Source organism: Bacteroides graminisolvens (genome assembly GCF_963666085.1).
Classification (GTDB): Bacteria; Bacteroidota; Bacteroidia; order Bacteroidales; family Bacteroidaceae; genus Bacteroides; species Bacteroides graminisolvens.
Genome location: NZ_OY762556.1, coordinates 461,374 through 519,044 on the forward strand (window position 1 = coordinate 461,374; position 57,671 = coordinate 519,044).

The 57,671-nt window shown below is 43.5% G+C and carries 48 protein-coding genes (2 of these 48 only partly in view); 26 read left to right on the forward strand and 22 right to left on the reverse strand.

Translation table 11 applies throughout. From position 1 onward, the window contains the following. From ACKPCE_RS01910 to ACKPCE_RS01950, 9 genes are all read left to right on the forward strand, one after another. On the forward strand, window positions 1-966 hold the 3' portion of the coding sequence (locus ACKPCE_RS01910; RefSeq protein WP_319503994.1) for a sensor protein KdpD. Its footprint begins 162 nt before the window's first position; only the last 966 of its 1,128 coding nucleotides appear in the window; its start codon lies beyond the left edge, outside the window; its stop codon occupies window positions 964-966. A gap of 21 nt (window positions 967-987) precedes the next feature. Then, window positions 988-2,427, forward strand: a complete 1,440-nt coding sequence (locus ACKPCE_RS01915) for a sensor histidine kinase (RefSeq protein ID WP_319503995.1) — start codon at window positions 988-990, stop codon at window positions 2,425-2,427. Between the two features lie 435 nt (window positions 2,428-2,862). Beyond that, on the forward strand, window positions 2,863-6,807 hold the full coding sequence (locus ACKPCE_RS01920) for a hybrid sensor histidine kinase/response regulator transcription factor (protein WP_319503996.1): 3,945 nt from the start codon (window positions 2,863-2,865) through the stop codon (window positions 6,805-6,807). Between the two features lie 129 nt (window positions 6,808-6,936). Further along, a complete protein-coding gene (locus ACKPCE_RS01925; RefSeq protein WP_319503997.1) occupies window positions 6,937-9,399 on the forward strand; it encodes a glycoside hydrolase 5 family protein in 2,463 nt (820 codons plus the stop codon). Window positions 9,400-9,432: 33 nt separating this feature from the next. After that, window positions 9,433-12,405, forward strand: a complete 2,973-nt coding sequence (locus ACKPCE_RS01930; protein ID WP_319503998.1) for a SusC/RagA family TonB-linked outer membrane protein — start codon at window positions 9,433-9,435, stop codon at window positions 12,403-12,405. A 20-nt stretch (window positions 12,406-12,425) separates the two neighbouring features. Next, complete coding sequence (locus tag ACKPCE_RS01935; RefSeq protein ID WP_319503999.1) at window positions 12,426-13,997, forward strand: RagB/SusD family nutrient uptake outer membrane protein; 1,572 nt, start codon at window positions 12,426-12,428, stop codon at window positions 13,995-13,997. A gap of 23 nt (window positions 13,998-14,020) precedes the next feature. Continuing rightward, the gene (locus tag ACKPCE_RS01940; protein WP_319504000.1) at window positions 14,021-15,715 is read left to right on the forward strand and encodes a DUF5114 domain-containing protein; all 1,695 of its coding nucleotides are present in this window, start codon (window positions 14,021-14,023) and stop codon (window positions 15,713-15,715) included. An 8-nt stretch (window positions 15,716-15,723) separates the two neighbouring features. Continuing rightward, window positions 15,724-16,752 carry a glycoside hydrolase family 53 protein gene (locus ACKPCE_RS01945; protein WP_319504001.1) on the forward strand — a complete coding sequence of 343 codons (1,029 nt, stop codon included), beginning with the start codon at window positions 15,724-15,726 and terminating at the stop codon, window positions 16,750-16,752. Window positions 16,753-16,879: 127 nt separating this feature from the next. Then, window positions 16,880-18,478, forward strand: coding sequence for an aspartate:alanine exchanger family transporter (locus tag ACKPCE_RS01950; RefSeq protein ID WP_277639908.1), 1,599 nt, complete (start codon window positions 16,880-16,882; stop codon window positions 18,476-18,478). A gap of 3 nt (window positions 18,479-18,481) precedes the next feature. Here the strand turns inward: ACKPCE_RS01950 and ACKPCE_RS01955 are convergent, their stop codons facing one another. From ACKPCE_RS01955 to nrfH, 4 genes are all read right to left on the reverse strand, one after another. After that, the gene (locus ACKPCE_RS01955; protein ID WP_319505904.1) at window positions 18,482-19,270 is read right to left on the reverse strand and encodes a cytochrome c biogenesis protein; all 789 of its coding nucleotides are present in this window, start codon (window positions 19,268-19,270) and stop codon (window positions 18,482-18,484) included. Continuing rightward, the gene (locus tag ACKPCE_RS01960; RefSeq protein ID WP_319504002.1) at window positions 19,257-20,501 is read right to left on the reverse strand and encodes a cytochrome c biogenesis ResB family protein; all 1,245 of its coding nucleotides are present in this window, start codon (window positions 20,499-20,501) and stop codon (window positions 19,257-19,259) included. Before ACKPCE_RS01960 ends, ACKPCE_RS01955 begins: the two co-directional genes overlap by 14 nt. Before the next feature lie 73 nt (window positions 20,502-20,574). Further along, the gene (nrfA, locus tag ACKPCE_RS01965; RefSeq protein ID WP_319504003.1) at window positions 20,575-22,056 is read right to left on the reverse strand and encodes an ammonia-forming cytochrome c nitrite reductase; all 1,482 of its coding nucleotides are present in this window, start codon (window positions 22,054-22,056) and stop codon (window positions 20,575-20,577) included. A 10-nt stretch (window positions 22,057-22,066) separates the two neighbouring features. Then, on the reverse strand, window positions 22,067-22,642 hold the full coding sequence (gene nrfH, locus ACKPCE_RS01970) for a cytochrome c nitrite reductase small subunit (RefSeq protein WP_024995872.1): 576 nt from the start codon (window positions 22,640-22,642) through the stop codon (window positions 22,067-22,069). A 109-nt stretch (window positions 22,643-22,751) separates the two neighbouring features. Here nrfH and ACKPCE_RS01975 point away from each other — a divergent pair, with 109 nt between their 5' ends. Continuing rightward, a complete protein-coding gene (locus ACKPCE_RS01975) occupies window positions 22,752-23,615 on the forward strand; it encodes a uroporphyrinogen-III synthase (RefSeq protein WP_319504004.1) in 864 nt (287 codons plus the stop codon). Window positions 23,616-23,617: 2 nt separating this feature from the next. On the opposite strand, the gene ACKPCE_RS01980 is transcribed toward ACKPCE_RS01975, so the two are convergent. After that, a complete protein-coding gene (locus ACKPCE_RS01980) occupies window positions 23,618-24,622 on the reverse strand; it encodes an AI-2E family transporter (RefSeq protein ID WP_319504005.1) in 1,005 nt (334 codons plus the stop codon). 131 nt (window positions 24,623-24,753) lie between these two features. Here ACKPCE_RS01980 and ACKPCE_RS01985 point away from each other — a divergent pair, with 131 nt between their 5' ends. After that, window positions 24,754-25,980, forward strand: coding sequence for a 3-phosphoshikimate 1-carboxyvinyltransferase (locus ACKPCE_RS01985; protein WP_319504006.1), 1,227 nt, complete (start codon window positions 24,754-24,756; stop codon window positions 25,978-25,980). A gap of 10 nt (window positions 25,981-25,990) precedes the next feature. Beyond that, window positions 25,991-26,527 carry a PH domain-containing protein gene (locus tag ACKPCE_RS01990; protein ID WP_319504007.1) on the forward strand — a complete coding sequence of 179 codons (537 nt, stop codon included), beginning with the start codon at window positions 25,991-25,993 and terminating at the stop codon, window positions 26,525-26,527. A gap of 215 nt (window positions 26,528-26,742) precedes the next feature. On the opposite strand, the gene ACKPCE_RS01995 is transcribed toward ACKPCE_RS01990, so the two are convergent. Both ACKPCE_RS01995 and ACKPCE_RS02000 read right to left on the reverse strand, forming a co-directional pair. Beyond that, window positions 26,743-27,903, reverse strand: a complete 1,161-nt coding sequence (locus tag ACKPCE_RS01995; protein ID WP_319504008.1) for a hypothetical protein — start codon at window positions 27,901-27,903, stop codon at window positions 26,743-26,745. A gap of 14 nt (window positions 27,904-27,917) precedes the next feature. Beyond that, entirely contained in the window at window positions 27,918-29,276 is a 1,359-nt protein-coding gene (locus tag ACKPCE_RS02000) for an APC family permease (RefSeq protein WP_319504009.1), read from the reverse strand. 68 nt (window positions 29,277-29,344) lie between these two features. Here ACKPCE_RS02000 and ACKPCE_RS02005 point away from each other — a divergent pair, with 68 nt between their 5' ends. From ACKPCE_RS02005 to ACKPCE_RS02020, 4 genes are all read left to right on the forward strand, one after another. Then, the gene (locus ACKPCE_RS02005; protein ID WP_319504010.1) at window positions 29,345-29,761 is read left to right on the forward strand and encodes a phospholipase; all 417 of its coding nucleotides are present in this window, start codon (window positions 29,345-29,347) and stop codon (window positions 29,759-29,761) included. A gap of 9 nt (window positions 29,762-29,770) precedes the next feature. Continuing rightward, window positions 29,771-30,604, forward strand: a complete 834-nt coding sequence (locus ACKPCE_RS02010) for a metal ABC transporter permease (RefSeq protein WP_276994681.1) — start codon at window positions 29,771-29,773, stop codon at window positions 30,602-30,604. Window positions 30,605-30,676: 72 nt separating this feature from the next. Further along, window positions 30,677-31,099 (forward strand): tRNA (adenosine(37)-N6)-threonylcarbamoyltransferase complex ATPase subunit type 1 TsaE, encoded by a 423-nt coding sequence (gene tsaE, locus ACKPCE_RS02015; RefSeq protein ID WP_024995865.1) that lies wholly within the window; start codon window positions 30,677-30,679, stop codon window positions 31,097-31,099. Continuing rightward, a complete protein-coding gene (locus ACKPCE_RS02020) occupies window positions 31,096-31,314 on the forward strand; it encodes an immunity 17 family protein (protein WP_024995864.1) in 219 nt (72 codons plus the stop codon). The genes tsaE and ACKPCE_RS02020 overlap by 4 nt, the downstream gene beginning before the upstream one ends. On the opposite strand, the gene ACKPCE_RS02025 is transcribed toward ACKPCE_RS02020, so the two are convergent. The 4 genes from ACKPCE_RS02025 to dnaE all read right to left on the reverse strand — a co-directional run bounded on the left by ACKPCE_RS02025 (window position 31,296) and on the right by dnaE (window position 36,890). Further along, window positions 31,296-32,225 carry a hypothetical protein gene (locus ACKPCE_RS02025; RefSeq protein WP_319504011.1) on the reverse strand — a complete coding sequence of 310 codons (930 nt, stop codon included), beginning with the start codon at window positions 32,223-32,225 and terminating at the stop codon, window positions 31,296-31,298. The genes ACKPCE_RS02020 and ACKPCE_RS02025 overlap by 19 nt on opposite strands. A 107-nt stretch (window positions 32,226-32,332) precedes the next feature. Then, a complete protein-coding gene (locus tag ACKPCE_RS02030; RefSeq protein WP_024995862.1) occupies window positions 32,333-32,668 on the reverse strand; it encodes a hypothetical protein in 336 nt (111 codons plus the stop codon). A 10-nt stretch (window positions 32,669-32,678) separates the two neighbouring features. Then, window positions 32,679-33,005: a thioredoxin gene (gene trxA / locus ACKPCE_RS02035; protein ID WP_324292056.1), complete on the reverse strand. Its 327-nt coding sequence runs from the start codon at window positions 33,003-33,005 to the stop codon at window positions 32,679-32,681. A 93-nt stretch (window positions 33,006-33,098) separates the two neighbouring features. After that, a complete protein-coding gene (dnaE, locus tag ACKPCE_RS02040) occupies window positions 33,099-36,890 on the reverse strand; it encodes a DNA polymerase III subunit alpha (protein WP_319504013.1) in 3,792 nt (1,263 codons plus the stop codon). A gap of 170 nt (window positions 36,891-37,060) precedes the next feature. Here dnaE and ACKPCE_RS02045 point away from each other — a divergent pair, with 170 nt between their 5' ends. Genes ACKPCE_RS02045 through ACKPCE_RS02055 form a run of 3 tightly spaced genes read left to right on the forward strand, consistent with a single transcriptional unit; the run spans window position 37,061 to window position 38,763 of the window. Beyond that, the gene (locus tag ACKPCE_RS02045) at window positions 37,061-37,747 is read left to right on the forward strand and encodes a phosphatidylserine decarboxylase family protein (RefSeq protein ID WP_319504014.1); all 687 of its coding nucleotides are present in this window, start codon (window positions 37,061-37,063) and stop codon (window positions 37,745-37,747) included. A 7-nt stretch (window positions 37,748-37,754) separates the two neighbouring features. Further along, window positions 37,755-38,462 (forward strand): CDP-diacylglycerol--serine O-phosphatidyltransferase, encoded by a 708-nt coding sequence (gene pssA / locus ACKPCE_RS02050; RefSeq protein WP_319504015.1) that lies wholly within the window; start codon window positions 37,755-37,757, stop codon window positions 38,460-38,462. A gap of 52 nt (window positions 38,463-38,514) precedes the next feature. Next, window positions 38,515-38,763 carry a DUF4834 family protein gene (locus tag ACKPCE_RS02055; protein WP_276966522.1) on the forward strand — a complete coding sequence of 83 codons (249 nt, stop codon included), beginning with the start codon at window positions 38,515-38,517 and terminating at the stop codon, window positions 38,761-38,763. Window positions 38,764-38,766: 3 nt separating this feature from the next. Here the strand turns inward: ACKPCE_RS02055 and ACKPCE_RS02060 are convergent, their stop codons facing one another. Together ACKPCE_RS02060 and ACKPCE_RS02065 are read right to left on the reverse strand one after the other, a co-directional pair. Further along, window positions 38,767-39,201, reverse strand: a complete 435-nt coding sequence (locus ACKPCE_RS02060; RefSeq protein WP_276966568.1) for a nucleoside deaminase — start codon at window positions 39,199-39,201, stop codon at window positions 38,767-38,769. Between the two features lie 5 nt (window positions 39,202-39,206). Beyond that, a complete protein-coding gene (locus ACKPCE_RS02065; protein WP_024995856.1) occupies window positions 39,207-39,440 on the reverse strand; it encodes a hypothetical protein in 234 nt (77 codons plus the stop codon). A 70-nt stretch (window positions 39,441-39,510) separates the two neighbouring features. On the opposite strand from ACKPCE_RS02065, the gene ACKPCE_RS02070 reads away from it, so the two are divergent. The 3 genes from ACKPCE_RS02070 to ACKPCE_RS02080 are packed head-to-tail and all read left to right on the forward strand — an operon-like array spanning window position 39,511 to window position 40,984. Beyond that, the gene (locus ACKPCE_RS02070; protein ID WP_319504016.1) at window positions 39,511-39,876 is read left to right on the forward strand and encodes a YraN family protein; all 366 of its coding nucleotides are present in this window, start codon (window positions 39,511-39,513) and stop codon (window positions 39,874-39,876) included. A gap of 12 nt (window positions 39,877-39,888) precedes the next feature. Beyond that, the gene (locus ACKPCE_RS02075; RefSeq protein ID WP_319504017.1) at window positions 39,889-40,245 is read left to right on the forward strand and encodes an MmcQ/YjbR family DNA-binding protein; all 357 of its coding nucleotides are present in this window, start codon (window positions 39,889-39,891) and stop codon (window positions 40,243-40,245) included. Beyond that, window positions 40,229-40,984 carry a biotin--[acetyl-CoA-carboxylase] ligase gene (locus tag ACKPCE_RS02080; protein WP_319504018.1) on the forward strand — a complete coding sequence of 252 codons (756 nt, stop codon included), beginning with the start codon at window positions 40,229-40,231 and terminating at the stop codon, window positions 40,982-40,984. The genes ACKPCE_RS02075 and ACKPCE_RS02080 overlap by 17 nt, the downstream gene beginning before the upstream one ends. A gap of 35 nt (window positions 40,985-41,019) precedes the next feature. On the opposite strand, the gene ACKPCE_RS02085 is transcribed toward ACKPCE_RS02080, so the two are convergent. Continuing rightward, window positions 41,020-41,700 (reverse strand): tetratricopeptide repeat protein, encoded by a 681-nt coding sequence (locus ACKPCE_RS02085; RefSeq protein WP_319504019.1) that lies wholly within the window; start codon window positions 41,698-41,700, stop codon window positions 41,020-41,022. 85 nt (window positions 41,701-41,785) lie between these two features. Here ACKPCE_RS02085 and pyrH point away from each other — a divergent pair, with 85 nt between their 5' ends. From pyrH to pelA, 4 genes are all read left to right on the forward strand, one after another. Next, entirely contained in the window at window positions 41,786-42,496 is a 711-nt protein-coding gene (pyrH, locus tag ACKPCE_RS02090) for a UMP kinase (RefSeq protein WP_276966558.1), read from the forward strand. Window positions 42,497-42,580: 84 nt separating this feature from the next. Continuing rightward, window positions 42,581-43,141, forward strand: a complete 561-nt coding sequence (gene frr / locus ACKPCE_RS02095; protein ID WP_024995851.1) for a ribosome recycling factor — start codon at window positions 42,581-42,583, stop codon at window positions 43,139-43,141. A gap of 2 nt (window positions 43,142-43,143) precedes the next feature. Further along, on the forward strand, window positions 43,144-44,076 hold the full coding sequence (gene rsgA, locus ACKPCE_RS02100) for a ribosome small subunit-dependent GTPase A (RefSeq protein WP_319504020.1): 933 nt from the start codon (window positions 43,144-43,146) through the stop codon (window positions 44,074-44,076). A gap of 12 nt (window positions 44,077-44,088) precedes the next feature. Then, a complete protein-coding gene (pelA, locus tag ACKPCE_RS02105) occupies window positions 44,089-45,186 on the forward strand; it encodes a pectate lyase (protein ID WP_319504021.1) in 1,098 nt (365 codons plus the stop codon). Window positions 45,187-45,257: 71 nt separating this feature from the next. On the opposite strand, the gene ACKPCE_RS02110 is transcribed toward pelA, so the two are convergent. The 8 genes from ACKPCE_RS02110 to hflX form a co-directional block, all read right to left on the reverse strand. After that, window positions 45,258-46,904 carry a fumarate hydratase gene (locus ACKPCE_RS02110; RefSeq protein ID WP_024995849.1) on the reverse strand — a complete coding sequence of 549 codons (1,647 nt, stop codon included), beginning with the start codon at window positions 46,902-46,904 and terminating at the stop codon, window positions 45,258-45,260. Window positions 46,905-47,040: 136 nt separating this feature from the next. Beyond that, complete coding sequence (locus ACKPCE_RS02115) at window positions 47,041-48,093, reverse strand: BACON domain-containing protein (protein ID WP_319504022.1); 1,053 nt, start codon at window positions 48,091-48,093, stop codon at window positions 47,041-47,043. A gap of 11 nt (window positions 48,094-48,104) precedes the next feature. Beyond that, window positions 48,105-49,349, reverse strand: a complete 1,245-nt coding sequence (locus ACKPCE_RS02120) for a DUF4302 domain-containing protein (protein WP_319504023.1) — start codon at window positions 49,347-49,349, stop codon at window positions 48,105-48,107. A gap of 14 nt (window positions 49,350-49,363) precedes the next feature. Then, the gene (locus tag ACKPCE_RS02125) at window positions 49,364-50,263 is read right to left on the reverse strand and encodes a zinc-binding metallopeptidase (RefSeq protein WP_319504024.1); all 900 of its coding nucleotides are present in this window, start codon (window positions 50,261-50,263) and stop codon (window positions 49,364-49,366) included. Window positions 50,264-50,283: 20 nt separating this feature from the next. After that, window positions 50,284-51,864, reverse strand: coding sequence for a RagB/SusD family nutrient uptake outer membrane protein (locus ACKPCE_RS02130; protein ID WP_319504025.1), 1,581 nt, complete (start codon window positions 51,862-51,864; stop codon window positions 50,284-50,286). Between the two features lie 11 nt (window positions 51,865-51,875). After that, complete coding sequence (locus tag ACKPCE_RS02135; RefSeq protein WP_319504026.1) at window positions 51,876-55,205, reverse strand: SusC/RagA family TonB-linked outer membrane protein; 3,330 nt, start codon at window positions 55,203-55,205, stop codon at window positions 51,876-51,878. A 398-nt stretch (window positions 55,206-55,603) separates the two neighbouring features. Continuing rightward, on the reverse strand, window positions 55,604-57,592 hold the full coding sequence (locus ACKPCE_RS02140) for a DUF4954 family protein (protein WP_308764485.1): 1,989 nt from the start codon (window positions 57,590-57,592) through the stop codon (window positions 55,604-55,606). Continuing rightward, window positions 57,589-57,671, reverse strand: partial view of a GTPase HflX gene (hflX, locus tag ACKPCE_RS02145; protein WP_024995847.1) — the 3' end only. It continues 1,165 nt past the right edge of the window; the window shows 83 of its 1,248 coding nt (coding positions 1,166-1,248); the start codon falls outside the window, past its right edge; it ends in the stop codon at window positions 57,589-57,591. Before hflX ends, ACKPCE_RS02140 begins: the two co-directional genes overlap by 4 nt.

Sequence of the window (57,671 nt, forward strand, 5' to 3'; positions counted from 1 at the left end):
GGTTACATTGAGACTCATGGACGCGCCGGCACCGAAGCCTTACTGGAAGGATTACCCATTATTCCAAGAAGAAAAATTTTCTATAAAGGAAAAGAATTAGAGGAGATGGATATGGAAGGAATTATACGTATACATCCCGAGATTGTGATCGTTGATGAGCTGGCGCACACCAATGTGGAGGGTAGTTTGAATGAAAAACGGTGGCAAGATGTTATGACTTTGCTCGAAGAAGGCATAAACGTTATTTCGGCTGTGAACATTCAACACATAGAAAGTATCAATGAAGAGGTACAGGCTATCACTCGTATTGAAATGAAAGAGCGTATTCCCGACAGTGTTTTACAAGAAGCCGACGAAGTGGTTAATATTGATCTTACCGCCGAAGAATTAATCAATCGTCTTAAGTCAGGAAAAATATATAAACCCGATAAAATACAAAGAGCACTCCATAACTTTTTCAAAACAGAAAACATACTGCAACTTCGCGAACTCGCGTTGAAAGAAGTCGCTTTAAGGGTGGAGAAAAAGGTACAAGACGAAATTCCGGCTAACACCGGAACAGGTCTGCGGCACGAGAAGTTCATGGCCTGCATTAGTAGTAGGGAAAAGAACCCTAAAAGAATTATCCGCAAAGTGGCCCGTTTGGCAACCCGTTACAATACATCATTTATAGCACTATATGTGCAGACTCCTCGAGAGAGCGTAGAACGGATAAACTTAGCCAGTCAACGCCATCTGATTAACCACTTTAAACTGGTTACCGAATTAGGAGGCGAGGTTGTACAGGTGCAGTCAAAAGATATATGGGGAAGCATTATAGATGTATGTGGTAAGAAGCAGATTTCCACTGTGTGTATGGGCACACCGCGAGTGCATTTCCCCGAAGTTATTTACGGAGCATTGAAATATCGTTTTTTTTTAAAACATCTGGCTCAGGCAAACGTTGATTTAATTATACTTGCATAACCATATCCATTCATTAGATTTATGAATATAAAAACAAAATTGCTTTTAGGTATCGGCATCATGGCAGGAATGATTATCCTGCTCGTCATACTATCCATTGTCAATTTGCAGATATTGACTGCAACAGACCCTAATAGTCCGGCTGCATTACCCGGTCTGGAGCGTGCGCTTACGTGGATATCCGTAACCGGAGGAGTTTGTATCTTGACAGGTTTACTTCTTCTTTTTTGGTTACCACGGTCCATTAATCGTCCCATCAATGAACTGACGCAAGGCATTCTCGAAATTGCAAATCATAATTATGAGAAGCGGCTTATGATGGCAAATAACGAAGAGTTTCGAGAAGTAGCCAATAGTTTTAACCGTATGGCAGAGCGGTTGGCCGAATACAGAGCCAGCACACTGGCAGACATTCTGTCTGCTAAACAGTTTCTGGAAGCAATCGTTAACAGCATACACGAACCAATCATCGGCCTAAACAAAGAATTGGAGATTTTATTTATAAACAATGAAGCCCTCAATGTTCTTAATATGAAGCGAGAAGATGTTATACGCAACTCGGCAGAAGAGCTGTCCTTAAAAAATGATCTGCTTCGTCGCTTGATTCGCGAGCTGGTTACGCCGAATGAAAAGAAAGAACCTTTAAAGATTTATGCTGATAACAAAGAAAGTTATTTCCAGGCGTCTTATATACCCATCAACAATCTATCGCCTGATCCCAATGATTCTCAAAAACTAGGAGATGTTATTTTGCTAAAGAATATCACTGAATTTAAAGAATTAGATTCAGCCAAAACAACTTTTATTTCAACCATATCACACGAATTAAAAACGCCTATATCTGCCATAATGATGAGCCTACAGCTGTTAGAAGATAGTCGAATTGGCGCATTGAACGATGAGCAACAACAGCTCTCAAAAAGCATAAAAGAGAACAGTGAACGCTTGCTCAATATCACCGGAGAATTGCTAAATATGACTCAGGTGGAAGCAGGTAAGCTACAATTAATGCCTAAAATAACCAAACCGATAGAATTAATTGAATATGCGATCAAGGCTAATCAGGTGCAAGCTGATAAATTCAATATTCAAATAGAAGTTGAATATCCGAAAACTAAAATAGCCAAATTATTTGTTGATAGCGAGAAAATAGCTTGGGTTCTTACCAATCTTCTTAGTAATGCTATTCGCTATTCTAAAGAGAACGGCCGGGTTATCATTGGTGCTAAACAAAATGGTGATGTCATTGAGCTTTTTGTGCAAGATTTCGGAAAAGGTATTGATCCGCGTTACCACAACAGTATATTCGACCGATATTTTAGAGTGCCGGGGGCTAAAGTGCAAGGAAGCGGACTGGGGCTTTCTATTTCGAAAGACTTTGTTGAGGCTCAGAATGGTAAACTTACTGTTGAAAGTGAGTTAGGTAAAGGTAGTAAGTTTATTATCTTTTTTAAAGTATAAAGATACCATCAGGGCCTAACCGAGAGCTTTTCAATTTTGCTCGTTGCAAATCTTTTCGTAGACCCGGGTGTACAGATGTTATACACCCGGATCTACAGACCGTGTACATGGGGGTGTACAAAGTCTGTACACCGGGGTGGAGACAAAAATTGCTCACATGCAAAATAAATCAGGTAAGCAGGCTGCTTGAAATCCTATATGGAGAGAATAAATAGCGGCAAACGTGTAAGGAATCACTGCCAAAAAAGTTGGTGATACTTGGTGATACTTGGTGAGGCTTTTTTTTAGTGAAGTATCACACATAAAAAACTGACAATCAGCTCATTAAAAGGTTGGTGATACTTGGTGATACTTTTTTTCATGCATTTTATGAGTAACAAAGCATATTTCCAAAATAAATGTATCTTTGTGTGGTACTAGGAATATGCACTGTTTATGAATAAAAAGGGTTATTACATATTGTTTCTGCTCTGTCTCATGCTTCTGCCCCATCTGCACGGGCAAAGAAACAGTTACCAGCTGTTTGAAAACATCGGCTTGGGACCGGAGGCATCTGTCACGAACTGTTTTCTGCAAGACCGGCAGGGCATTATCTGGATTGGGTCCAACAAAGGTTTATTCAGTTACGACGGTTATTCCGTACAGGCTCATCTGGGAGCGGGGAAGGCCAACAATGCATGGATATATTGCGGGGTCATCATCGACCAAACGTATCTGTATCTGGGTACCGACAACGGCATGCTTATTTATAACTATAAAACCGATCAGTATGAAACGCCTGCCATCTCTTTCCCGAAAGATTTCCGAAGCATGGCACTGCAGGGCGATCATCTCTGGATTGGCACGCTCAACGGACTGTTTGTGTATCACATCAGGAATCATACGTTGAAGCAGTTTGATACAAAGAGGTACAAAGGGCTCACGCACTCGGCCGTTTATTCGATTATACATACCACCGATAATCACATCTACGTGGGCACGTACAACGGTCTGTCACGCTACATTGTTGCCGAGGATCGTTTTGAACCGGTGAATCTTCCGGCAGCTCCGGGCAAAAAGAATCTGTTTATCAATTCGTTGCTGGAAGATGTGTCTCGTCAGTGTATCTGGATTGGCACGGAAGGCAGTCTGTTTAAATATTCACCAAGCAACGGGCAGGCGGAGCAGATTGAGAGTGTGCATGCCAATTCCATCAAATCACTTGCGCTCGATGCCAAAAAAGATTTGCTCATCGGAACGGACAACGGACTGTATGTGTACCACGAAAAGAAGGCTGTGCTGCATGCCTTGCATGATTCGCGCAACAGGCAGTCATTGGCCGATAATATTGTTTGGAACATCTTTGCCGACCGGGAGCATAACATTTGGTTGGGCACCAATTACGGCATATCGCTGTCACGCAACAACAGTGCGTTTCAATACATTCCCATCGCTCAAATAACCGGTACAGGAGAAGGAAACCAGTTTTTTTCACTCTACAAAGATGTACAGGGCTGGTATTGGCTGGGAGGAAGCAACGGAATTATCCGTACCAAGAGTCCGGCCGACAACCTGCCGGATGCCATCTGGTATAACATGGGCGATGCGCTTTATCACCTGCCGCACAACCGCATCAGGCACATCTATCAGGACAGCAGTAATGACTTGTGGATTGCAACCGACGGTAGCATCAACCGCTATGATTACCGGCAGAAAAGATTTATTCATTATAACATAACCGATAAAACGGGCAAGTACAATGCCAACTGGGCGTATCACCTGATGGAAGATGGGCAGGGTAACTTGTGGGTTGCCACTTGCCTGGGAGGTATTTTCATTGTCAACAAAGAGAAGTTGATGAAAAGTCAGTCGGAAACGTACGTAGCCGAATATAACTTCACCACCAAAGACGGGCTATCGGGCATGTTCATCAATCAGCTTTTGCCCGATAAAGAAGGAAATGTATGGGCTTTGTTATACAACAACGGAATTGACAAAATCAATATCCGGACTCGTCAAATAACGCATGTAAAAACGGACTTGCCTACCAAAAATAATAAACCGAATTATCTGCTGGCCGACAAAGAGGGTCATATCTGGGCGGGCTTTCGGGGTGGCGTGCTTCGCATGAATCCGCGTAGTAACGAGATTCAGCCGGTGTATCTGGGTAGTTTCAGTAACAACGAGATTTTGTCGATGCTCGAGGTGGAGAATAACATCTGGATTTCGGCATCCAATGGTTTTTGGGTGGTTAACAAGAAAACACTGGCCCCGCGCCGGCTCGACTTTACAAGCAGGCGTTTCACCAGTATGTTTTATGATCGGGAACTGCGTCAAATCTATTTGGGAGATGTTGACGGAATAGCCATTACTTCGCCCGATGTGCTTAACATGCACCCCACGACTCGTTCCATTGTAGCCACAGCGCTTTATATCAACGGACTTCTCAGCGAGCAAACCGGCGAAGGAAGCATTCGTTATGCACGTAACATCAGTCTCAATCATCAACAGAATAACCTGGCCATTGAGTTTTCCGATCTTCCTTTTTCACTCGAAGAAAAGAATAAGTTTGTTTACCAGCTGAAAGGGGTCGATGCCGGTTGGCATTTGCTTGATCCTAACAGCAACCGGATTACCTACAACAACCTCAACCCGGGCAGTTATGTGCTGCACATCAGCAAGATTGATGCCAACGGGAATCCGGCCGAACAGGCTTACACGCTGAACGTTCACGTTAGTCCGCCGTGGTATTACACCACATGGGCTAAATTGTTTTATTTCCTGCTGGGCGTGGGACTCATTTTGTGGGCTGTTAATTTCTTCCGCATGAAGAACCGTCTGCGGATGGAACGAATGGAGAAAGCCAAAATCATGGAGCAGTCCCGACAGAAGATTGACTTCTTTACCAACCTGTCACATGACTTCAAAACTCCGCTCAGCCTCATCATTGCTCCGGTAAGCAGGCTGTTGCCCGAAATCAGCAATCCCCAGGAGAAGAAGGTATTGGAGGGTATTCAGCGCAATGCCATGAAGATCAACTCTTTGGTGCATCAGGTGCTCGACTTCAGCAGAATTGACGGCAACGCTAACACGTTTCTCATTTTGTCGCACACGGAAATGGTATCTTTCACACGCAACCAGTTTCAATCTTACGAAGAACTGGCCAAAGAGAAGAACATCACGCTTCGTTACGAAACAAATCGGGAGGAGTTGTTTGTCAACATTGACATCATCAAGTGGGAGTCCATACTTCACAACCTGCTTTCCAATGCACTGAAGTACACACCGGCCGGTGGCAGCATCTCTCTTTCGCTGAACTACAAGGAAACGGAACAGGAGCTTGCCATCAGTGTGAGCGACACGGGTATCGGCATCTCGCAACAAGACTTACCGTACATCTTCCAGCGTTTCTTCCAATCGTCCAGAACCAAAGGGAAGAAAGAAGGAACGGGTATCGGACTTTATCTGGTAAAAAGGTATGCCGAATTGCACGGGGTGAACATAACGGTTGCTTCTGAGGAAGACAAAGGAACTACCGTGACACTCACCATGCCGCTAACAGCGGGTACCGAAATAAGCGGGGCTGTTCCTGCTTCCTCCGGCTTACCGGATGCAACCGGCGGACCGGCAACCGACGAAGGGGCTTTGCAACCGTTAATCCTCATCGTTGAAGATGAACCGGAAATCTGCCGGATGATTAAAGAGGTACTAGGCAACCGATACCGGTACAGCGAAGCATCTAACGGAAAAGAGGGATTGAAACATTGCATCGAGGAGGTGCCCGACTTGGTTATTACCGACTTCATGATGCCGCTGATGAATGGCATGGAGATGTGCAACCACATCAAGAAATACCTGCCCACCAGTGCCATTCCAATTATCATGCTGACCGGCGTAAGCAACAAGGAAACGGAGCTGGAAAGCATACGACATCACATTGACTCCTTCATCACCAAACCTTTCGAAGCCAGCATGCTGCTCTCACGGGTGGAACAGCTCTTGAGCAAGAAACAGATTCTGGAAGCTCAAACGCGTATTGAAACGCTGTCGGTTCCTCAGAAATCGGATGCTGTTTCTTTTGATGAGAAGTTCCTGGCGGATGTAACGCGAATGATTGAGGATCACATGGATGATGCCGGGTTGAATGTGAACATGCTCTGTCAGTTATCAGACATCAGCAACAAACAAATGTACCGCAAAATAAAACAACTAACCGGCTTGTCGCCTGTGGAGTACATCAAAAACATCCGCATGAAGAAAGCTGCCATGTTGCTTGAACAACAAAAATTCTCCATTGCCGAAGTGATGTACATGGTTGGATTCTCCAGTTCATCGTACTTCTCCAAATGTTTCCAAAGTGAGTTCGGTGTAACTCCCAAACAGTACATGGAAAAGAGTTAAAAACCGCCTGTTAACCGACAAAACAGGGCATTGTCCTACTTTTGTCCTTTTATGTCCGATTTCTACTTTGAGGTAAGAAAACGCATCTTTACTTTTGTCCTCGTTATAAACCGAAAGAATTTATATATTATGAGGAAGCATTTTCTTACCTTGTTTATTACCCTATTCGCCGCTCAGGGCTTTGCACAAAAAACACCTACCGTTTTCATTGATTCCAAAGGAACCATGAGGTGGAGTGACAGTCGTAAGGAGGCCGTTTTCTACGGAGTCAATTACACGCTGCCTTTTGCGCACGCCTACAGGGGAATGAATTATTTGGGAATAGATCATAAAAAGGCTATAGACCGTGATGTGTATCACTTTGCCCGTCTGGGCTTCAACGCATACCGTATTCATGTGTGGGATGTTGAAATCAGCGATTCCATCGGAAACTTGAAAGAGAACGATCACCTCCGTTTACTGGATTACTTGTTCATGCGTTTGCGTGAGCGGGGAATACGCATCGTTGTGACGGCACAAACCAATTTCGGCAATGGTTACCCGGAACGGAATCAGCCCACGGGTGGTTATTCTTATGATTACGATAAGTGCGATGCTCACCAAAATCCCAAAGCCATTGCTGCTCAAGAGAGGTACATCGCTGCGCTGGTAAATCATGTGAATCCGTACACGGGGGTGAGTTACAAAGACGATCCTTACATCATCGGGTTTGAGATTAACAACGAGCCTTGTCACCCCGGCACCAAAGACCAAACAAAGAGTTACATCAACCGAATGCTCGGTGCGCTCAAAAAAGCGGGCAATAAAAAGCCGGTGTTCTACAACGTAAGTCACAACCAGCACGTGGTTGAGGCGTATTATGACACGGCTGTTCAGGGAACAACCTATCAATGGTATCCTACCGGACTGGTAGCGGGGCACACTCGCAAAGGGAATTTCCTGCCTCATGTAGATGCGTATCACATTCCGTTTTCCAACGTTCGGAATTTCGGAAAGAAAGCATTGATGATATACGAATTTGATCCGGCCGATGTGATGTATTCGCATCTGTATCCTGCCGTGAGCCGCACGTTGCGCTCTACCGGTTTTCAATGGATTACGCAGTTCGCCTATGATCCTATTGACATGGCGTATGCCAACACGGAATACCAGACTCATTTCCTAAATCTGGCTTATACGCCGGGCAAAGCTATCAGCATGAAGATTGCCGCCGAGGTTGCACAAAGTGTGTGCAAGGGCGACTCTTTCGGGTCTTACCCTGCCGACACGCTATTTAAAGATTTCCGGGTTAGCTATTCACAAGATTTAAGTGAACTGAATCGGCCTACTACTTTCTTTTATTCCAACAACACCCAAACACAACCAGTTGCTCCTCGTGAGCTACAGGCTGTTGCCGGATGCGGTAGTTCGCCGGTGGTGAGCTACGAAGGAACAGGCGCTTATTTCCTCGACAAGCTGGAAGAGGGTGTTTGGCGACTAGAAGTTATGCCGGATGCCGTACAGGTCAGTGACCCTTTTGCCAAACCTTCATTGAAGAAGGAGGTCGTGGCGGTGATAAGCCGTGCTTGGGATATGAAACTGAGTGTGCCCGATTTGAGCGAGAGCTTTAGTGCACAAGCGTTGAATGCCGGAAATACGCGTTCGTTCACTGCGACTAACGGTACGTTGAGTAATCTCACACCGGGTGTTTACTTGCTGGTGAGAAAAGACACCAAACCTTCGGACAACTGGACAGCCGAAAAAAGATGGAAGAACATCAAACTGGGAGAATTCGTTGCGCCGGTAGAGAAAAAGTGCGACTCTTACCGCATGGTTAACTATACTCCCAAGATTTACGAAACAGGCAAGAAGCTGACCTTGAAAGTACAGTTGGCGGGATGGGAACAACCCGATTCGCTGATTGTATACACAGATCAGATTTCATTTTGGAACGAACACAATCCATATAAAAAGATGACGCGGAAGCAGGGTGCTATTTACGAAGTAACTGTTCCTGCCGCGGAGGTGAAAGAGGGCGTTTTCAGGTATAACATCGTTGCATTCAACAAAGGAAAGCGACAAACATTCCCCGGAGGAATGGAGGGTACACCGCTCGACTGGGATTACATTGGGGACCAATATTGGGAAACCCGTGTTGTCAATCCATCAGCCGAAATATCGTTGGTTGCTCCTTCCGTTTCTTCGCAGTGGAACGGTGTGGAACAGTACACCGTTCCACAGGAAGGGGGTGCTTGTTTCTTACGGAAGTACATCCGCGATGAGGTGGCAGGACGTGAAAGCAAGCTGCAACAAGTGCAGTACCTTTGCGTGCAATTAAAAGGAAAGGCCAACGGAGTGGAAGCCGGATTCATCACATCCGACGGATTCACGTACAAAGCCAAAGGAAACACTTCGCAAGAGGGAATACTCAGGTTACCTTTGTCGGCCTTGCAGCAAACGGCCACCACATTGCTTCCTCATGCTTATCCCGTTTTTCTGGATAAACAGTTTATGCCTACTACAAATATTCCGTTCGAAGTGCAGCAGATTGAATCGCTTGAGGTTTCTCATCTCACCGAAAATCTGGTGCTCGAAAAAGCATGGATAGAATAACAAATAACCAATAATACCATAAAAACAGAAATTATGAACAGCAAAAAATTAAATCCGCGTATTTGGATGATGTTGTTACTACTGTGTGCGCTGGGGAGCATGTTTCCGGCCTTGGCACAGCAAACAAGAACCAGAACCATTACCGGTCTGGTTACAGATGAAGCAAAGGAGCCGTTAATTGGCGCCAGTGTTGTAGTAAAGGGAACCACGGTTGGAACCATAACGGATTTTGACGGCAATTTTGTGTTGTCGGTCCCCACGGGTGCCATCGCACTGGAGTTCTCTTACGTTGGATACAAATCAAAAACAATCACCGTTCCTGCCACAACGAAGGTGGTCAACGTTCAGTTGAGTGACGACGCTCAGGTGCTGAGTGATGTGGTAGTTATCGGATATGGTACTACACGCAAAAGTGACTTGACGGGTTCGGTATCAAACGTAAGCAGTAAGGAGTTTAACGCCGGACTGATTTCTTCTCCGGAACAGTTGATTAACGGAAAGGTATCGGGTGTACAGATTATGTCGGCCAGTGGTTCACCCACAGCGGGAAGTACCATCCGCATTCGTGGAGGAGCGTCGCTCAACGCCAGCAACGATCCGTTGATTGTGCTCGATGGTGTTCCGTTGGAGACGGGAGGAATCAGCGGCAACAGCGGTAACTTCCTCAGTCTGATTAACCCGAGCGATATTGAGAGCATGACTATTTTGAAGGATGCTTCTTCAACAGCCATCTACGGTTCGCGTGCGTCCAACGGTGTAATCATCATTACCACCAAGAAAGGAAGCAATGAGAAACTCAAAGTGAGTTTCAACACAACCAATTCCATACAAACACGTACCAAACTAGCCGATATGCTTTCGCGTGATGAGTTTGTGGATGTGATTAACACGTACGGAACTTCTGCTCAGAAGTCATTGCTGGGGAATGAGAGTACCGACTGGAACGATCAGATTTACCAATCGGCGTTCGGTACGGACAATAACCTCAGTCTATCGGGAAAAATTGCCAAAGACTTTCCGGTCAGGGCTTCACTGGGATATTACAACCAGAAAGGTATTTTGAAGACCGACAAAGCCGAGCGTTTTACTGGTAGCTTATCAGTAAGTCCTTCGTTCTTTGACGGTTACCTGAAAATTAATTTGAATGCAAAAGGGTCTGTTAACAACAACCGTTTTGCAGAAACGGGAGCCATCTGGGCTGCATCTACATTCAACCCTACTTTGCCCGTTTATTCGGGAAACACTAATTTTGGCGGATATTATGAAACACTCGATAATACGGGTATTCCGGTTAACAAGGCCGTACTTAATCCACTGGGAAGGGTGAAACAAAACAAGTCGACCAGTAAGGTACAACGTTTCATCGGTAATGCCGACATTGATTACAAAATGCACTTTCTGCCCGAATTGAAATTCCACACAACCCTGGGAGTTGATTATGCCGAGGGCGAAGGGAAGGTTTATGTGCCCGCAGAAGCCATGCAGTACTACACAACGGCCGGCCGCAATTACGAGTATGGTCCGCAAAAAAATACGAACCGACTGCTCACGGCTTACCTGAACTACAACAAATACCTGGAAGGTTTGAAAAGTAACATAGATGCCACGGTAGGTTACGATTATCAGTATTGGAAGAGTACCAGTCCGGCTTACGCTGAGCTGAACACATTGGCAGAGATACAAACCAGTATTGCTGCATCCGATCAGCGCCACACACTGTTATCTTACTATGCTCGTTTGAACTACACATACGATTCACGCTATATGCTCACCGCCACCATCCGTCGTGATGGAACCTCGCGTTTCGATGCGTCGACCCGTTGGGGTACCTTCCCGTCGGTTGCGCTCGGATGGCGGGTAACGGAAGAGTCGTTCCTGAAAGACAATGCCGTGCTAAGTAACCTGAAGATCCGTGCCAGCTTCGGTATCACTGGACAACAAGACGGTATCGGTAATTACGGTCATCTGCCTGTTTACACCATTGGACAGGACGGTGCACAGTACCAGTTCGGTAACGAATACTATTATACATACCGCCCGCAATCGTACAACAAACTGTTAAAATGGGAAACAACAACAGCATATAACATCGGATTCGATTTCGGCTTTCTAAAAGACCGTATCACCGGTAGTTTCGACTACTATACGCGGCAAACAAAAGATTTGATTGCTACCGTTCCTGCTCCAGCCGGAACCACTTTCAACAAAACCATCACCACCAACGTGGGTAATGTAGACAACAACGGTATAGAGTTCACACTGAATGCTACCCCCATTCAGACTAAAGACTGGACATGGGACATCAGTTATAACATGACTTGGCAGAAGATGAAGGTGAAAAACCTGTCGCTCGTAGAAAGCAGCGCTAAAACCAACACATTGGTAGGACCTAGTATTGACGGATATCAATTTCAGGTGCTGAGTGAAGGGTATGAACCTTATATGTTTTACGTGTACCACCAGTTGTATGATGAAAAAACAGGTAAACCCATAGAAGGAGCGTATGCCGATGTGAACAAAGACGGACAAATCAATTCGTCGGATTTGTACCGGTACAACTCTCCCGCACCCGACTATATCTTCGGACTAAGCACTTCACTGCGCTACAAAAAATGGAATCTGGGAATGAGCTTCCGAGCCAATGTGGGCAACTACGTATACAACGGCATGGCAATGAACACCGGTGCATGGAGCACCGTGAGCTACAACTCGTATCAGTTGAACAACCTCAACCACAGTTTCCTGAATACCGGATTCAAAAACCGCCAATATTTGTCGGACTACTACGTAGAGAATGCTTCTTTCCTGAAAATGGATAACCTCACGCTGGGTTATAATTTCGGACGGGTACTTAATTGTTTCAATCTGAATGCCAGTGCCATGGTACAAAATGTATTCTGTATCACCCAATACAAGGGAGTAGATCCTGAAGTGCCCAACGGCATGGACGTATCGTTCTATCCGCGTCCGCGTACTTTCTCTGTTAGCGTGGGACTTGAATTCTAATTATTTAAAGATTTACGAATATGAAAAGAATACTATATACACTTTTGCTAGCCGGTACGTTCGTGTTTTCATCGTGTACGGATGAGTTAAACCAGATTCCTCACATTGAAACAACCTCGGCTAACGTGTACGATGAACCGGCCAACTACAAACAGGTACTGGCTAAACTGTATGCTTCGTTTGTTATTAACGGACAAGAAAAGGGCGGCGGCAATGCCGACCTGAGCAGCAACAACGGACAAGATTACATGCGTTGCTACTTCAACCTTCAGGAGTGTGGAACAGATGAACTCGCTTCTACTTGGTTAGAAGGCGACAAGGTGGGCGACTTAACCTACCTGAGCTGGGATGCCAACGACACATGGGTGTCTGACATGTATTACCACATCTATTATACCATTGCCTTGTGTAACGAGTTTCTGCGTAATGCAGGCGATGATCAGATCAGCAAATTTGCAGAGAGCGATCAGGCAGATATACGTACATACCGTGCAGAGGCTCGTTTCCTGAGAGCATTGGCCTATTACCATGCACTCGACTTGTTCCGGAACATTCCTTTTGTTACCGAAAATGATCCGGTAGGTTCGTTCATACCACCGCGTTACACAGGAACAGAAGTGTTCAGCTACATTGAATCGGAACTGACTGCTATTGAAGAAGTGTTACCTTCTCGCAGTGAAGCAGAGTACGGCCGCGTGTCACAGGCTGCTGCTTATGCCTTGCTAGCCAAACTGTACCTCAACGCAAAGGTTTACACCGGCACGGAACGATACACCGATTGCATTACGTATTGTAAAAAGGTAATTGCCCAAGGATATACACTGGAACCGGAGTACGCCAAACTGTTCAATGCCGACAATCATAAGCGAACCAACGAAATCATATTGCCGCTCACTGTAGATGCGGAACACACGGTTTCATGGGGAGCAACCACTTACATCATCTGCGGAGAGGTAAGTAATACGTCCGATTATCAAAAGCCCGAAGCATACGGTGTAACTCAAGGATGGGGCATGTTCCGCATCCGAGGCGAGGTGCCTGCTCTTTTTGAAACGGCAGACGGGCGCGCCATGTTCTTTACCGAAGGACAGTCACAGTATCTGGATGTTATTGACGACCAAAGCAACGGCTACTTCGTTGAGAAGTGGACCAACCTGACCGATGCCGGAGAGGCAGCTTCAAACACGGTTGACGGTGGCGTTGATACTGATTTTCCCCTATTCAGACTGGCTGATGTGTACCTGATGCTGGCAGAATCTGTGGTACGTGGCGGACAAGGAAGTGACCGCGCAACAGCATTGGGATATGTCAATCTGTTACGTCAGCGGGCTTTTGGCAATGATTCGGGCAATATACAAGACGGAGAAATGACACCCGACTTCATTCTCGATGAACGTGCTCGTGAATTATATTGGGAATGTACCCGCCGCACCGACCTCATTCGTTACGACAAGTTTACAACAGCCAATTATCTTTGGCAATGGAAAGGCGGAGTCAAAGCAGGGGCGGCAGTCAACAGCAAGTACAACGTGTACCCCATTCCCACTACTGACCTGACTGCAAATCCGAACTTGTATAACGAGAATTATTAAGTTGAACATTAAAAGAACATCCCATGAAAGCAATCATAAATAAACTCCTGCTACTGGCAGCCATACTGTGCATCACCGCCTGCGAGAAAGAAGGAGATAAAATATACCTGAGCAGCCTGGAAGAAGGAGAACTCGTTTCGTCCGAAAGTGAAGTGGCTCTATCCATGGCAAACAGTAAACAAATAGTCCTGTCCCTAGCCTGGAACAACAGTGACTTGTCGGTTAGCGACCCCAGCATGCAAGCCCCCAATCTGGTATCTGCCACATTGCAGGCATCCACCTCGGAAACATTTGCCGAGAATGTGCTTGAATCGGTAGAAACCTCTTTATCAAAAGCTTATACCGGCAGCGAGCTCAACACCCTTGCCAAAAACCTGGGTTTAACTCCCGACGTAGCGGTTCCGGTCTATTTCCGGTTAAAATCAGTAACTGGCAACAACATGGAGCCCGTCTACACCAATACAGTAACCGTTCAAATCACCTCGTATTTCATTGACATGAGCATCGGCTATGTACTCGACAGCAAACAGACCGAAACGGGTGCCAAGCTCTATTCGGCAGCATCCGATGGAGTGTATACGGGGTTCATGGGAGCTACAGGCTGGTACAACTACTATTTAAGAGAGGGCGACGGCACCATCTGGGGAAATGACGGAGTAGATGGTAGTCCGTTCCTGATCTCTTCCGAAGACACCAAATGGAACATGTGGTTCCCGCAGTTCGGCGGATGTTATTTTGTAAACCTGAACACCAGCAAGAAAGTATGGTCGGCACTTTACATTCCGGAACTCACAGTGAGCGGAGACCTCACGGGCAGCCTTACATTCGATCGTCCCAACTTGAAATGGACGTTAGTATTTAACGCCACTCAAACAGGAAACATCACCTTGCAAGTGTCGGGTAGCGGTAAGCAATATGACTATTCAACAGGTGACGCCGATGATGCAGCCAAAACTACCGCTGTAGGCTTTACGCAAAACGGAGAGTCACTGGCGTTTGGCCAACAAAGTGGAAACATTACGGTTCAGGTAACATCCACCGGTACCAACACGTTGGTAATCGACTTAAGCAATCCGCAGCAATGGGTAGCTAAGGTAGTGGGAGGTAGCGATACACCTACCGAAGTCAGACAACAGATTTATTTATCGGGTATTGATGATTTAATCACCGGAAACTGGAATTTTAATAATAAAATGTACCTTTACGATGAAGATAACCAAGCATACGCCGGAGTAGCCTATGCTTCCTCGGAGTGGGGATACAACATTTTCCTGGAAGCCGATAACTGGGACGATAAATACACCTTTGCGAGTGGCGACGCCTATCAGGGAACAATGGAGTTAAAAGGACAGGGCGGTAACTTGAAAGCACCTGCCACGGGACTCTATTTCTTCGATGTATCGCTCAAGGCACTTACTTATAAGCTAGTGACCCTAGAGAACAAGATTTACTATTCGGGTGTCAATGACAACTGGGACTTGCACGATCTGAATGCCACAGCCACCAAAGGAGTTTTCAGCGGTAGCGTTACCATTGAGAAAGCATCCGAATGGGGATTTCAGATTATTCTCGATGCTGCGTGGACCTATAAATACGGGGGAAGTAATGGCAAATTAAGCTACAAAGGCAGCAACATAACAGACGATGCTACCTTGTCGCCCGGCACATACACCCTCACGGTTGATTTGATAAACGGAACTTATGCTCTTACCAAATAATGAATACAATGAAAATAAAAGCAATATTAATGGGCTGCCTCCTGATGGGCATCACGGCAGCCTGCAGCAATGACGACAAGCCACAATTCCCGAAGAAGCCCCAGTATGACATGAGCGGCTTCGCCAAAGGAGCCGATGTAAGCTGGTTAACAGAGATGGAAAAGTCGGGCAGCAAATTCTACAATGCCGACGGCAAAGAAACCGAGTGTATGACCCTCCTTCGCGACTTGGGAGTTAACTCCATCCGGTTACGAGTATGGGTAAACCCCGCCAACGGTTGGTGCAATAAAAGCGATGTCGTTGCCAAGGCCTGGCGGGCACACCAACTGGGCATGCGCCTTATGATTGACTTTCATTACAGCGATTCATGGGCAGACCCCTCTCAACAAACCAAGCCGGCAGCTTGGGCCGGTTATACGATGGATGAGTTGAAAGTAGCTGTTGCCAACCATACCAAAGAGGTGCTGAATGCCCTGAAAGACAAAGGCATTACCCCCGAATGGGTGCAAGTGGGAAATGAAACAGGAAACGGTATGCTATGGGACGAAGGTAAGGCTTCTGATAACATGGCACAATATGCAGCTCTGAACAATGCCGGTTACGATGCCGTGAAATCAGTCTTCAGCAATGCCAAAGTCATTGTACACCTTCAGGAAGGAAACAAAAACGACTTGTTCCGCTGGCTTTTCGACGGACTGAAGGCAAACGGTGGAAAGTGGGATGTCATTGGCATGTCACTCTATCCGCAGGCCGATACCTGGCAAACCATGAACACCCAATGCGTGGCTAATATACAAGACATGATCAGCCGTTACGGTTCAGAAGTCATGCTGTGCGAAGTAGGCATGCCCTGGGATGATGCAGAGAGCTGCAAGAACTTTCTGTCTGACTTACTGGCAAAGACCAAAGACATAGATCAATGCTTGGGCATCTTTTATTGGGAACCCCAAGCATACAGCGGATGGAACGCTTATACCCTAGGTGCTTTTGATAATACCGGAAAGCCAACTGTGGCGCTCGATGCGTTCAAAGAGTAAGCTTCCCTTGTAAATAACGAATAGCTTCCTGCCCGTTCATCTTGGAATGAATTAGCAGGAAGCTATTTTATTATCAGGCATAAAAGTATTATCTTTGTCCACAACATAATGCTAAGATTCTATAATTATGCTCGAAACACTTCTTCAATCATCTTACTTCTCTCTCTTTTTGATTATTGCACTAGGCTTTATGCTGGGCAGGGTTAAAATTATGGGACTTTCGCTGGATGTATCGGCGGTCATCTTTATCGCCCTTTTATTCGGCCATCTGGGAGTAGTCATTCCCAAAGAATTGGGAAATATCGGTTTGGTACTGTTCATCTTTACCATCGGCATACAAGCCGGACCGGGTTTCTTTCAGTCGTTTCGGTCCAAAGGTAAAACCTTAATCATACTCACCTCTATATTGGTGGGATCAGCATCATTAATAGCTGTTATCGCTAAATATATCCTAGATATTGATACGCCTAGTGTCGTGGGACTCATTTCCGGTGCGTTGACCAGTACCCCGGGACTGGCGGTAGCCATTGATACGACCAATTCGCCCGCGGCTTCCATTGCCTACGGAATTGCTTATCCTTTCGGAGTCATCGGTGTTATTCTATTCATTAAACTACTTCCGAAAATGATGCGGATTGACATACAAAAAGAAGCGCAATTGGTGGAGGAACAAAGAAGAGATATGCATCCCAAACTATCAACGGCTTCATTCCGCGTAAGCAATGCCAATGTATTCGGCAAAAGTCTGGCACAACTCAACGTACGCAGCATGACGGGAGCCGTTGTGTCCAGAGTCAAAAGCGGCAACAAAACCATTATTCCGGTAGCCTCAACCGTTTTGTTGGAAGGCGATCTGATTAAGGCCGTGGGCAATGAGCAGTCGCTGGAACAACTTGCCATATTAATGGGCGAGCGGGTAGATATTGACTTGCCATTGGGAACTACGCAGGAGCTACAATCCCTGTTGCTTACAAATAAAGAAATAATCAACAATACACTTGGTTTCTTAAATCTTCAAGGAACATTTGGCTGCACCGTGACACGAGTTCGCCGAAGCGGTATTGATCTTTCTCCGGAACCAAATCTGGTACTCAAATTCGGCGATAAACTAATGGTAGCCGGAGAACGTGAAAGCGTAAAACAACTGGGACATTTCATTGGTAACGATGAGAAACGATTGTCGGATACAGATTTCTTCCCCATTGCCGCCGGCATTGTTTTAGGCATTTTATTCGGCAAGCTGAGCCTCTCCTTTTCCGATTCATTCAGCTTCTCTTTCGGCCTAACGGGAGGTATCCTGATGGTTGCCTTGATTCTGAGTGCCATCGGCAAAACAGGTCCCATAGTATGGACCATGTCGGGTGCAGGCAATCAATTGTTGCGCCAACTGGGACTGCTTCTCTTCTTAGCCGAAGTAGGGACATCGGCCGGCGTTAATTTGGTTTCTACTTTTCAGGAAAGTGGCTTAGCCCTGTTTGGCGTAGGTATTGCTGTCACCTTGCTACCCATGATTATAGCAACATTAGTTGGGCATTTTATCTTCAAAATTAATATCCTCGACTTGATAGGAACCTTAGCCGGAGGAATGACCAGCACCCCCGGACTAGCAGCAGCCGATTCAATGTCGGACAGTTCGGCACCGAGTGTGGCTTACGCCACGGTCTACCCCATCGCCATGGTTATCCTAATTCTTTTCATTCAACTGATAGCCAATGTGGTTTATTAGTACTTACATGCTATACGTATGTACACTCACCCCTTGTGCCGAAGGCAGGTAGTTAATACCATACCAAGCCATTTGCAGTAAAAGAAAAGAGATAAGTAGCATGATCAGTGCAATTGAATATGAAGTCTTGCGATGTAACCGATAATGAATATAACTTAGGTAACAAAACCAAGTAATGGCCGCCCAGGTTTCTTTGGGATCCCAGCTCCAATAATGTCCCCAAGCCTCTTTTGCCCATAACGCACCGGATAAAAGTCCTAACGTCATAAAGGAGAATCCTATCTGCACCAAGTTATCACACATATCCATTTCCATTGCTGCCGGACGTTTGTTTTTTCTCAAAAGCAGGTACAGCGCCATAACAGTAGCCGCACCCAGCATTGCATAGGCAAACATATAAACAATTACATGAGGCACAAACCAAGGACTTTGCAAAGCAGGCATCAAAGTCTTGTTATGGATATCGGGTTTTAACAAATTCACGCCAATAAAAACCAGTGCCAGCACAGTGCTGAAGGAAAGAATCCATTTATACCTCCAGCGCAGGTACGTCATAAGACCCACCAAAGGAAGAAAAAAAGAATACCACAAACGGGTCTCACCCATCGTACGCATGGGAGGACGTTCCAATGACACCCACAATCCGATGATAAATGCCGCAAAAATCAATAAACCCGCCAAGGTAAATCCACAGGCCTTCGCGATCCTATTTCCTCGCCAGGCAAACCATGCACCCGCCAACCAGCAACAGAAAGCCGGTAAGGCAAACAGCCAAAAATCAGTCCAGTTTATCATGAACACCCTCCTTCCTTTTTTGAAAAACAAACAAAGCCAGTGCACCGGCAATCATCATGAGTATACCCGTATACACCACGGGCAACCACGGATCTCTCACCAGCTGAAACACACTGACATCACTCCAGCGCCCTTTACTTTCATCATAACCCAATTGATAAATCTTCCATCCGTCTACCTGTACGGGTTTATTGACTTCAATCACTTCACGAATGGTTTTACCCGATTCCGTGTAAACCGTCACATCCGAATAAAAACGCTTAGGCTCAGGTTCCGGCATTACCAAACTGACTTTCTCATTTAAACGCATGGCTTTATAGGGAAACATATAATTACCGCAACTAACCCATCCTTCATGTGTCTCGCCTGTTTTTCTATGACTCACCCGAATGTACAAAGCCATTGTGGCCCCCACAGAATGAAACTCCACGTATTTCAACGTATCACCCGTAGGCACACCAGCCGCCATGGGCAGTTTAGTAATAACTGCCACATCCCAGTCGAGAAGCTTTCCTACAGCAGCACTATCTTCTACCAAAAAATGATCCGGCTTCCCCTTGGGTAACATATCGCCGGTTTCATTGTCTATCAGCATCAGCTTAGGCGGATATTCTTCTATGGAAAACTCATGTAATTCAATAGCCAAAGGTAGTTCCAACACATCCCCCCGTTCATTAGTTGCCATCCACTGGGGGCGCCCCACTAACGTATTCATCTCAAGCTGTTGAATATCTGCGCTGCCCAAAACCGCACCGGTAAGGGCAATAAGCAACCCCAAGTGATTAAGTACAAAAGGGATGTCCTTCCATTGGGCAGAGAAAAGCCGTAGAAAAACAGTCATGCCCAACACCGCAATGAACCAAACGAATAGAAATGCAAAAGCCCAGTTAGATAACATCTGTGCAAAGCCGGGCCAGGCATCTCCTTCGTGCATGTAACCGGGTAGTTGTTTCACTAATCCCATAACCAAGGTCAGTAAAGCCAAAGAAGAAATGGAAGAGATGGCAGCCTGATAACTGCTCAGCCATCGCAAAGCAGCAAACTTTCTTCGAAAAAAGTGCAACAGAAGTAACAAGAGAAAAAAGACAACGGCAGCCAATAAATTGATCGGATAAGCCAGTGTTTCGAGGTGAAAGCTTCCTACGGCAGCCTGCAATGACAAACCAGTCAGAAATAGTCCTCCACAAATGACGTAACCTTCTTTATACCCCCAGGGTTGTTTCCACATACTATCAGATATTTAATTAAGAACCACCGTCACGACGCGGGCAACGGTGGTTCTGCAAACATAGTTATTTTTATTATATCTGTGCCAATCTTCCTTTGGCTTTTGCTTTTTCAAGCCATTTGGGAACAGTCACTTTCAGGAATTGTTCTTTTTCCTGATGTTCCTTTTTGATATCCAATCCGATGTATTGCTGTGCCTTCTCTTTGGTTGAAATATCGGGCATCGGCACATCACCGGTGAAACCATTTTTAGCTAGCACTTTGGCAATAGACAAGCGAGCCTGTAATGCCCTGTCTAAACCATGTCCCAGAATACGTTGTATCTCCTGAGGAGCATGAAAAGAAGCCCCATGCGAAGCAACGGAAAAATCCCAGCGCCACTGAGCCTGACGAATCAGCTTGAGTACATCCTTCATTTGTGCTTCGGTAGCACCTTTTTCCCAAGCGAATTTGGCTTCTATGTGAGCTTTAGCCAGTTCTTGCTCCAACCTGTTACGAGCCTCATTGGCTTTACGCTGACGTTCGTACACATTGTTACGCAATGTCTCTTCACTTTCTCTGTGGCACACCAGACAAGTGCGGTCAATCTTAGCCAGCGGACTTTGTACATGGTGATCGCTGTACTTAATACCTCCTTCCGCCATATAAGGCATGTGGCAATCGGCACAGGAAACGCCCCGTTGTCCGTGAATACCCATCTGAGCAATTTCAAAATCAGGGTGTTGCGCTTTGATGACAGGCGTCTGACTCAACGCATGCTTATAATCATAAAATTCGGCCTCATCGTAATACTCTTCAATTTTCTCGGCGGTAATACCTTTATCCCACGGGAAAGTCAGGTAATTGTCACTTTTACGAAAATAATATTCTACGTGACATTGAGCACACACCAGTGAGCGCATCTCCTGCGGAGTAGCCTCATCGATATTCTTTCCCTGACGGGCAAATGCCTCACGCAGAGCCGGTCGGCTGATATGCAGATTCATCGTTTCCGAATCATGACAGTCGGAACAACCGATAGGGTTCACGATTTCGCTTCCCCAAAACGCCCATTTCTTGTTATAAAAAGAATCAACTCCTACAGCCTCCATCATCCGTGGTACGTCCGGACTTTTGCAAGTCCAGCAGGTAGCCGGTTGCGGACCATCATGATCACCAGTAGGTGCACCGGTACGGAGCGTGCGATGCACATCCTCAATGGCATGCATGTGTCCGCGAGGCGTTGTGTAGTCTTTAGAAAAAGCATATCCGGCCCATAGAATGACCATTTCCGGTCGTTGAGCCAGCACATCAACAGCTTCGCTGCCGTTGAACTCGCTTTTAAAGTCAGTCTCTGCAGTACGCAGCCACGTGGCATATTCTCTGGGATAATTATCCTTGAATATTTCATTGCGCGGTTCAATGCCTTTAATATCCACCTTCTTGTTATTAAAGACACTTGCCACCTCAGCTCTGTGTTCCAGCATAGAGGCAACTACCAGACCAAGTACAAATACAACAACCATTGTTCCAACGAACAACAGCCACCCTTGCCAGGTTTTGAGTTTTCTTTCCATATCCGCTATATTATTTTTTCATTATTTTCTTCAACCATTGAGGTACCGGTGATTCCGGGTAAGGAACCAACGCATTGGGAGTTGTCGAAAGACTCACCTTGCCATGCCCAACTTCCTTGTGACAATCCCAACAAGCCTTGCCCTCACCAACCTGAGTCTGCATGTAAGAAAGGCGTCCGTCTTTTACAAATTCAGTATTCAGCTGAGTATGGCAACGGATGCAGTTGTTCATAATAACCTCTGAACTCTGGGGAATTGCCTGAATAACCTGAGGTTCCGTATTCGTAAGAAACACAGCAGTATGGCGCGTACCGTCCATCGCCTTGAACAAATACTTCCGAAACATATTTTCATGAGGAACATGGCAATCATTGCATGTGGTGTTACGACCGTGTGAACCGTGCGCCCACGTATCATAATAAGCACCCATGAGGTGACAGTTAACGCAGGCCGACGGATCATCTCCCAAGTAGGTATGAGCCCTTAGCAGATACAGGAAAAGAAAACCACCACCAAAAATGAATCCTGCGGAAACAACAAGAAACAGCTTCAACCTGTATGAAAGAGTTATAGGTACTTTTTTCATAAAACTATTAGATTCCGTAACGGTGCTAAAATAAAAAATCTATTCCGTAAAAACAAGTAAAGAGTAAAAAAATAATTAGTTTTGCAAAGAATCCACAAAAAAGGACACTATGCACCTCTACCCTATTATTCTTGTTGCCATAAGTTGCTTATACTGCCAACCAACCCGGAGTCAGTCAGCAACACCCCGTGTAATCATTACAGCTCCGCAAGGTTATGCCCAACGGTTGGAAAAAGCACTGCAAGAAAAGGATATTGCAACTTATTCTTGCCCCATGATAGAAACAAAAGTACTACCTGAAGAAGCCAAGATGAATCAATTCCTGAAAGAGATGCAGAACTATGACTACATCGCCTTCTCGAGCCGCAAAGCCATTGAATCTTTCTCCATTGCATTGGCAAAACATCCGGAGGCTAAACTGTATTTGCAACAAATAACGCTCTGCGCCATTGGTAAAGATGCCGAATATCTTAAAAAGGAATTGGAAATAAGCGATGTATTATTACCCGACGAAGCCAGTCCCATGGGCATTGTTGCCAAACTAAAAACCCGGCCGGACATCAGCGGAAAGCGAATAGCCGTATTGGCTCCTTGGGTAAAAGACATACCCGAACCCGATGTGGTACCCGATTTTATGCGTGCACTCAAAGCCATTCAAATGCAAGTAACACGCATTGATGCTTACACAACCTGTGCCAGCGAAGAGAACATACAAAACCGGTTTGCCGAACTGATCCGGGCAAAGACAGCAAACTGCCTTGTGTTTACCAGCGGAGCCGAAATTGAAGTCGCCATGCAAACGTGCAAGAAGCACCACCTTTCAACCAACAGCCTTGAGATTGCCTGTTTCGGCCCTTACACAGCCGCGTACGCAAGAAAAAAAGGGCTCAAAGTAAGCATTGTAGCGCAAGACTTTAGTGCTTTTACAGGATTGGCAACGGCCATCCATCAATATTATCAGAATAAAAAGTAGACTTATTTATCCAGATACTCCCTTTTATAAATATCAAAACAGAGAATAAACACCGAGATCAGAAGCGGGCCGAAGATAACTCCCATAAAACCAAACAACGGTAAACCGATGACCACACCGAACACAGTTATAAGCGGATGAATGTTGGCCATTTTCTTTTGCAGCATGAAACGAATAAGGTTATCAACATTGGTGATGATAATCAACGCATAAGCAGCCAGTCCGACAGCATTTACCCAATCGCCCAACAGCGCCATGTATACAACAAGGGGCAGCCAGATAAGAGCAGTACCAACCAGCGGAATAACTGTAGCGAAACAGGTTAGGAAACCAAAGAGCAGTGCATTGGGTGCCCCGAAAATAAAGTAACCCGCCATAGCAATTCCTCCTTGAATAACAGCCAGCAAAGGAATTCCGATAGCGTTGGAGGTCACGATACGATTCATTTCCTTGAGAACCGATTTCCTGTCGGCTTCTCCAAAAGGAAGAATGCTGTACACATACTCCTCCATTTTAGAACTACCTATGAGCATAAAGAAAAGGATAAAGACCAATACAAAAAGATTCATGATCAGTCCACTGACATTGCCTAGAAAAGATTGAGCCAGCTTCGTAAAAAAGGATGCCACGGCCGACAGATTTTCTTCTTTGAACAGTTCATAACCGGTTTTTTCACGAACAACCTGCACGGCATCTTCTACAGAAGCCATGAGCACGGCAGGATCCAGATTCAACGTCTGCAACTCGCCAATGAGAAGCCAGACAAAAAGAGACAACGGAATCAGGAAAAACAAAACAGTTTCGCCAATCAATAAAATGGCAGCCAAACTGCGTTTCATCTTTTTCTTTTCGGAAAGATATTTCATCTGTCCCCTTAACAGCGCATAAATGGTTATCGCACCCAGAATGCCACTCAGAAAGGGAATCAGTCGAACGAAAAGAATTCCTCCCAGTAAAAGGATAATAATGATTAGTGAATATTTCGTATAGCGTTCTTTCTCATTCATAGAATCAAGTTTTTAGTTTCACAAATTTATAAATTATCACTTTATTCGTATCAATACCATCCGATTATTTTAAAAAGCTTCGATTTTATTCCTATTTTTGCAAACAGATTCATTTATTACCAACTGAAATTATGCGCTACAAACTTTCTGCGCCTTTGCAACCGAAGGCCGTCATAGAACTCCCCGCTTCAAAAAGTATCAGTAACCGAGCACTTATTATTCATGCGCTGGGACGCGGAACAACTGTGCCGGCTAACTTGTCGGATTGTGACGATACCCGGGTAATGATTCAGGCACTCACAGAGAATCACGATGTAATTGACATCTTGGCAGCGGGAACGGCCATGCGGTTTCTTACGGCTTACCTCTGCGTAACGCCCGGCACACGCATCATCACCGGTACGGCACGGATGCAGCAACGCCCCATTCAGATATTAGTTAATGCTCTTCGCGAATTGGGTGCGCAGATTGAGTATGCCGGCAACGAAGGATTTCCGCCTTTACGCATTACGGGCGGTGAACTAAACGGCCAAGAGGTTACGCTGAAAGGAGATGTCAGTTCACAATATATTTCGGCTTTGCTGATGATAGGGCCTGTGCTGAAAAACGGACTCACGCTTCATTTAACCGGCGAGATTATTTCTCGTCCTTACATCAACCTGACGTTGCAACTCATGACCGACTTTGGCGCAAAGGCTGAATGGATCTCGGAGAACTGCATTCGCGTGGCTCCTCATCCTTATTCGGATACGGCTTTCCGGGTGGAAAGCGATTGGAGTGCAGCCTCTTATTGGTATCAGATTGCAGCATTGAGTTCGCAGTCGTCCATCAAGCTAAAGGGACTTTTCAAAAAGAGTTATCAGGGCGACAGCCGGGGAGCAGCGGTGTTTGCCAAATTGGGCATCGCAACGGAATTCACCGACGGAGACGTCATACTTCGCCAAACCAGTGAATATCCCGAACGACTGGACGAAGATTTTATCGACATACCCGACTTGGCACAAACGTTCGTGGTAACGTGCGCTTTGCTCAACATTCCTTTCCGCTTTACCGGCTTGCAAAGTCTGAAGATAAAGGAGACCGACCGCATTGCTGCCCTCATAACCGAAATGGCCAAGCTAGGTTATGTTCTGCGCCACGAAAACAATTCCGTCTTGATATGGAATGGTGAACGATGCGAACCGCATGCCACAGCTGTTATCAGCACATACGAAGACCATCGCATGGCCATGGCATTCGCTCCTGCAAGCATTGTCTTTCCGCAGATACGCATAGACGAACCTCATGTGGTAAGCAAATCGTATCCCAACTATTGGAACGATCTTCGCCTGGCTGGTTTTGGAATAGAAGAAGAGTAAAATCAAAAAAATGAAAGACAAACGTTACACAGTAAATTGGAGTCGCTCTGTAAAGGCACTAACCATAACATTGAGCATTATATTCGTGTTGACGGAGTTATTTCTCCTGATTGCTTCTTTCAATTTTACTGATGATTGGCATGATAGAGCTTGGTGTTTGTTTACCTTCATCGTTATACTTTCTGTTAGTGCGTACACGATGGCACTAACACCGTTATCCATATCATTAACTCCAGCTGAACTGATTCTTTATAGACCAATCGGTAAAAAGAAGTTTCCCATAGATTGCATTCAGCATATCGATGTATACAATGAAGAAGCAGGAATCAGGATATTTGGGAGTGGTGGTTTTTGGGGATTCGTCGGCTTGTTCTACTCTAAACAACTAGGCAAACATTCCGCTTATGTAGGTGATTACCATGAAGCTTTTTATATCATTTTAAATTCAGGAAAGAAGGTGGTTTTAAGTTGTGAAAACAGAGATTTCATCATCTCTTCAATAACCAAACGCAACGCACCTAATAGTCCCAAACAACCCGCTAACTAAGTCATTTGCTACTTATGATTATTTCGTCACAGGTACCTGTGCCCTTCGTCCCCGCATGCGGTGATTTACGTCCCCGCATGCGGGGCCATTCGTCACAGGTAGCGGGGACGAACTGTTTATAAAGAAGAATGACCTTAGTATACAGGCACTTTGGCCTTATATACCGGTCATTCTGATGTTAGTATATACAGAAGCCGGGACTTGGCAGGCGGCTTTTATTTTTTGCGTGCAATTTGCAAGTTCGACTGGCGTGCGTATCCAATGCGGAAGTTCAGCGGTTTGGGGTCGGCTTGCTCGTAGGCTTCACGCAATTCGGGTTGTACATATTTGCCAAACATCGAAATGGGTTTCTCAAAAGTGCCGTAAAGTGTTACGTCCCACTTCTCTGTATCGTAAAATGGCAAAGGAATACCGGAGTCATCTTGAAGCACAGCCGAAGTATGGTTCAGTATGCCTTCACGAATTCCCGAGAAATAAGTCATGTGCATCAGGTAAGAGGCCGATTTGATAAACGTAACCGTTGTGCCTGCGTCAAACTGATTGACATAAGCCGTAAGCGCTTTGTTGCGAGGGAAACCGCCGTTACTCAAATCTGCCTTGAGATAATAAAGCGTTTGCAGTTTATTGGTTCCGTGACGAAAGTACTTAAACTCAACCATATCGCCTTGTTCGATGGGCTGTCCGTCTTCTTTCGTGTCAGCTATTGCGCCTTGTTCGGTGAGGCGCACATTACGGATGCTCACAATTTCCCTGCCCGAGCGTACCATCAGCACAGAGATAATAGGCGTTACTCCGTCAATGGTGTCGTTAAACAGTTCTTGTTTCATGTCGTCCGTGCGGAAGAAGCTGAGATTCAGAATGTCCGATACGGCATTTTGATAGAGTTTATAAGTCTCTTTAGAAGGCTTTTCTATCTTCACCTGCGAACCGGTTTTCTCTAGTCCGATCAGGAAATAGGTATTCATCTCGGGGAAAAAGGTGTTGGGAAAGAGGTAATCCGGACCGCCAAAGGGATAAAATACCGTATGGCAGTTTTCATTGATGTCACTCAACTCCTTCTCCGTGAAAGCAATGAGCCGTGGGGCGGTTTGCTGAAAAGCATTCCATATCTGCTCCATGTTACGGGCGTGGGCTTTCCACGTATCCGATTGCGAGAGTTCATACAAACGACTCGTTTCGTTACGCACCGGCAATCCGGCAACAAAACGTGCAGCATCAGTCAGAGCCTCATCGGCAACTAATTTGGTTGTGTCCGCAGGCAGCGTATCGGTCTGTTCAACCGATGCACTCACGGGCACAGCAGGTTTCTTTTGTCCGCAGGCTGCCACAAGCAGCAAGGCGAAACTCCATGTTAAATAGTTCAGCGTAGATTTCATATATACGTATTGTTTTACTGTTTTTTATAATGTACTATCAATTGATTCATCACGTAAACCATCATTCCCGAAAGCAAAGTGCCGGCGCTCATCAAGCTCATCCACATCACCGTCTGCGTATGCTCCACAAACGTATTGTAGTAATCTTCATGAATCAGGTACACAACCGACCAGAGAATGAGTGCGATGAAAAGAAGCGGCACTACCGGATAGCCCCACGTACGGTACGGGCGAACCACATGAGGGAAACGATGGCGATGAACAAAGAGGCCGGCTACTGTCATCAAAGCAAAGAACGACAAGGTAACGCCGGTGTATTTGGTAACCAATTCAAAAGAATCGGTAATGATAAGTAATGCACTGATGCCATACTGCACCCAAATGGCGACAAAAGGCGTACCACCTGCCGATTTACGAGCCAAGGAACGTAGAATATACGTATCTTCTCCCATGACTTGCGACACCCTGGGTCCTAGAAAAGCCATGGAACTGATGCTCGACACCAGCAGCAAAGCAATGAGCAATCCCATCAGATTACCACCCCATTCGCCAAAGATATAACGAGCGGCAATCAGTCCCACTTCCACTTGTCCTTGCATCGCCTCCACCGGAGCGGCAAATAAAAACACGGCGTTGAGCAGCAGATACAAAATGGTAACAATAACCGTACTGATAAACAGAGAGCGGGGAATGGTGCGTTGCGGTTCGCGAATTTCGTTGGCCATGTAAGCTGAGGCGTTCCAGCCCGAATAAGCGTAATAAACCCAGATGAGCGACACGGCAAATCCTGTTGAAAAGACATCATCGAAAGAGAACGTTGCGGCAGAGAAACCGTCGACTTGTCCGTGAGGCGGCAAACAAAAACCGCAAATAATAAAGACGATGATGATGAGTATCTTGAAGGAGGTAAACACCCGTTGCAGGGTCCCTCCCATTTTTACATCGTAAGCATGAATCAGTGTTACCGCGGTGAGCACAGTGATTGCCGTCACCAACGGGTTAAAAGCCGGAAACATTTTATGCAGATAAGTGCTTAATGCCATGCACGCCAGAGCAACCGGAGCAGCGAAGCCCACAATCAATGAGGCCCAGCCCGACATGAATCCCAAAAGCGGGTGATAAATTTCGCGCAAATAATGGTACTCTCCTCCTGAGCGAGGCATCACCGCACCCAGTTCGCCGTACACCAGCGCGCCGCACAAGGCAATGATGCCACCAAGCAGCCACAACAACATCAACGAAAAGAAGTTCGCGGTACCCAACAGTTGAAATCCCAACGAGGTAAATACACCGGTACCAATCATATTGGCAATAACAAAAGCCGATGCCGTAACCAATCCGAACTTATATGTGCCGTATTTGTTCTTATTCATGTTTTAACTCTGACAAGGTGCAAAAATACAATTAAATAAGTAACTTTGCAGAAATTTCTTGATTAATTATGTGGATACTGATCATTGGTTTACTGGTACTTGCCATCGTAGCGATGACTGCCGGCTATATACGTAACAGAAACATACAAAAAAAGATAGAAAAAGGTGAGCTGAACGACTTCCCCGATATTGTGGAAGCAGATGCCGAATGTTGCGGTCAGCACGAAATATGTGAAAAGGATAGCTTACTGGCTGCAGTAAGCACAGAAATTGAATATTATGATGACGAAGACCTGGACGAATACATCGGCAAGGATCCCGATAGTTATTATCCGTATCAGGTAGATCAGTTTCGTGATATTTTTTACACCATGCAAGATATCGACGTGGCCGGCTGGGTAAGGAGTCTTCAGTTGAGAGGAATCAACTTGCCCACGGAACTGAAAGACGAGATTTTTTTAATCATTGGTGAAAGAAGACACTAATCACTGTATATGACAGAGCTGATTCAATATACTTTTTTTCAACATGCTTTGCTGGGCGGACTCCTGGCAAGCATTGCCTGCGGCATCATTGGTACTTACATCGTGACCCGCCGATTGGTTTTTATTAGTGGCGGCATCACGCATGCTTCGTTTGGCGGCATCGGAATCGGTTTGTTCACCGGAATTTCTCCGCTGCTCTCTGCCGCTGTTTTCTCTGTCTTATCGGCCTTTGGTGTAGAGTGGCTCAGCAAGCGCAAAGACATGCGTGAGGACTCGGCCATTGCTGTGTTCTGGACACTCGGTATGGCGCTGGGTGTTATGTTTAGTTTTCTTTCGCCCGGCTTCGCACCCGATCTTTCGGCTTATCTCTTTGGGAATATCTTAACCATTACCGTAACCGATCTGGTTATACTAGGCGTTTTGGCATTGGTACTCATCGTGTTTTTTACTCTGTTCATTCATCCCATCATTCACGTGGCGTTCGATAGGGAATTTGCACGTTCTCAAGGTTTGCCCGTGGCATTCTTTGAATACACTCTCATGCTTTTCATCGCATTGACTATAGTAGCCTGTTTACGAATGGTAGGCATTGTGCTTGCCATATCGCTGCTCACCATACCGCAAATGACGGCCAATCTATTTACTTATAAGTTTAAACGAATTATCTGGCTATCGGTTATCATTGGTTTTCTGAGTTGCATGGGCGGTCTTTTCATTTCTTACTTTCTGAATGTACCTTCGGGAGCTTCCATCATTTTCTTTTCTATTCTGATTTACGCTGTCTGCAAGGTAGCAAAAAGCATTTCAACCAGAATACAGAGAGAAGAAAACAAGAAGTTATAAACAGGACTAAAGGAAGTTATTAACAAGAATCCAACAGTTATCAACAAGCAATAAACATTAAAAGCATCCTATATGGAAATAAAGATTCAATCACTCGATCAAATACATGAGGCAGCCAAAGAATTTATCGCTGCAATGGGCGAGAACACCGTATTTGCTCTTTACGGTAAGATGGGAGCCGGTAAAACAACGTTTGTAAAGGCCGTATGCGAAGAGCTGGGCGTAACGGATGTGATTACCTCACCAACCTTTGCCATTGTCAATGAATACCGTTCCGAAGATACGGCAGAATTAATTTATCATTTCGATTTCTACCGCATCAACAAGCTGGAAGAGGTTTACGACATGGGTTACGAGGATTATTTCTACAGCGGTGCGCTTTGCTTTATTGAGTGGCCCGAGTTGGTTGAAGAACTACTTCCGGGAAACACCATTAAGGTAAGCATTGAAGAGCAGAAAGACGGAACCAGGACTGTTACGCTGAATCAATTATGAGCCCGCAATATTTTGTTCAGGGCTTATTTGCCTTAGCCGGCATTGTATCTATCCTAGCTGCTGTTTTGAATTGGGACTGGTTTTTCAATACACAGAACGTGCAGTTTATTGTAAAGAACGTAGGGCGCAAACGCGCCCGACTGTTCTATGGCATACTAGGATTGATACTAGTTGCCACGGCCATATTTTTCTTTTTTCAGAAAGAGTCTATCTGATCCGTCACCTTTATTTCCTGAGACTTTACCGAAGCATGCCCAAATTGGTAGCCCATTCCGCTATATATAAATAGGAGTCCGATAGCCTGTCCGAAGAACAGAAGCAATGCCATGAAGCCTGATAGAATGTTGAAGCCAACACTCGCAGACTCTGTCGCTGCGTTTTCACTTAACGAAAACACATATTCCACCATGGTAACAATATACCAGGGAGCACTGGCAGCCAACTGTATCAAACCGGCTATGATTGCCATCACCAAAAGGACTGCAAAAACGCCACCCCAGGTAATGAAGCCCATGCGGTATGACGAGGCAAGTGTTTTGAAGAAGGATTGTTTCTCGAGCATATAAGCCGGCATAAGCAAAGCAAGAGGCAACATAAATATAAATAAGAAAGGTATAAAAGCCAATACAACCCAAGGAGAAATACCGGCCAAAAGCCCCATAAGCAAGGCTATAACAAGACCCAGTAAGATATGAAACGCGAACAAACGCAGTCCCTTAAACACGTTGCTTACGTAAAGAGGTTTCAGTTCTTGGAAACGAAGTCCGGCCAATCCGCCTTCTCTTTCGTGATTCAACTTCAACAGTGAGAAAAACAAAGCGATAAGACAGGTACCGGCACCAACAGAGACCAGCATCATGCCTCCGTACAAAAGCAGGTGTTTTACACCCAGTAAACCGGCTATTGCAACCACGTCAGTAGAATCAGCGATGGCGGCAAAATCAATTAAAGCTCCCGAAAGCATCCACATTAGGATGGCTTGAATAACATTCCAGGGTAATATAAGCAGTGCCATGAACTTCAACAGACACTTCAGGTTGTTTTTCACAAAATCTACAGAGTAATTCAGCGTATCACCCAACGAACGTTTGGCGTAGAAAAGTCTTGCAGTTTCTTCTTTTTCCATGTTTTTAAAATATAAGTAAAGGTTAGTATAAGAAAAAAGGGAGAAATAACCCTTAGCTTACACTAAAAGCAATTCTCCCTTTATTATTCGTAATCTGTGAAACCGGATTATTCCACCTGCCCCAATGATTCACCAAACTCCATCTCTCCCTGAACGACAAAGAGGATTTCTTCGGGATCATATTCTCCCATTTCATCTTTCTTTGCTTCAGCAACAATGTAGTTGGCCACTGCTTCAAGATCAATTTCCACGTAACCGTCAGCATCGGGCTCTCCTTCGAGGACTCCGCTTTCAATGTAATACTCGTCAATCAGGTCAATGAAATAATGCAATTCATCGTCCGAGAATTTAGCTTTCAATTCTTGCGGTAAATACGCCTTGATAAATTCAATAGTTTCTTCATCATCTGCGTATTCCGGCAGAATGTCTTCTTCCTGTTTCATGTTCTTTTTATTAAATTAATGCTTTGATTTTTGCATCGAAAACTGCTTTGCTCACAGCACCTACCTGCTTATCGACAATTTCGCCGTTCTTAAAAAACAAAACGGTAGGAATGTTACGAATACCATATTCTGCGGGCAAATCTGCATTCTCGTCTACATCACATTTACCAATAACAACCTGTCCTTCATATTCCTTTGCCAGTTCTTCAATGATTGGACCAACCATTTTACAAGGACCACACCAAGGAGCCCAAAAGTCAATCACAACAGGTTTTCCGTCAGATAACACGCTTTTTGCGTTAGCGTCTGTAATTTCTAAAGCCATATTCTTATAAATTATATTAGTTAAAATAGTATTCTTTCATCAATAGCATAACACCGATAAAGTTACTAAAGTTTTGAGAACCGTGTAATAATACGCATAAAAAAATCAATTTATGCTAAAACTTAATTCCGGATTCTCCTCCAGATACAACACCAGCTCTTTGCCAACCGACAGTTTAACCGGGCGCGATAGAAACTCTACGTGCGAACGATTTTCCGGATCGGTTACCTTGAAATATAACTCCGTATTACCCGGATGTTCCTTGGTCAGCACACTCAAATCGGCAATCATTTGTTTGTTTAACTCGGGCAACGGAATGGTAATCGTTATCTTATCAATGAGCCTTTCCTTCACATCGGGCAACAACTCCATTGACGTGATCTTCAATTCCAGCTCTTCCTGGCGCCATTGTTTGGGCTGGCAACGAGCTTTCATGTAAAGGAAAGTACCTTCATTCAGATATCCCTGATAGGTTATCCAGTCGTTACCGAAGAACGGAATTTCAGTTGAGCCCGAATAGTCTTCTATCCGTGCAATACCGTAAGGATTGCCGTTTTTACTGGTTCCCCTGCGCACACTGGTCACAATGCCTCCCATCGTAATTTCCCGTCCGGCCAGTGCAGGTTTATTATCCAGTTCGTCCATGTGCGTATTACATACATGCTTCAAAACAATGGCATATTCATCCAACGGGTGAGCCGACAAGTAGATGCCCACCAACTCTCTTTCCTTGTTCAGTCTTTCCAAATCGTTCCAACGGGGAGCCAACGGAATTTCGGGAGTGGCTACATCTACCACGTTATCTCCACCGAAAAGCGAATTAGTAGCTGCTGCCTTGTCAACCTGATAACGGTTCCCGTAACGAATCAACGCTTCAATAAACACTTCTCCCTTGCTATTCAAAGCAAAAAACTGCTCGCGCTTTATTTCCGGGAAATTATCAAAACCACCTGCCAAAGCCAGAGATTCAATGTTCTTCTTATTACAGGCATTGAGGTTGACACGCTGTACAAAGTCGAATATCCCTTGGAAAGGACCGTTCGCTCTGCGCTCTTCAACAATACATTGCACCGCACCTTCGCCAACTCCCTTGACAGCTCCCAGTCCGAAACGGATGTTCCCCACCTCATTTACCGTAAACTTCAAATTACTCTCATTGACATCCGGTCCTAATACTTCAATAGACATTGCCTTACACTCGTCCATCAGCTTAGTGATTTCCGTGATGTTTGAAATGTTGCGGCTCATGGCGGCAGCCATATACTCCGCCGGGTAATTTGCCTTGAGGTATGCTGTTTGATAAGCCACCCATGAGTAACAGGTAGCATGCGATTTGTTAAACGCATAAGAAGCAAACTTCTCCCAGTCGCCCCATATCTTTTCAAGTACCTTCGGATCGTGACCGTTCTTTTGTCCGCCCGCAATAAACTTCGGCTTCATGTGATCCAGCTTATCGCGTAACTTCTTACCCATTGCTTTACGAAGCGCATCAGATTCACCACGCGTAAAGTTTGCCAACAAGCGCGACAAAAGCATGACCTGTTCCTGATAAACCGTAATGCCGTATGTATCTTTGAGGTACTTCTCCATGACGGGTATGTCATACTCAATGGGCTTCCTTCCGTGTTTACGATCAATAAAATCGGGAATGTAATCCATTGGACCCGGTCTGTACAAAGCATTCATGGCTATAAGGTCCTCAAAGGTAGAAGGCTCTAGCTCTTTGAGATATTTCTGCATACCACCCGATTCAAACTGAAAAGTACCGATGGTGCGACCCTCACTGTACAACTTATAAGTAGCCGGGTCAGTAATGGAAATCGTATCAATATCAAGTGTTATGCCACGATGCAAACGGATATTCTCGACTGCTTCTTTGATAACCGACAACGTTTTCAGACCCAGAAAGTCCATTTTGATCAGTCCCGTATCTTCAATAACAGAACCTTCATACTGGGTAACCAGCATCTTTTCGCCCGTTTCCTTGTCATCAGCCGTACTTACAGGCACCCAATCCGTAATGTCGTCACGACAAATAATTGTTCCGCAGGCATGCACACCCGTGCCACGAACATTTCCTTCAAGCATTTTGGCATACTTAATGGTATCGCGTACCAGCGGGTCTGACGACATTTCAGCCGCTTGCAGTTCGGGCACATACGCAATGGCATTCTTCAGATTTAATTTTTGATTGGGAATCTTATCGGGCACCAATTTAGCCAACCTGTCGGACTCTGACAGCGGAAGTTTCTGCACACGCGCCACATCCTTGATGGCTAGCTTGGAAGCCATGGTGCCATACGTAATGATGTGCGCCACCTTCTCCTTTCCATATTTATCAGTCACCCAGCGCAACACCTCTCCTCGCCCGTCATCATCAAAATCGATATCAATATCAGGCAGAGAAATACGGTCAGGGTTCAGGAAACGCTCGAACAGCAAATCATATTCAATGGGGTCAATCTGCGTAATTCCCAAGCAATAAGCCACAGCCGATCCAGCTGCTGATCCGCGTCCGGGTCCCACCGACACACCCATATTTCGGGCAGCAGCAATGAAATCCTGCACAATCAGGAAGTAACCCGGGAAACCCATTGTCTTCATGATGTGCAACTCAAACACAAGCCGCTCCATCACATCATCCGCTAAAGGATCGCCATATTTTTTTTTAGCTCCGTCAAAAGCTAGTTTCTTCAGGTAGTCGGCTTCCAATTTAATACGGTACAACTTGTCATACCCTCCTAACTTCTGAATCTTATCTTCCGCAGCCTCCTGTGATAGTACTACGTTTCCATTCTCATCACGGGTAAATTCATTAAAAAGATCTTCTTCAGAATAGGTTTGCCTGTAGCCCTCCTCCGTTCCAAAGTCCTCCGGGATAGCAAAAGTAGGCATAATCGGTGCATGATCAATGGAATACATCTCCACCTTATCAAGTATCTCAGCCGTATTACTCAACGCTTCGGGCACGTCGGCAAAAATAGCAGCCATCTCTGCCCGGGTTTTCATCCACTCCTGCTTGGTGTAATACATACGGTTCGGATCATCCAGGTCTTTCCCCGTACTCAAGCAAATCAAGCGGTCATGCGCCTCCGCATGTTCTTCACTTACAAAGTGTACATCGTTGGTACAAATCAGCTTGACACCATATTTTTTGGAAAGCTCAATCAAATGTTTGTTCACATTCTCCTGCAGCGGATAGGCTTCATGATTGGCATTGGCCACAGTCGCTTTGTGGCGTTGCATTTCCAGATAGAAATCATCACCAAACAAATTCTTGTACCACCTGATTGCTTCTTCGGCATCCTCGTACAAACCCTGAGTTATCTTTTTGGGAACTTCTCCTCCCAAACAAGCCGTTGAAACAATCAGCCCTTCATGATATTTCTCCAATTCGCTCCTGTCGGTACGCGGGCGCATATAATATCCTTCCGTCCAAGCACGAGATACCAACTTTATCAAATTGTGGTATCCCACTTTATTCTTGGCAAGCACCACCAAGTGATAACCACTCTGGTCGGGTTTTCCTTCCTTTTTATCCATCGAGCGGCGTGCCACATACATTTCACAGCCTATAATCGGTTTGAGGATGCGGCTTTTAGCCTCTTCCAGTTTCGCTTTACATTCAGCAATCCGTTCTTGTCTATCGGCACTATCTTCCTCTTTCTCCAGCAGTACCAACTGTTTTTTCAGGTCTTTGATTTCACCATTAACGGGACCATTTTTCTTGTTCACGTAATTACAGAACTCCTTAATGGCAAACATGCTTCCATGATCGGTCACCGCTATCCCCTTCATACCATCGGCAATCGCCTTGTCAACCAGCGCGCTGACACTGGCCTGACCATCGAGAAGTGAATACTGCGTGTGAACATGCAAGTGTACAAAGTCTATCATATCTTACTAATCTCCTATATAAAATGAATCAGCGTAAAAATACAACGTCTGGCACTACTAACAAAAACATTTGGCAAAAAGTTATCAACACAGCGCATTTCTCTCCTTATTTACTTGCTTGATTTTTAAAATAAGCATACTTTTGCAAACAATTCTATTAATTAGCATAAATGGGTCGATTAAAAAAACTGAAAAAGATAAGAATACACCATGAAGGAACACATATTCTAATTGGTGCGCTTATCATCTTATTGGGAGTGAATGCAGCATTATACTACGGTTTTGAATGTAAAATACCATTCTACCTGGTGGCTGCTCTGAGCATAACCATCTACTTATTAATGGTCAACTTCTTCCGTTGCCCCATACGTCTTTTCGGTCAAGAAACAGAGAAAATAGTCGTTGCCCCTGCCGATGGCAAGATTGTTGCCATAGAAGAGGTGTACGAAAGCGAATATTTCAAAGATAATCGTATCATGGTTTCTATCTTCATGAGCATCCTCAATGTTCATGCCAATTGGTATCCGGTAGATGGTACGGTAAAAATGGTAGGACATCAAAACGGTAAGTTTATGAAAGCCTGGTTGCCTAAAGCCAGTACCGACAATGAACGTTCTACAATTGTTATTGAAACTCCCGAAGGAAAGGAAGTGCTGGCACGTCAGATAGCCGGTGCTATGGCACGCCGCATCGTAACTTATGCTGAGGCTGGTGAAGAATGCTACATCGATGAGCACATGGGATTCATCAAATTCGGGTCACGCGTAGATGTTTATCTGCCGTTAGATACTGAAATATGTGTTACATTGGAACAAATCACCACCGGTAACGAAACAATTATAGCTAAATTAAAGTAATACATCCATGGCAAATGCAATAACCCGCCATATACCGAACACCGTAACCTGTCTGAACTTATTCTCCGGCTGTATTGCGAGTGTTATGGCATTTGAAGCCCAATATGAATGGGCACTCGTCTTTATCATACTCAGCGCAATCTTTGATTTCTTTGACGGTATGCTAGCTCGTGTGTTGAAAGCTCCGTCGCTTATCGGAAAGGAACTTGATTCTCTGGCAGACGATATCAGCTTCGGACTCGTTCCGGCTCTCATGTTATTTTCACTGCTAAAAGAAATGCCATATCCCGACTTTTTGTCAGGCATTTCCGTTTTTGTGCCGTACGTCGCTTTTCTTATAGCTGTGTTCTCAGCTTTAAGATTGGCTAAATTCAATGTTGACGAGAGGCAGACCAGTTCATTCGTAGGTTTACCCACTCCTGCCAATGCTCTTTTCTGGGGAGCCCTCATTGCAAGCGAACACGGCTATATCACTTCCAGTCCTACGCATGTATTCTTCCTAATCATAATGATTCTGCTGTTCTCTTGGTTAATGATAGCGGAAATCCCTATGTTCTCGCTCAAATTCAAGAACCTATCATGGAAAGACAATAAAATCAGTTTTATATTCCTGATTATTGCCGCTCTGTTACTTGTCTTTTTGGGAATCAGTGGTTTCTCTGCCGTTATTGCCTGGTACATTCTATTGTCTTTATTAACAAGAAAAAAGAAGTAACGATTCTTTTTGGCACGCTTCTTGCCACAAGAACTAAAAAAACAGTTAGCAAATGTATATACTTTTATTTTTATTTATCCTCGTGGTTTTCATTCTGGTACTGGGACTATCTATTGTAGGCAGTATTGTAAGAGCCATTTTTGGATTCGGAAGAAGAAGCACCTCACGCATGAATCAATCACACGAAGGACAGAATAACCAGTCGCAGGAAGAGAATACAACAGCCAGCGGCAAACGCAAGAAACTTTTCACAAAAGACGAAGGCGAATACGTTGATTACGAGGAGGTAAAAGATAAGTAAGTATTATCTTTTTGATTGGAAAAAAGCTTTCATCCGGGCGGCGGCTTCTTCCGCTAAAACGCCCTTAACCACTTCTGTTTTAGGATGTAACGAATAAGCAGCATAACGCTGATACCCTCTTTTTTCATCATCAGCGCCAAAAACAAGCCGTCCCGTCTGAGCCCATGCTATGGCACCTGCGCACATCACGCAAGGTTCCACAGTCACATACAACGTACAATCGGTCAGGTATTTGCCGCCCAACACATTTGCAGCAGCCGTAATAGCTTGCATCTCAGCATGCGCAGTGACATCGTTCAGCGTCTCCGTTAAGTTGTGCGCACGTGCTATGATGCGCCCGCGACAAACAACCACAGCCCCCACAGGCACCTCTCCTCTTTCAGCAGCCTTATCGGCTTCGAGCAGAGCTTGTTTCATAAAATAAGTATCGTCCATCACCATCATCAGCGCCTCATATCATGTTCACCGAACAAAGTCGGATAATCTTCATCCATATTCTTGTGAATAAACATGAGAATTGTTTCACGAAACCAACGCGATTTATTGCTGATCTTGTATTTTTCCAGATACCGGTCAACAATCAACTGCTCATCGTCACTCAGCAAACAAGTCATACGCTGAGTACGTTTGGGTTCATCTAATGTTGCTTTTACGCACTTTTTATCTCTCTTTCTCATATTCTCTGCAAAATTACTTTTACTTTGTTAATTTCAAAGAATAAAAAGAGTAAATTTGCAAAAAACAACCATGGCAGAGCATAATATATTCGGTAAAGAAGGAGAAGAAGCGGCTGCTGACTATCTGGAGAAACAAGGCTACGTCATCAGGCACCGGAATTGGCGCAGAGGACATCTGGAACTCGACATCGTTGCTTTTAAAGACAATGAGTTAATTGTGGCTGAAGTTAAGACTCGCCGGAATACCGATTTTGCGCAACCCGAAGCCGCAGTTGATAAAAGAAAAATAAGAAGAACCGTTTCAGCGGCCGATGCTTACATACGGTATTTTCAACTAGACACCCCGGTACGATTTGATATCATAACAGTTGTGGGAGAAAAAGGCAATTTCTGCATTGAGCACATCCGGGAAGCCTTTTTTCCACCCATGTGGTAAAACAAAGAAACGATGGATATAGAAACCGCACGCAACTATTGTTTGCAAAAAAAAGGAGCAACCGAAGGTTTCCCTTTTGACGAATATGCGCTGGTCTTGAAGGTCATGGACAAGATGTTTGCTCTCATTGATTTGGAAGGCAGCAACTCCATTGCTTTGAAATGTGATCCGGAATATGCTCTGGAACTTCGTGAAAAATACGACGGCATTGAAGGAGCCCGCCATTTCAATAAAAAATACTGGAACAGGGTTTATCTCAACATGGATGTTGATGATAAACTGATTAAGCAGCTTATTGACCATTCCGTTGAAGAGGTTCTTAAAAAGTTTACCCGTAAAATGCGTGCCGAATATGAAGCCATGGATTGAAACTGCACCCTTTATAAATAGCTATGTTGGGCAGACTGAATCGACCAACCTGTTACTTAATTCCTGGTGTAACGAAAAGGCTGTCGCCCAATTTACTACGGTTGTAGCCGGTTTTCAGACAGCCGGACGTGGGCAGCGTGGCAATAAGTGGGAGTCAGACGAAGGCATGAATTTGCTCTTTAGCACAGTGCTTTATCCTATATTCCTTGCGGTAAAGCAACAATTTCTATTGTCACAAATCATATCGCTGGCCGTAAAAGAAGTATTAGACAGTTTCTCAGAAGGCTTTTCTATCAAATGGCCCAACGATATTTACCACTGTGATAAGAAAATAGCCGGCATACTGATTGAGAACGATTTGAGTGGAAACACCATTAGCCGTACCATTGTCGGAACCGGCTTAAACATCAATCAAGAAGCATTTCACAGTGATGCGCCTAACCCTATTTCACTCAGGCAAATAACCGGAACCGTTCACGACCGAAAAAACATCCTGCAAGCTGTGATGCTTCGCCTCATGGAGTACTATAATCAATTAAGCAACGGAGAAACAGAAGAAATATCCTCCCGATATCTTGCTTCCCTATACAGAAGTAGAGGGATGCATACCTACGCCGATGCATCAGGAGAGTTCCAAGCGGAAATATTCACGGTAAGTCCGGAAGGATATCTTTGGTTGAAAGATGACAAGGGAGCGCTTAGAAAATACGCATTTAAAGAGGTGCAATATATTCTTTAAATACTGTTTAAGCAGTGTTTAAACAACACAAAGCCTTATCGGTTAGCAGTCTTTTCCACCGCCAAAATTTTATTCAGCGTTTTTTGAGCCTCGGCCGAGGGAAAAGTACGCAACACATTCTGCAAATACTCTTTCGCTTTGGCATAGTTACTTGAAACAACAGCATCGATAGCATCGCGGTAACGAGCATACTGCATGCGTGTAGGAGTTGTTATTTTCCGGAAGTCGGTTTCAATCTTTTGTTTTTCTTTTTCGGCTTCCAGGTAATAGTAATTCCCTATAAAAATATTGGCTGCCAAGTTATCACGATCCAGCTCCAACGCTCGTTCATATAAGCGCAAAGCATTCTCTTCTTTCCCACGCATCACCTCCATTTCGGCACAACCGTTCAGGTACTTTACATTATTTGGTTGCAGTTGCGTCAACTCTTTGTAAAACAGAAAAGCCTTATCGTAATTCCTCGTTTTTTGATAAAAAGAAGCCAGCTGATAAGCCAAACGATGGCAAACAGCACTGCTTTTATCAACTTGAGTCAGGTAGTACATCTCCGATTTAAAAGCATCAGCCTTAATCGCCTTTGAGAATAGTCCAACAGCCTCATCCCAGTTCTTATTGCTTATAGCCGTTGTTACCTGAGATAAGTAATCTCCTCCCGTCTGTGCCATCGAAGTCAGGGGCAAGAGTATAAATGCAAAAATCAATGTTAAGGTTTTCATTATCCTGAAAATGTTTAGTAGTCCTTTTGTGCAAATATACTAATAAAAAATTGTAGTTTTGCACAAACTAACAAACTTTAATGATATGGCAAAATATAAACGAATTTTATTAAAACTGAGTGGAGAAAGCCTCATGGGTGAAAAGCAGTATGGAATTGATGAAAAGCGCTTGAGCGAATACGCAGAGCAAATCAAGGAGATACACGCTATGGGCGTTGAAATAGGCATCGTAATTGGTGGTGGCAACATCTTTCGCGGACTGAGTGGGGCCAACAAAGGCTTCGATCGTGTCAAAGGCGACCAAATGGGTATGTTAGCAACCGTTATCAACAGCTTGGCACTCAGTTCGGCATTAGGATCTGCCGGAGTAAAATCACGTGTTCTCACTGCTGTTCGCATGGAGCCCATCGGGGAATTTTACAGCAAATGGAAAGCCATTGAATGCATGGAAAAAGGCGAAGTAGTAATTCTTTCGGCAGGTACCGGAAATCCTTTTTTCACGACAGATACCGGTTCGTCTCTTCGCGGCATTGAAATTGAGGCCGACGTCATGCTAAAGGGCACCCGGGTAGACGGCATCTATACTGCCGACCCTGAGAAAGACAAGACAGCCACCAAGTTCACCGAAATCACTTACGATGAAATTTATCACCGCGGCTTAAAAGTGATGGACCTCACTGCTACCACCATGTGTAAAGAAAACAACTTACCTATCATTGTTTTCGACATGGACACTCCGGGCAACCTCAAAAAAGTTATGGAGGGAGAAGCTATCGGTACATTAGTGCACAATTAACGGCCGAATATTGCAAATGAGCAAAAAACAATATACTTTTGTTCTAAATTAGGTAAAAAGCAGCAATTTATAAATAACTATTATATGATAGACGTAAACAACTGTATCAACGAATCACAAGAGAAAATGGATATGGCGATTATGTATCTGGATGATTCTCTTTCGCATATCCGTGCCGGAAAAGCTAGTACCAGACTCATTGACGGTATCCGTGTAGACTCTTACGGAAGTATGGTACCCATCAGCAATGTGGCTGCCGTATCGACTCCCGACGCACGTTCCATCACCATCAAACCATGGGACAAAAACATGTTTCGCGCCATTGAAAAAGCCATTATTGATTCTGACTTGGGTATTATGCCCGAAAACAACGGTGAGATTATCCGTTTGGGTATTCCGCAACCAACAGAAGAAAGACGCAAGCAGTTGCTGAAACAATGCAAAGGCGAAGGCGAAACAGCTAAAATAAGTATTCGTAACGCACGTCGCGACGGTATCGAAGCACTGAAAAAAGGCTTGAAAGACGGTCTGCCCGAAGACGCAGAAAAAGATGCGGAAGCTAAACTCCAGAAGATACACGACAAGTTTATCAAGAAGGTTGAAGATATGCTTGCCGACAAGGAGAAAGAGATAATGACCGTATAATTGTGCGAGGACTAGTCATTAAAAATACAGGAAGCTGGTATCAGGTAAAAACCGAAGACGGCAGATTCATTGAATGTAAAATCAAAGGTAATTTCCGTTTGAAGGGCATCCGAAGCACCAACCCGGTGGCTGTGGGCGATTATGTACACATCATCATCAACCAGGAAGGAACAGCTTTCATCAATGAAATAGAGGAGCGGAGGAACTACATCATCCGCCGCTCTTCAAACTTATCCAAACAATCGCACATATTGGCTGCTAACCTCGACCAATGCATGCTGATTGTAACGGTCAACTACCCCGAAACCTCAACGACTTTCATCGACCGCTTTCTGGCATCGGCCGAGGCATACAGAGTGCCAGCTAAAATCATATTCAATAAAACAGATATTTATAACGAAGACGAACTGCACTATCTGGACGCACTAGTTAACCTTTACGAAAGTATCGGTTATCCTTGTTATAAAATATCGGCCTTACAGGGTGAAGGCATCCAACAAGTACGTGAAGCTCTTCAAGAAAAGGTTACTCTTTTCTCCGGTCATTCAGGTGTTGGCAAATCAACCCTTATCAACACCATTTTGCCCGAAGCAGAAGTCAGAACAGCTGCCATATCTTCTTATCACAAAAAAGGGATGCATACCACTACCTTTTCGGAAATGTTTCCGGTAGACGGCAATGGCTATATCATTGATACACCGGGAATCAAGGGGTTTGGCACATTCGATATGGAAGACGAAGAAATAGGGCATTATTTCCCTGAGATATTCAATGCTTCAGCTCATTGCAAGTACAACAACTGCACGCACCGGCATGAGCCCGGATGTGCTGTACGCAAAGCCATAGAAGAACATTACATCAGCGAATCTCGGTACACCTCTTATCTAAGCATGCTCGAAGACAAAGAAGAAGGCAAGTATCGGGCCGCTTATTAATAAAGAATTATCATGAAACAATTTACACTTATCGCATTACTACTTGTAGCTCACATTACCTCCGTTTTCGGACAAAATGAGGTAAGCTACAAGGAAAAACAGCAATACAAAAACTGGGTACGCCTGGCACCCAAATTGGAAGACAGTTTTTTCCAAACGCAAGAAGCTATACGCATAGCCGAAAATGTATTGCTTTACCAGCTTAACACAGGTGGATGGCCTAAAAACATCTACATGCCAGCCGAACTCAGTGCTGCCGAGAAAAAGGCCGTTATCGCTGCCCAAAAAGACGAAAACGAAAGTACAATTGATAACGGAGCTACCAGCACCGAAATTCAATACTTGGCAAGAATATACAATGTCACGAAAGACGAACGTTACAAAAAAGCCGTCATACGCGGATTGGAATACCTCTTTAAGGCACAATACCCAAATGGTGGATGGCCCCAGTTCTATCCGCGTCCTAAAGGTTATTACACTCAGATAACCTATAACGACAACGCCATGCTCAATGTGTTGCAACTCATCCGTAAAGTATACGAGAAGCAGGAACCTTACACTTTCTTACCTGAAAATATGGTAGAAAAGGCACGTAAATCATTTGATTTGGGCATAGAATGCATTCTTAAAACACAGGTGCGCATCAACGGCAAACTAACCGTGTGGTGTGCGCAACATGACCATGTTACTCTTTTGCCGGCTAAGGCACGCGCCTACGAATTACCTTCGTTGAGCGGACAAGAGTCAGACAACCTGGTGTTACTGCTCATGTCTTTACCTAGCCCATCCGAAGAGATCAAAAATGCCATAGAAGGAGCTGTAGAATGGTTCAAACAGGCCAAAATAGAAGGACTGACAAAAGAATACTTCACCGACAGCGAAGGTCGTAAAGATTACCGTATGGTAAGTTGCACTGATTGCGAACCCTTATGGGCACGTTTCTATGATTTGGAAACAGGAAAAGCCTTTTTCTGCGATCGCGACGGAGTGAAAGTTGACTCCGTATCAAAAATAGGATACGAACGCCGCAACGGTTACAGTTGGTACAACAATGACGGTGGCAAAGTAATCAGAGATTACGAGAAGTGGAAAAAAAGGAATAATTTCTAGTTTCTGCATACACATAAAAAAAGAGCGGCATACCTTAACGTACGCCGCTCTTTTTTTATTAATGTGTGATTTTACTTGCAGTCACCACTTACACAAACCGGTTTAATCTGTTTGAAGAAGTCGTTTCCTTTATCATCAACCAAGATAAATGCAGGGAAATTTTCCACCTCAATCTTCCAGATGGCTTCCATTCCCAATTCCGGATACTCTACGCATTCAATACTCTTGATATTGTTCTGAGCCAAGATCGCAGCCGGACCGCCAATGCTTCCCAAATAGAAACCACCGTGCTTCTTGCAAGCATCAGTTACCTGCTGACTACGATTACCCTTAGCCAACATAATCATGCTACCGCCACGGCTTTGGAACAAATCAACGTAAGAATCCATACGTCCGGCAGTTGTAGGTCCCATAGAACCGCAAGCCATGCCATTAGGCGTCTTAGCCGGACCGGCATAATAAATAGGATGATCCTTCACGTACTGTGGCAAATCTTCACCTCTGTCTAAACGTTCTTTCAGCTTAGCGTGAGCAATGTCACGTCCCACAATGATTGTACCGTTGAGTGATAAACGCGTAGCTACCGGATACTTAGATAACTCTTTCAGGATCTCAGCCATTGGTTGGTTCAGGTTAATTTTTACAGCTTCACCCTCGCCCGCTTCACGCAGCTCTTCCGGAATATATTTTGCAGGATTATCTTCCAGCTTCTCAACCCAGATACCATCCTTATTGATTTTGCACTTAATGTTACGGTCGGCAGAACAAGAAACGCCCATTCCTACCGGACAAGAAGCACCGTGACGAGGCAAACGAACAATGCGGATATCGTGTGCAAAATATTTGCCACCAAACTGCGCACCCAATCCCATCTTCTGAGCTTCCAGTAATACTTTCTTTTCTAGTTCCACATCACGGAAAGCTTGTCCGCCTTCATTTCCTTCTGTAGGAAGTGAGTCATAATACTTAGCAGAAGCCAATTTTACTGTTTTCAGGTTTGTTTCGGCAGAAGTACCACCAATCACAAAAGCAATGTGATAAGGAGGACAAGCAGCCGTACCTAGCGTTTTCATCTTTTCAACCAAGTAAGGCACCAGTGTATCCGGATTCAGCAAAGCCTTTGTTTCCTGAAACAAATACGTTTTGTTGGCCGATCCTCCCCCCTTAGCAATGCAAAGGAATTTATATTCGGCCCCCTGAACAGCATACAAATCAATCTGTGCAGGTAAGTTGCAGCCCGTGTTCTTCTCATTGTACATATCCAGAGGTACATTTTGAGAATAACGAAGATTTTCTTCTGTATATGTTTTATATACACCTTTGGATAGAGCTTCTTCATCGCAGCCCTCAGTCCACACCTGCTGACCTTTTTTCCCTACAATGATAGCCGTACCGGTATCTTGGCAGAAAGGTAGCTTGCCCTTAGCTGAAACCTCAGCATTGCGCAAAAAAGTGAGCGCCACATATTTATCATTTTCACTAGCTTCGGGGTCCGACAAAATCTTAGCTACCTGCTTTTGGTGTTCGGGACGCAACAAGAATGATACATCGCGAAAAGCCGCATTTGCCATTTGCGTAAGCCCTTCAGCCTCAACTTTCAAAATTTCTTTCCCTTCAAATTCACTTACCGACACATAATCCTTTGTCAGCAAATAATACTCAGTAGTATCCTTTCCCGTAGGAAACGGAGCCTGATACTTAAACGGAGGTGTTGCCATATCTTTAATTTATTACGTAATGTTAGTTAGTGAGGCAAAGTTAGCTGTTTCCATGCAGAAAACAAAGCATACTAAATATAAAAAAAGGAGGCTTTCTGCCTCCCTTTCTTACATCTAATTCATCAATAAAGCTCATTTACTTATATAACTTCAAATCTGAAATTAACTCCAAATAGCCCAAGCTATTAGCACTACTTAAAGTAGTACTCTTAAATGCCCAAACTCCAACTCCGTTAATTGTTTTGCCACTCCAACTATCATCGTCATCAAAAGCGAATATAAAATCTCCCGCATCACTACTAATACCACTACCAACATACGTTATCGACGAATTCCATGAAACAGACTCATCAGTAGCTAGCGCAACGCTATACAAATAGTAGGAAGAAAACATGCCCAATGCAGCTCCTATCTTTATATCTAATACGCCATCACCATAAGTGCAACCAAAATCATAATCTTGCTCCATTGATGGAACATAGAGTGACAAAGTTACATTTTCACTTTCATCTTTAGTCACTTTAGCAGTTGTTTCAACCAACTTACCATCAGCATCAGTATATTGGGCTTTCCACGTGGTTAGTATATCTGCTTCTTCGTATTGTGCGATATAAAGATTTTCAGTCATATCACCAACCTTAAAGACTACATTGGCTGCTCGCGGTGATCCTGTTGCATTTGCGGCACAAGTAAACACTACAGTTCCATTTTCTTCATGCACAGAAAGCCATGCCTGCGCATACTCCGGAATACTAAATGCATAAGGTGAGGTACTTGAGATAGTCAAAGAAGTAGTGCCTCCTTCGTTAGAAAATATATTATCAAAATCATCAGCAATAATTTCTAAAGCCAAACCTTCCTGATGCAGAGAAAGTTCCGTACTAAGAATCCCATCTGTTAAAGTCACAACCCCATCTCTACTTTCCCTTGATGTATTTTCAGATACTGTAGCAGTTATAACGCCACCTTCAACCTGAAGAGTACACCACTTTACAGTTGACGTTGCTTTAATTGCTTTATCCGTTTCAATCATTACTTTTCCAGTTCCTCCCGCTGATTTGAAATAAAGGTTGGAACTCACTACATTCAATGTTTCGGGCATTTTATATGTATAATCATTGTCTCCATCGCATGCCACTAATAAACATACTACGGAAAATAAGGTCCATATTTTATGTATTTTTCTCATACTATTATGTATTAATCAATTTTAATTAATTTTGGAGTAGGTATTCTTTCCAACGTTCCCACCGTAGTACTAGATGAGGGTGTTCCTGAAAATGCGTAAACCAAAAATGAGTCAGCACTTCCATAAACTCCATTGTCTACAAAACTAATGGTAAAAGGCTCTGTTGTATTATTCACCCCGTCAAGCCCAGACCCTGACGCCCAAGTTAAATATCCTTCAACACTATCCCAAGGACACAGATACATATTGTAAGTAGAATATACCCCTAAATACTGAAATTGAATCGAAATAGATCCAGTTTTTCTTACATACTTTGCCTGAATGTCATATCGAGTAGATAATCCTTTTATTGTATAAGTGCTATTGTCATCATTCGCAATAATTTGCACTGTCTTTGTATCACCATACTTATAAGAACCTTCTATCTCTTCATAAAATTTATAACCTGCAGGATAAACCCCAACTAACTTTACACTCACTCCTATATCTGAACATTTGAAAGAAATATCACTATCATCATAAATAAAGTTTTCCATGGTGACACCATTTAGTGTAAATGGCTCCATAAGCTTAATTCCGGTAGGAGTGTATATAAAAGGAATCACCTTAGAGATGATGGTTTCATCTTCACTCGTATAAGAAAAACTCAACGTATTATAATTCTGCTCCGCAAGAGTCACAACAACATCATTTATTATCAAGTTATACGTACCAAGAAATGCATGTTCTTTTATAGATTTTACTTCTGCTAAATAGTCACTCCATTTCACCTCTTCCTTTACGGGAGTCATTACCACGATAGAATTCGTTCTTTTACCACTAAGTACAATCTTATCCTGCGAAGCAGTCATTATTGTAAATTCAAAGTCCCCCCCAATGCCATTCAATGGATCACTAAAGAAGTGCATTATCTCATTGTGTGAGTCAAAAGAAAGAACCGGACCAGCACTTTGTTTCAATGAATAAAGACTTTCAACTTTATCTTCGTTACCAGCTATTTCACTAGAAATCGTTACGTTGCCATCTTCCGAAAAAGCTGCAAAGATGTTATATCCGCCAACGAGAGTTGATGTACCGGCAGGATAATATTCCATTAGCCATCCGTTTTTAGGGCCAATCAACAGCGCCTTACTCAGTTTGAGTTCTGCAGTAAGCCTATTTGCAGAAGATTCATCAAATATATTTTCTTCATTACTTAATGAACACGATACCAACGTGCTCAATACGCAAATAATCAGTAATATCTGTTTTTTCATAAATTGTTCCTCTTTTAATTAAGTGACTCTAAATCCATGTATTGAATCTCATTCAACCTTCTTTGCACTATATGTTGAAGTTCATCGATGTCAATAGCCCATTTTTCTCTGAGATATTCTTTCACAAGCTCTAACTTCTCCTGAATTTTGTCAGCACCCGATTCTCCGGCATTATCTAATAACTCAACCCAATAATCGTTCCCATAAACAACATAAATAGATAATGTTTCTACAAAATCTTCCTGAACTGCTGATGATGCATAGGCACTGACATATCCCATCTCCAACGCTTCAGTGCTTCCTGAATTCATGTAGTCTCCCACATTGACCCAGCTCGGACCCTGATAGTCATTGGAGATTGTATTAAATACAGTTGAGAAATTCTTCGTTTGATGTAGTATGTGAGCAAATTCGTGAAACATGGTCTTAATATAATATTCTTTTACGAAGTCCAAATCAAGATTTTCAGGATCTAACGAATTTACATTTGTTAGAATAATCTTCATTCCTCCTTCTGCACTACCCAATACTACACTACCATCTTCATTATACTGAGGTGAACCTATCAATTGAATTAGCCGAGGTGTATATTGGCGAAGAAAATCCCGCCCCATTAATTCATTATAGGAATCTATCCACAAGAATTTAATCGTCTTGGCGAGTAAAATTGATTTACTATAATCCGCAGGAACAACTCCGTATCCTAAATCAGTTTCATTACTATCATATCTATAATTAAACTGGATGTTATAAGGGTATGTGTAATTAGTAACCAACCACTTATCAAATTCATTTTGAACTTCTTCCGTATCTTTAAAGATACTGTCAGAACTTAAATCATCACTATCACTGCATGATACAAACATAAACGATGCAGCTGCTATAATTAAAATATATAATCTATTTTTTATCATAATAAAATCCTCCTTATTTATTATCTTGGGTTAGCCTCAAGCCCGGCTGCAATTACATCTTGCGGCAATTGTATGGCACGCCTAGGGTCATCTTTTAACAAAACATCATCAGATTCCCCTGATCTGTTATGAGCAATCTCAATTCCATAACGTTTTACATCAAGCCAGCGCAAGCCTTCGTGCACAGTTTCAATTCTACGCAGGTGCAATATGCATTGAATCAAGTTCTCTTGAACACCCTCGGAAACAGTAAATCCTTGAGGATTTAGTTTTTTCTTTATTGTACGTTGGCTATCGCTAATAACCGATGTAGGCATATAGCTTATTTTATTATAAAATTCAGCCAAGTCATCTTGTGTTTTCGCTGTATAATTAACAACATGCGTTTTCAACCAATCATTAATATCCGTTACGGCTTTTCCATATTGTTCACTTAAAATGTAGGCTTCTGCTCTACATAACAGCGTTTCATCTGTTGTAAATACTGGGACCACCAAATGCAAAAAACCAATTCCTGCAGCCTTATCCGTATACTCAAAATAAGCTAACATTTTTGGAATATACCTTTTTTGTATAAGCCCGAACACGTTATTACTCGTCACACGAAGATTACTGTATGCCCCCCAAGGACCATTAGCCTGAGGACCCTCCTTCGAAAATAAACCTGAGGAATTACCATAACGCTTATTTCTTGATTCATAAGGTCCATGAGCATATCCCCATACCGAATAAATAGGATTCAATAATAGGTTACTCTGTTCAGAAGCTGATATATAAGCATTCCCTCTGAGCTCAAGATCAGTAGACAGCGCATTGATTCCGGCCCAGTCGCGCAATACCCTTGTGGGACTACCAGTTCCTAACACCGCATTTGCGCACTCAATAGCACGTTTGTAGTTTGACTTGTCAGCTTGCGTATAAAACAGATAAAAACGAGTAGCAAAAGCATAAGCAGCTTTCTTATTGAAATGATATCTGGGAACAGAATAAATATCATCATCTATCAAAGGCAATCCCTCTTCAATATCAGTTGCAATCTTTTTATAAAGAGCTTCCATCGTTCCTCTTTCATAATCCACCACAGGTTTGGTTTCGGGTGCAGACGAAAAAGGAATGCCCAGGTCCTTAGATGCCGTAGTAGGATTGTATGGCATACAAAAAGTATTAGCCAACACAAAATGTGCGTATGCTCTACATAACAAAGCTTCTCCTTTTTGCGGATTAAGACTAGCCGGGCTACCTTGTTCCTCAATAGCCTTTAAAGCCTGATTTGCAGCTGCAGCAGCAATGTAGCAAGCATCCCATATTCCCGAAGGATTATCATTATCCACTTCTTTCACATCCTGCCATAAATACATTGATTTAATCTCCTTCCAAAAAGGGTCATATTGAGATCCATTATCAACCGTGTTGTCTGAAGATAGTTCATATGCCATCACTGGCAAACTTGTAGGATAAGCAGAGACTAATAAAGACGTAATCTTTGCCTTTGAGTCAATTTCAGTTCGGTTATCAGGCATTGTATCCAGAAAATCAGAACAAGACGAAAACATCAAAAGACCTAATAAAGATATATAATATAAAATATTTTTCTTTTTCATAATTCTTAATTTTAAAGTCCTAGTCTAAGTGTTAAAGTAAATTGCTTAGGTACAGGAGAAGCTACACCTCCCGTATTGAAAAACTCAGGATCTTGCCCATTCAATTTTTTATCTGCATAAATCAGAAAAAGATTAGTCGCCTGAAGCTTTAACGATACATTGTTTAACTTCCATGGTTTAATCCATTTATGAGGAAAATCATAAGCCAAAGAAATCTCTTTCATACGAATAAAATCACCATCGGCAACTCGAGCAGTAGAATAATTATAAGCGTTGTACGCATAATTCAATTGCGTATCTTGTTGATTCATCCATCTGTCAGCAATAACCGGTATATTGGTCTTCTCTTCTTCACCAGGTAAAGTCCATCTGTTTTTGAATTCTTTGGGCATTGCGTTTAAATCATCGTATTCATTCTTGAAAACTGGATCTAGCCTAACTACGTTTCCAAAAGAATAAGTTATAAAAAAATTCAGTTTAAAGCCTTTGTACCCAAAAATATTGCCAAAACTACCTGTCATTGTAGGATCAGTTGGTCCTTCATATACTAAGTAATCCTTCTTCAGCCTTTCTTGAAAATTAAGATCACTAGTTGTCAAGTCTCCATTCTCATTAATAAATGTAGGTAGACCATATTTATTCAACCCTTGAAAATCAATAGAAAAAAGTGAGCGTACAGGATATCCTTCCATTGCAAATCCAGTACCTGAAATCAAATCAATTATACGACTATCTGACTGCAGGTCAGTAACTTTGTTTTTTGAATGAGAAAATATGAAATCAGAGTTCCATGTGAAATCATCTGTTTTAATATTTTTAGTTGACAAAGTAAGCTCAATACCATGAGATTTCATGCTGGCAACATTCGCAAATTTTGTTGTCTGCCCACCTACTCCTAATGTATTAATTTGTCCTATCAGATCATAATTATTACGCGTATACCAGTCCGCGGCAACATTTATTCGATTATTAAGAAAACCAATTTCAGCGCCAATATTCAATTCGTGCTTTTTCTCATAAGTCAGTTCACTATTCTCTAAATCTTTGATTTGCAGCCCAGATTCTTTAACAGAAGAAAAAGGTCGCCATGGGTTATAACTTTCAATCACAGCCAAAGAGTTAGTAACATTATTAGGGCCTCTGTCTGCAGTCAATGAATAAGAGGCTTTAAGAGTTAAGTTTGAAATAGTAGATTTTACACTTTCCCAGAATTTTTCCTCGTGCGCATTCCAAGCGCCCGAAATATTCCAAGTTGGCAACCAACGAGCACTTGTTGATTTACCTAATTTATTTGTCCCCTCGTAACGAGCAGTTCCATTGATTGTGTAACGCCCTTTATAAGAATAAGTTACCGTACTAAAAAAAGCAGCTGATCGCAGTCTGGTATCCGATACTGTATAATATTGTCCGTTCTCTTCATTTCCTTGTTTGAAAAACAAATAGCTGTAAGCAGGTAACATGCCCATTTCATACTGCATACCAACCCCATTAAACCATTTTTGAGTTCTATCCGTTGAGTTCAACTCCATACCGCCAAACATATTAAAAATATGATCTTCTTTAAAAACATCATTATAACTAAATGTTGCACGGAAATCCCAACTCCTCATATCATATTTTGTTTCCTTGTAAAATCCGCCGACAGGCAAAACACTTACAGGCAAAGAATTGGCGACATCTGGGTCTGTATATAACCATGGGTTTGCATCTCTCATTGTAGCGTCATCCATGGCTCTATATGCCCATGCTTGGTTAGATTCATCTTTCACATAGTGGGATTGCGAAGTTGACGAATATTTATATGCACCTAAGGCAGACAACTCCAGTTTAGTAAAAGGCCTGAATTTTAATTCACCTTGAAACTTTGTATCCAACACATTCAGATCCATATAATTATTGGCCAACTCATTCACAATATTAAACGGCGCATAATTACGAACATAATAAGCCTTCGGATCAAGTGTTCGTGATGTATTTAACGCATAAGAATAAGGGTTAATATCAAAATCACGTTTTACTTCTCCGCTCACAACATCCACACTTGACCCCAATGTTCCGGGAGCCTTTTGTTTACGATAAGAAGCATTTGATATTAAATTCAAATCCACTTTCTTTGATATATGATACAAAGCATTTATATTTCCAGTAAAACGTTGCACATTACTTTGTTGGCTCCATCCCGGATCATCCATAAAACTAATTGATGTATAGTATGAGGCCTTTTCTGTGCCAGTAGACAAACTAATTGCATGATTTTGAGAGATACTATTTGTAAACAGTTCATCAAACCAATCAGTATTCCTATATTCCGCCTCCCGCAAATAATTATTTCTTGCAGTTTCTGTATTTTGCAATGCATATCCCCCGGTAGCCGGATTATAATCATTGATCAAATGATACATTTTGCCATATACACCACTATCAGCTGCGCGATAAGTTCCGGCCAAAGTTAAATAGCCGGCTGCTTCCATCTCTTTATAAATACCCATTTGTTCTTGTGAGTTCATTATATTGAAATTACTATAACTGGGTTTCATACGCATAGTAAATTCACCAGTATAACTAATGCGATTAGTTCCGGCCTTTCCTTTTTTTGTCGTAATAACAATCACACCAGCCATAGCACGAGCACCGTAAATAGAAGTAGCGGATCCATCTTTTAAAATTTGAAAACTTTCTATATCATCGGCATTTAAACCTGCAACAGCAGAAGAGATAAGTGTTTCCGCATTTCCGGAAGAAAGATCATCCGCATCAACTTCTGTCACATCTTCCATAATGACCCCATCAACAACCCAAAGTGGTTTTGAACTACCATAAATTGATGTTGCACCACGAACTCGTATTTTAGGAGCAGTACCAAAAGTCCCCGATACATTCTGCACAGATACACCCGAGGCACGACCTTCCAAAGCACGGCTGATTTCAGGCAAACCATCCATTTTCACATTACTAGCATCCAATTTACTAGTAGCGCCGGTAAAGAGACGTTTATCCATCTTTTGCATACCAGTTACCACTACTTCGTCAAGCATCTTGGTATCAGCTTTCATTCTTACTCTGATGACACCAGGCTTTATTGCAACCTCCTGTTTCTGCATTCCGATATAAGAAACTTGCAATATTTTTGCACCTTGGGGGTAGGTTGTAAAACTAAAATTTCCATCAACATCAGTAATAGTACCTAGAGTAGTCCCCTTTATTAAAACCGTAGCTCCGATCACCGGTTCTCCATCATCCTCTGAAACAACAACTCCTGTTATCTTCGTTGAATTCTGAGCAATCGTTAAGCCTATGCCCATGAGTAGGCAAACTAAAGACAAAAACAATCTTTTTTTCATAAAAACAGTTTAAATTTAGAAAAATAAGTCTATATTTCACAAGTGCAAATATATACATATTAAATAAATAAAACCATGAATAGCATAATTTTATCAATAAAATATCGTTTTTAAAAGACAAAATTCAAATAAAAGCATAATAAAACATCAATATACCAATAAATACCAGTTTCACAGATGCAAATAAATTAAAAGAAAAGCCAAAAGAGGAGACAATAGACATAAGTAAGTAAAAAGGAACAGAAAAACCAATTAGTAGAGAAATACGCTATTTTATCCCGTTTTATAACAAAGAATAGTTCTGTGCAAAAGGCATAAAAAAACCTATAAATAAAAGAGAAATAACTATAATTCTCTTTTATTTATAGGTAAAAACCAAGTCGGAACACTTATAACAGTTACGCCAACTTTCCTATTCGATTAATGAGTTCATTGCCCAATGCCGTTTTCTCATCAATGTGTTTGAGCACAGCTGTAACAAACGGATTACTTTCAAAATCACCGCGAACCTGCTCAAAGTCGAGCTTGCGTTCATCCTGAGTTCCGTCGGCACCAAAACCTGTCATGGAAGAAAGCGAGAACTCCTTGCGGGCATCATCATACACCATGCGGTCTAGACCTATAACAGACTCCTTCCACACCTCCACAATCCGAATCACATCTGCAGCCGTAATTGTTTCCGTGTCAAATCCATAAAACTCTTGTATTTTGTTATATGCCCATGTCCACTCATACGTATAATAGTTCCTGTGCATATCTTCAAAGCGCGCATTGATTTCTTTCAGCGTGTTGACTCTGCCACATTCAATGTCACACAACAACTTATCAATTTCACTTTTGGGAGCAATTAAACCCGATACATCCACCCACTCACCCAGTCCGATTTCCGTGTCGGGTTTCAAGCGTTGTCTTATTTCCTCGTTATTAAGGAAGTTAAGCCCTTCGAGACGTTTGATGATGGAGTTTCCCAAAAATTTGTGTATGGCAATCTCGTAATATTTGATACCACCATTCAAGGATGAATTCTTTATTTTCGCACTTTGATACGAGTAGAGTTCTGATGTTTCACCCGACACCCTTTTCAGATCCTTCAATACCGAACGGCCTTTGAACATCTTTTGAATGGTATACGGGCTAAGCAAATTATAATTAATGCAATCCAACTTATTAGCATCCTTTCGTTTGTCACGTTTAGGCCATTTCTGCGCATCGCGAATCGTGCCCACACTTCGGAGGTTAACACCCGGCACCAGGTACGTGGTATTTCCCTGTTCTATCAGGTAAGAAAAGGGAAGATTCGATGTATCGGAATGATTCACGTGGCGCCCCATTACAAGCGAGAACGCTCCTACCTTTGCCGGCCACAAGATGTAAGAATCCGACGTTGTTTTAGCTCCACGCTCCATCGTTCCCTGATGAATCGGTCCCAGTTTATACATGTGATTACTCTGGTTAGAACCCGAACCCGCATTCATAAACGAGAACATACCCGCAATGAGCAAGGTCGATTTATGATGAGTAACGGTAAACGGCCCGGCAAAAATGGCACATGCCTCTCCGTTCTCTCCTTGACAATTACTGAAGAACAGAGAATCCGAAGCAGAATAATTGTGTCCAAGCTGACAAGCCTGTCCCACGAAACAACGGCTTAACATGGTACCGTCATCTACATGAGAACCGGAAGATATGATAAAATCCTCGCAAATCACTCCGTAGCCAATGTGCACCGGCGCCATCTCATTGCTATTGATACTACCGTTTTCCAGCCGGCACGTACCCTCTATGCGGCAACAATCGCCCACCTTCACATTCTTTACTGATCCCGTATTAAGAATCATTACCCGGTTACCGATATACCCTCTATCTGATGCATGCTTGTTTGAATAATGATCCGTAATCTGCCTCATGCGGTTAACCAATTCGGGACGGTGTCGATACAAAGCCATTACATAAGCCTGATGAGCCGACAACTTATCATTAATAAGCACCTCACGCCCTCCTGTTTCATTGAGAACGGCAACTTCCACGCCATTCCCAAACTTCGAAACTTTGTCGACCACAATGATATCAACATTCTCGATAAATGCATCATCGCCAATATCATAATTGGCAATGTAATTCTGAATATTTTCAATGCAACAGTTATCACCCACAGTTACATTGTGGAGAGTCACATGCCTAAGTCCCGCATGTTTTTTAATGCCTCCGGGCAGTGAGAAACAAGAGCGAAAAATGCCTAGTTTCACTAAACCCGAGAAGCGGGTATGGTGTACGTGTTTCGTATCAAACCCCTCTGACACCTCAATATCCCCCCAATTGTCGGCCACACACGACTGACTTTTCAACTGAAGCACCTCATCTTCAGTCAGCTTCCGATAAATTTTCATTCTATTTCCTCATCTTTATCATACGTCTGATAAAGAAAATCGTTATACGGAAAACGTTGCACGTGCAGAGCTTTCACTC

Bases quoted from the DNA above. Each gene is read 5' to 3' on its own strand.
- frr (WP_024995851.1), top strand. From the start codon at position 42,581: ATGATAGACGTAAACAACTGTATCAACGAATCACAAGAGAAAATGGAT.
- tsaE (WP_024995865.1), top strand. From the start codon at position 30,677: ATGGAAATAAAGATTCAATCACTCGATCAAATACATGAGGCAGCCAAA.
- ACKPCE_RS01980 (WP_319504005.1), bottom strand. From the start codon at position 24,622: ATGAATGAGAAAGAACGCTATACGAAATATTCACTAATCATTATTATC.
- ACKPCE_RS02010 (WP_276994681.1), top strand. From the start codon at position 29,771: ATGACAGAGCTGATTCAATATACTTTTTTTCAACATGCTTTGCTGGGC.
- ACKPCE_RS01985 (WP_319504006.1), top strand. From the start codon at position 24,754: ATGCGCTACAAACTTTCTGCGCCTTTGCAACCGAAGGCCGTCATAGAA.
- ACKPCE_RS02110 (WP_024995849.1), bottom strand. From the start codon at position 46,904: ATGGCAACACCTCCGTTTAAGTATCAGGCTCCGTTTCCTACGGGAAAG.
- ACKPCE_RS01940 (WP_319504000.1), top strand. From the start codon at position 14,021: ATGAAAGCAATCATAAATAAACTCCTGCTACTGGCAGCCATACTGTGC.
- ACKPCE_RS02140 (WP_308764485.1), bottom strand. From the start codon at position 57,592: ATGAAAATTTATCGGAAGCTGACTGAAGATGAGGTGCTTCAGTTGAAA.
- dnaE (WP_319504013.1), bottom strand. From the start codon at position 36,890: ATGATAGACTTTGTACACTTGCATGTTCACACGCAGTATTCACTTCTC.
- ACKPCE_RS02055 (WP_276966522.1), top strand. From the start codon at position 38,515: ATGTATATACTTTTATTTTTATTTATCCTCGTGGTTTTCATTCTGGTA.
- ACKPCE_RS01995 (WP_319504008.1), bottom strand. From the start codon at position 27,903: ATGAAATCTACGCTGAACTATTTAACATGGAGTTTCGCCTTGCTGCTT.
- ACKPCE_RS01920 (WP_319503996.1), top strand. From the start codon at position 2,863: ATGAATAAAAAGGGTTATTACATATTGTTTCTGCTCTGTCTCATGCTT.
- ACKPCE_RS01930 (WP_319503998.1), top strand. From the start codon at position 9,433: ATGAACAGCAAAAAATTAAATCCGCGTATTTGGATGATGTTGTTACTA.
- ACKPCE_RS01935 (WP_319503999.1), top strand. From the start codon at position 12,426: ATGAAAAGAATACTATATACACTTTTGCTAGCCGGTACGTTCGTGTTT.
- ACKPCE_RS02080 (WP_319504018.1), top strand. From the start codon at position 40,229: ATGAAGCCATGGATTGAAACTGCACCCTTTATAAATAGCTATGTTGGG.
- pssA (WP_319504015.1), top strand. From the start codon at position 37,755: ATGGCAAATGCAATAACCCGCCATATACCGAACACCGTAACCTGTCTG.
- nrfH (WP_024995872.1), bottom strand. From the start codon at position 22,642: ATGAAAAAAGTACCTATAACTCTTTCATACAGGTTGAAGCTGTTTCTT.
- ACKPCE_RS02025 (WP_319504011.1), bottom strand. From the start codon at position 32,225: ATGGAAAAAGAAGAAACTGCAAGACTTTTCTACGCCAAACGTTCGTTG.
- ACKPCE_RS01925 (WP_319503997.1), top strand. From the start codon at position 6,937: ATGAGGAAGCATTTTCTTACCTTGTTTATTACCCTATTCGCCGCTCAG.
- ACKPCE_RS01945 (WP_319504001.1), top strand. From the start codon at position 15,724: ATGAAAATAAAAGCAATATTAATGGGCTGCCTCCTGATGGGCATCACG.
- ACKPCE_RS01915 (WP_319503995.1), top strand. From the start codon at position 988: ATGAATATAAAAACAAAATTGCTTTTAGGTATCGGCATCATGGCAGGA.
- pyrH (WP_276966558.1), top strand. From the start codon at position 41,786: ATGGCAAAATATAAACGAATTTTATTAAAACTGAGTGGAGAAAGCCTC.
- ACKPCE_RS02065 (WP_024995856.1), bottom strand. From the start codon at position 39,440: ATGAGAAAGAGAGATAAAAAGTGCGTAAAAGCAACATTAGATGAACCC.
- ACKPCE_RS02135 (WP_319504026.1), bottom strand. From the start codon at position 55,205: ATGAAAAAAAGATTGTTTTTGTCTTTAGTTTGCCTACTCATGGGCATA.
- ACKPCE_RS02125 (WP_319504024.1), bottom strand. From the start codon at position 50,263: ATGATAAAAAATAGATTATATATTTTAATTATAGCAGCTGCATCGTTT.
- ACKPCE_RS02120 (WP_319504023.1), bottom strand. From the start codon at position 49,349: ATGAAAAAACAGATATTACTGATTATTTGCGTATTGAGCACGTTGGTA.
- pelA (WP_319504021.1), top strand. From the start codon at position 44,089: ATGAAACAATTTACACTTATCGCATTACTACTTGTAGCTCACATTACC.
- ACKPCE_RS01950 (WP_277639908.1), top strand. From the start codon at position 16,880: ATGCTCGAAACACTTCTTCAATCATCTTACTTCTCTCTCTTTTTGATT.
- ACKPCE_RS02030 (WP_024995862.1), bottom strand. From the start codon at position 32,668: ATGAAACAGGAAGAAGACATTCTGCCGGAATACGCAGATGATGAAGAA.
- ACKPCE_RS02000 (WP_319504009.1), bottom strand. From the start codon at position 29,276: ATGAATAAGAACAAATACGGCACATATAAGTTCGGATTGGTTACGGCA.
- ACKPCE_RS02020 (WP_024995864.1), top strand. From the start codon at position 31,096: ATGAGCCCGCAATATTTTGTTCAGGGCTTATTTGCCTTAGCCGGCATT.
- ACKPCE_RS01990 (WP_319504007.1), top strand. From the start codon at position 25,991: ATGAAAGACAAACGTTACACAGTAAATTGGAGTCGCTCTGTAAAGGCA.
- nrfA (WP_319504003.1), bottom strand. From the start codon at position 22,056: ATGGAAAGAAAACTCAAAACCTGGCAAGGGTGGCTGTTGTTCGTTGGA.
- ACKPCE_RS02075 (WP_319504017.1), top strand. From the start codon at position 39,889: ATGGATATAGAAACCGCACGCAACTATTGTTTGCAAAAAAAAGGAGCA.
- ACKPCE_RS02070 (WP_319504016.1), top strand. From the start codon at position 39,511: ATGGCAGAGCATAATATATTCGGTAAAGAAGGAGAAGAAGCGGCTGCT.
- ACKPCE_RS02130 (WP_319504025.1), bottom strand. From the start codon at position 51,864: ATGAAAAAGAAAAATATTTTATATTATATATCTTTATTAGGTCTTTTG.
- ACKPCE_RS02115 (WP_319504022.1), bottom strand. From the start codon at position 48,093: ATGAGAAAAATACATAAAATATGGACCTTATTTTCCGTAGTATGTTTA.
- ACKPCE_RS01975 (WP_319504004.1), top strand. From the start codon at position 22,752: ATGCACCTCTACCCTATTATTCTTGTTGCCATAAGTTGCTTATACTGC.
- ACKPCE_RS02085 (WP_319504019.1), bottom strand. From the start codon at position 41,700: ATGAAAACCTTAACATTGATTTTTGCATTTATACTCTTGCCCCTGACT.
- ACKPCE_RS01960 (WP_319504002.1), bottom strand. From the start codon at position 20,501: ATGTGGAAACAACCCTGGGGGTATAAAGAAGGTTACGTCATTTGTGGA.
- ACKPCE_RS02005 (WP_319504010.1), top strand. From the start codon at position 29,345: ATGTGGATACTGATCATTGGTTTACTGGTACTTGCCATCGTAGCGATG.
- ACKPCE_RS02045 (WP_319504014.1), top strand. From the start codon at position 37,061: ATGGGTCGATTAAAAAAACTGAAAAAGATAAGAATACACCATGAAGGA.